Consider the following 56,475-nt stretch of genomic DNA (forward strand, 5'->3'; position numbering starts at 1 on the left):
GGTCTCCGCGAAGGCGCTCGGGCTGCCGCTGGACATCGTGAACGTGCACGGCGGCGGGATCTCGCTGGGGCACCCCGTCGGGGCGTCCGGCGCGCGCATCGCCGTGCACGCCGCGCACGAGCTGGCCCGCCGCGGGGGCGGCCGGGCCGCCGTCGGCCTGTGCGGCGGCGGGGGGCAGGGCGAGGCGCTGCTCCTGGAGGTGTGAGCCGGGCGTGACGCCGGGGGCCGCGGGGCCGCTCAGTGGGTCTCGCGGTCCTTGGCGTCGCCGATGTAGTCCTTGATGTCGTCGGACACACCGTCGAGGTTCATGTCGGCGGCCCGGGCGTGCCGCGCGTCCCAGCGCAGCGAGACGGCGCCGAGGATCGCGGCGAGCACCGACCCGCCGAGGATCGCGATCTTCGCACCGTCGGCGTGCTCGGAGTCGCCGAAGGACAGCTCGCTGATCAGCAGCGACACGGTGAACCCGATGCCGGCCAGCAGCCCGACGGGCAGCAGGTCGCGCACGCCGATGCCCGCGGGCAGACGCAGCGGCGTGAGGCGGGTGACCAGCGCGGTGGTGCCGAGGACGCCCACGAGCTTGCCCAGCACGAGGCCAGCGGCGATCGCCGCGACGACCGGCTGGCCGAGCACCGCGCCCGGCCCCGCGCCGTCGATCAGCGAGACGCCCGCCGCGAAGAACGCGAACACGGGCAGCGCGAAGCCGGACGAGAAGGGCCGGAGCCGGTGCTCGTACCGCGTGGTGCGCGACGTGGCCTCGCCGTGCAGCGCGACGGCCGGGACGGTGAACCCGAGCAGCACGCCCGCGATGGTCGCGTGCACACCGGACGAGTGCATGCAGGCCCAGGCCACGACGGCCAGCGGGAGCAGCACGAACCACCGTGGCCTGCCCGAGCGCACGTGCCACGCGAACAGCGCGACGCACACCAGCGCGCCGAGCAGGGGCCACCAGTGGATCTCCTCGGTGTAGAAGATCGCGATCACGATGATCGCCAGCAGGTCGTCCACCACGGCGAGCGTGAGCAGGAAGGTGCGGATCGCCGTCGGCAGGCCGCGGCCGAAGATCGCCAGGACGCCGACGGCGAACGCGATGTCGGTGGCGGTGGGGATGGCCCAGCCGTGCAGGGCGCCGCCGTCGCCGAGCGCCAGGAGGGTGCCGACGTAGATGAGTGCGGGCATCACCATCCCGCCGACCGCGGCGATCATGGGGACGCCCGCTTCCTTCGGGTTGCGCAGGCTGCCCGCCACGAACTCCTGCTTGAGCTCCACGCCCACCACGAAGAAGAAGATCGCGAGCAGCCCGTCGGCGGCCCAGGCGGTCAGCGGCAGGTCGAGGTGCACCGGGACGGGCCCGATCGCGGCGGGACCCACCACGGTGTCCGACAGCGTCAGGTACGCGTCCCGCCAGGGGGAGTTGGCCCAGACCAGGGCCAGGAACGCCGCGCCGATCAGGAGCGCTCCGCCGGTCGTCTCGCGGGAGATCCAGGTGCGCAGACGCTGGATGCGGGTAGGGGCAGGAGCGTTACCGATCAACGGCTGTCCTCTCGGGTTCGTGGGTCGTCACGGACGGACCGGACCATGCCGAACGCATGGCGATCCACGCCGACCAGACTTCCCGGCACACCCTGGCTTTACCCTACCTGTCGTATCGGCAGGCGGCGTTGCCCGCTCTGTTGCCGCGCCTTGCTGCTCGGTCGCGGCGGGTGGTCGGGCCGGCTCGGTCGTCTCTGCGGCGCTACGTCGAGTTCAGCTCGGCACAGGCCTTGCGGAGCCGGGTGATCGTGTTCCAGCGGCGCGCGGTGGTCGGCGAGCCGACGGCGGTGTCGACGAGCTTTGGCGTGAGCTTCGACCGGCCGATCCCGTCCACGTAGTGCACGTACAGCACGCCGACGGCGGTCGCGAGCATCTCCCGGCCGGGGTTGGCCAGGTCGAGCCGGGCGACGCCCGCCTCGTCGAGGTCGCCGAGCGGGACGTGGACCTGCAGGTGGGACGGGTCGTCCCGCGCGGCGGCGGGGAAGGGGTTGGCCTCCGCGATCGTCTCGAGCTGCGCGTCGCTCAGCCCGACGGCGGGCACGTCCTGGCCCAGCTGGGCGGTGAGCCGTTCCCGCACGAGCCGCGCCACGTCGTCGGCCCTGGTGGCGCCGGACCTGCCCGCCGTGACCACGAGGTTGCCGCTGTTGAGCAGCGTGCGCGCGTCGGCGAAGCCGGCGTCGTCGGCGGCGCCGCGCAGGTCGGCGGACGTGACGCGCAGGCCGGGGCCGACGTTGACGGCGCGGAGGAGGACGGCGAAAGAAGCCATGGCTCCTATCCTGCCGCTTGGGCGTGGCTTCCAGCGAGTTTTGCAATCTCTTGGAGAAAAAGTCAAGCCATTGCCACCGTGTGAACAGTTCGTGACAACTTGCGACCCGCCGGGGCGAGAGTCTGGTCACGGGATGGCAGGGCGCGTAGGTTCCATTTCAGGGACGGCACCCAGTCGCCCCTTCGGGAGGCCAACCTATGGAGTGCTCGCTCCGTGGAGAAGGGCCGGTCCCGGCTCTGCGCCACGCCGCGGCGCGCCGAGTCGGTCACCCGGCCCATCCACCAGCCCCGGTTCGACCGGGTCGGTTCCGCCGACAGGCGGTGCTCGCCAGGTAGCGACGAGGTTGTCACGGCGCTTCGGCGCCGGAGGGAGAACCGCAGTGAGCCATTCCGCACCCACCACCCGTCCGACCGAACAGAGTGCCGACGCCGCTTCCGGCGCGGCAGGTGATGATCGCAGGACCTTCGTCATCGACACGTCCGTGCTGTTGAGTGACCCGAGGGCGATGCTGCGGTTCGCGGAGCACGACGTCGTACTCCCGATCGTGGTCGTCACGGAGCTGGAGGCCAAGCGCCACCATGCCGAGCTCGGGTACTTCGCCCGGAGCGCCTTGCGGATGCTGGACGGGCTGCGCGTGCAGCACGGCCGCCTCGACTCACCGGTCCCCGTGGGGGACGCGGGCGGCACCCTGCGGGTGGAGCTGAACCACGTCGACCCGACCGTCCTGCCCGCCGGCTTCCGGCTGGGCGACAACGACACGCGGATCCTCGCGGTGGCCGCCAACCTCGCTGCCGAGGGCAACGCCGTGACCGTGGTCTCCAAGGACCTGCCGATGCGGGTGAAGGCGTCCGCGGTCGGCCTGCAGGCCGAGGAGTACCGGGCCGAGCTCGCGGTCGACTCCGGCTGGACGGGGATGCGCGAGATCGGCCTGTCGGCCGAGCAGATGAGCACGCTCTGGGACGAGGAGTCCATCGAGATCGCGCAGCTCGATCCCGCGACCGTCGAGGCCGCCGCGCCGCTGCTGGTGCACACCGGCCTGGTGATCCAGGCGCCGGGCGGCTCCGCGCTGGGCCGGGTGACGGCGGACAAGCGGGTGCGGCTGGTCCGCGGCGACCAGGAGGTGTTCGGCGTGCACGGCCGCTCGGCCGAGCAGCGCGTGGCGATCGACCTGCTGCTCGACGAGGAGATCGGGATCGTCTCGCTCGGCGGCCGGGCCGGCACGGGCAAGTCGGCGCTCGCCCTGTGCGCCGGCCTGGAGTCCGTGCTGGAGCGGCGCCAGCACCGCAAGGTGGTCGTGTTCCGGCCGCTGTACGCGGTGGGCGGGCAGGAGCTGGGCTACCTGCCCGGTTCCGAGTCCGAGAAGATGAACCCGTGGTCGCAGGCCGTCTACGACACGCTCGGCGCGCTGGTCTCGCCCGACGTCGTCGACGAGGTCATCGCGCGCGACATGCTCGAGGTGCTGCCGCTCACGCACATCCGCGGGCGCTCGCTGCACGACTCGTTCGTCATCGTCGACGAGGCGCAGTCCCTGGAGCGGAACGTCCTGCTGACGGTGCTCTCGCGGATCGGCCAGAGCTCGCGCGTGGTGCTCACCCACGACGTCGCCCAGCGTGACAACCTGCGGGTGGGGCGGCACGACGGCGTCGCGGCGGTCATCGAGGCGCTCAAGGGCCACCCGCTCTTCGCGCACGTCACGCTGACCCGGTCGGAGCGCTCGCCCGTCGCGGCGCTGGTGACCGACATGCTGGAGCGGCTGGAGGTCTGAGCTCGTTCGCGCGCCTGGCGGGCGTGGCGACGTGTCAGGCGCTCAGGTCACCGGGGTGGCCTGAGCGCCTGACACGTTCATGAACCGCTGGCACGGGAGAGGCGTGCCGGCCGGACGGAACCCCCCAGCCCCGCATGTCCGGCGGCACGCCTCCCCTGCGTGCAGAGCGAGGGTAGCATGTTAGGTAAGCCTAACCAAAGTCCCCGATTCCACGATCTTCCTGCGGTGATGTTCCCGGGCTCGGGCAATCGGGGCGTGTCTGGCTTGTCGGATATAGCATCGGGGCCATGCTGATTGCCGAAGACTTCCTGCTGCTTGCCGTCGACGACGAGACGGGCAAGACCGCCAACGTCGACAACCTGGGCGTTCGCCTCGCCGGTGCGCTCCTGGCCGATCTCGCCGCCGCGAACAAGACCCTGCTCCGGGGTGCGCCCGAGGCCGGCGCGACCAAGGAGGAGCGCGAGAAGGCGGCCGACGCCACGATCCTCGTCACCGACAACACCCCTACCGGCCACGTGGCCCTCGACGCCGCCCTGCAGGCCGTGCTGAGCACCCCCGAGGCGCCCGCCCACAAGGTCGTCGAGGCCATCTCCAAGGACGCCGAGACCCACCTCCTGGCGGGCCTCGTCGAGCGCGGGATCCTGGAGAAGGAGGAGACCAGGCTGTTCCGGCTGCTCCCGGTGGCCCGCTGGCCCGCCGCCGACTCGAGCCACGAGACCGCGCTGCGCGAGACCCTCACGAAGGTGCTCGTCGAGGGTGCGGAGCCCGACGAGCGCACCGGCACCCTGATCTCCCTGCTGCACGGCTCGGGCCTGGTGTCCGGCCTGGTCGGCAAGGAGCAGCGCAAGGCGGCGGAGGACCGCGCCGAGGAGATCGCCGGCAGCGAGTGGGGCGCCGCGAGCGTCGTCGCCCAGGTCGCGGTCGCGGCGACCATCGCAGCGGTGGCCACGGTCGGTGCCGCCGTCGCGACGGCGCTGATCATCGCGGCGGCGAAGGAGGACGCGGAGGGTGCTGCGGCGCCTGTCGAGGGTGTCGCGGCGTCGGCCGAGGGTGCTGCGCCGGCGGCCGAGGGTGCCGGGGCGCCCGTCGCCTGATCGGGGCGCGCCACGGGCCGTTCCGGGCCTCCGGCCCGCGTCGCGGACCAACGTCTCAGGCCAGCGCTCGGGCCCGTGGCTCGGGCCCTCGTAAGAGGGCTCATGGCGTGGCTGGGGCGGCGGTTTGGGCGATTGGCGCAATAGGCGTGGTTCTAGGTATTTTTTCGCTCCTGTCACGGTGGGCGAGGCGCTCACCGGAAACCCTTGGAGACATGAAATGACCGAGACCCACACCTCACCCCAGGCTTCGGCGACGAGCGAGAAGAACACCCTCGTCGCGCTGCTGCTCGCCATCTTCCTGGGCACGATCGGTGTGCACCGCTTCTACGTGGGCAAGATCGGCACCGGCTTCGCGGTGCTCGGCGTGGCCATCGTGACCCTCGGCGTCGGCGGCGCCATCTGGGCGATCGTCGACATCATCGCGATCGCGCGGTCGAAGTTCCAGGACCAGGAGGGCAAGACCCTCGTCTGGAGCTGATCGGCTCGCGTAGGGCATGGAAACGGCTGGCATCCGGGTTTCGGATGCCAGCCGTTTCTCTTGTGCCGGGGCCGGGGCTGGTGCTCAGGCCTGCGGCGGGCGCGTCATGGACAGCACGTCGAGCGCCGTGTCGAGCTGCTCCTCCGTGACCTCGCCGCGCTCCACGAAGCCGAGGTCGAGCACGGCCTGGCGCACCGTGATGCCCTGCTTGACCGAGTGCTTGGCCACCTTGGCGGCGGCCTCGTACCCGATCACGCGGTTCAGCGGCGTCACGATCGACGGCGACGACTCGGCCAGCGCGCGGGCGCGCTCGACGTTCGCGGTGATGCCGACGACGGTCTTGTCCGCCAGCACCCGCGCCGAGTTGGACAGTAGCCGGATCGACTCCAGCACGCCCTGCGCGATCACCGGGATCTGCACGTTGAGCTCGAACGTGCCGGACGCGCCAGCCCACGTGACGGTGGCGTCGTTGCCGATCACGCGCGCGCACACCATGAGCACGGCCTCCGGGATCACCGGGTTGACCTTGCCCGGCATGATCGAGGAGCCCGGCTGCAGGTCGGGGAGCGCGATCTCGCCGAGGCCCGTGTTGGGGCCCGACCCCATCCAGCGCAGGTCGTTGCAGATCTTGGTCACGGAGACCGCGATGGTGCGCAGCGCGCCCGACAGCTCGACCAGACCGTCCCGGGCGGACTGCGCCTCGAAGTGGTCGCGCGCCTCGGTCAGCGGCAGGCCGGTGTCCTGCGCGAGCAGCGCGATGACCCGCTGCGGGAAGCCCGCAGGGGTGTTGATGCCGGTGCCGACGGCGGTGCCGCCCAGCGGGACCTCGGCGGCACGCGGCAGCGCGGCCCGCAGGCGCTCCACGCCGTAGCGGACGGCGGCCGCGTACCCGCCGAACTCCTGGCCGAGCGTGACCGGGGTGGCGTCCATGAGGTGGGTGCGGCCCGACTTCACGACGGTGGCGAACTCGTCGGACTTCGCCTGGAGGGCGTCCGCCAGGTGGGTCAGCGCCGGGATCAGGTCGTTCACCACGCCGGACGTCGCCGCGACGTGCACAGAGGTGGGGAACACGTCGTTCGAGGACTGCGACGCGTTGACGTGGTCGTTCGGGTGCACGTCCTTGCCGAGCGCCGCGGTGGCGAGCGTCGCGAGCACCTCGTTGGTGTTCATGTTCGACGACGTGCCCGAGCCGGTCTGGTAGACGTCGATCGGGAAGTGGGCGTCGTACTTGCCGGAGGCGACCTCGTCCGCGGCGGCCACGATGGCGTCGGCGATGTCCTGGTCGAGCACGCCGAGCTCCGCGTTCGCGGTGGCTGCGGCCTTCTTCACGCGGGCGAGGGCCTCGATGTGGGCGCGCTCGAGCGGGGTGCCGGAGATCGGGAAGTTCTCGACGGCACGCTGCGTCTGCGCTCGGTAGAGAGCGTTCGCGGGGACGCGGACCTCACCCATGGTGTCGTGCTCGATGCGGTAGTCGGTCGTGTCGCCGGACTCGGGAGAGCTCGACGGGACGACGGTGTCAGCAGTCATAGGTCTATCGTGCCGCAGCCGCACCCCGGTGACGCACCCGGGGGCGTGACTCCTGTCACGCCCCCGTGGGACACCGGGGTGCGGCGCGCTGGATCAGTCCGCTGCGGCAGCCGCCGGCGCCGGGGGCAGCTCGCCGACGTCCCCGATCACGTCGACCAGGCGTGCGCTGCCCTCGGCGAGGTCGTACTCGAGGCCGACCACCGCACACCGGCCCTCCGCGACGGCGCGGGACAGCCCTGCCGAGTAGCCGTGCAGCATCTCGACCGTGTGCTTCACGTGCTCGCGGCGCAGCACGTCCTGGTCGGACAGGGCGGCCATCGCCCGGGCCGGGTCACCCGAGGTGATGCTCACGATCGACGGGATCACCCGGTCCACCACGGCGCGGACGAACCCGCTGGGCTGCTCGCCCGTGGCGAGCGTGTGCGCGGCGGCGGCCACCGCCCCGCACGAGTCGTGCCCCAGCACCACCACGAGGGACGCGCCGAGCACGTCGACGCCGTACTCGATGGAGCCGATCACCGTCGTGTCCAGGACGTGCCCGGCCGTGCGGACCACGAACACGTCGCCGAGGCCCTGGTCGAAGATGATCTCCGCGGCGACGCGGGAGTCCGAGCAGCCGAAGATCACGGTGTGCGGGTGCTGGGCCGCCTGCAGCTCGCGGCGCCGGTCCGCGTTCTGCGACGGGTGCAGCGGTTCGTCCGCGACGAACCGGTCGTTGCCGGACCGCAGCAGCCCCCAGGCTTCGCGCGGGCTGAGCCGCTCCACCTCCGCGGGCCCCGGGACGGGCTGCGCGGTCATGACCCGACCTCCGCGCGCCGTGGCGGGTTGGCGCCCGCACGTGACACGGTGATGGCGGCGACCGCGCAGCAGCGGTCCAGGATCCGCTGCACCGTGGCCGGGCCGGCGGCGTTCAGCGCGTCCCGCCGGCCGGCGCCCAGCAGGTCGTGCTCCCACAGGCCGTCGATCAGCGCGCCCATAAACGAGTCGCCGGCTCCGACCGTGTCGACCACCTCGACCTGCGGGGCGACCGCCTCGACCTCGCCGGCGTCGGACACCGCGACGGCGCCCTTGCCGCCGAACGTGACCACCACCAGCGCGGGCGTGCCGCGCTGCCACTCGCGCGCGACCGCTACCGGGTCGGCGTCGGGGTAGAGCCAGCCCAGGTCCTCGTCGCTCACCTTGACCACGTCCGAGAGCTGCACCAGTGCCTCGACGCGGGGGCGTACCTCGTCGGCCGGGCCCATGATCGCCGGCCGCGCGTTCGGGTCGTAGGTGGTCGTCGACGTCGTCCGTGCGGCCTCGAGGACCTGCCGCACCTGCGCTGCGCCCGGCTCGAGCATCGCCGCGATCGAGCCGGTGTGGACGGCGAGCAGGTCGGTGCCTGCCCCCTCGCCGGCCTCCGCACCGCCGGCCTCTGCCTCGCCGGCCTCCGCGCCGCCCGCCGCAGGGCTCGGCAGGGCCTTGGCGGGCACCTGCCAGGTGAGGTCGAAGTCGTAGGTGGCCGAACCGCCGTCGTCCAGCGTGGCCACCGCCGAGCTGGTGCGCTCCGCGCCGTCGCTGCCCTCGACCAGCCCGACGCCCGACTCGGCGAGCCAGGCGCGGACCAGGTCGCCCCTGGCGTCGCTGCCGAGCCAGGTCGCGAGCCGGACCTCCCGGCCGAGGCGGCCCAGCGTGAGCGCGACGTTGGCGACGCTGCCGCCCGGGTGCTCGGCCGAGGAGCCGTCGGGCCGGCGCACCTCGTCGATCAGGGCCTCGCCCACGGCGAGGACGTGCGCGCTCACTCGGCCTCCTCCGGCGAGTCGGCCGTCGCGGTCGACGCGTTCCGCACGGCCGCGAGGCGCTCGCGGGCGCCGTCGAGCCACTCCTGGCAGCGCGCGGCCAGGGCCTCGCCGCGCTCCCACAGCGCGAGGGACGTCTCCAGCGGCTCCCCGCCGGCCTCCAGGCGGCCGACCACCTGCACGAGCTCGTCCCGCGCCTGCTCGTAGCTGAGCGTGGCGACGGCGGGGGCGTCCTTCACCGGGTCGGTTCCGGCATCGGTGACTGCATCTGTACTCACGGGGAACAGTCAACAGCACACCACCGACATCCGGGGTCCGCTGTCCACAGGTTCGACGGCCGGAACTGTGCCGCGGGCTTGCGCGGCGGGAAACAGCACGCCGGAAACCCCGCAGGACATCTCGCCGGAAACAGTTTGGTCCGCGCCCGTCCGGCGTCGGACCATGGTGACCCATGGGCCATCTCGAAGTCGCACACGTCGAATACCACCTGCCGGATGGCCGGACCCTGCTGGGGGACGTCTCGTTCCGCGTGGGCGAGGGCAGCGCGACGGCGATCGTGGGGCCCAACGGTGCGGGCAAGACGACGCTCCTGCGGCTCATCACCGGTGAGCTCGCACCGCACGGCGGTTCCGTCGTGGTGAGCGGCGGCCTCGGCGTCATGCGCCAGTTCGTCGGTTCGGTGCGGGACGAGACCACGGTGCGCGACCTGCTGGTCTCGGTGTCGGATCCCCGCCTGCGCGAGGTGGCGCGCGCCGTCGACGAGGCCGAGCACGCGATGCTGACCGTGGACGACGAGGCCGCTCAGATGGCGTACGCGCAGGCGCTCTCGGACTGGGCGGAGGTGCGCGGCTACGAGGCCGAGACCCTGTGGGACGTGTGCACCATGGCGGCTCTCGGGGTGCCGTACGACCGGGCTCAGTACCGGGAGGTGCGGACGCTGTCGGGCGGCGAGCAGAAGCGGCTCGTGCTGGAGGCCCTGCTGCGCGGCACCGACGAGGTGCTGCTGCTCGACGAGCCGGACAACTACCTGGACGTGCCGGGCAAGCGGTGGCTGGAGGACCAGCTCAGGGCGACCAAGAAGACCGTCCTGTTCGTCTCGCACGACCGGGAGCTGCTGTCGCGCGCGGCGGACCGGATCGTGTCGCTGGAGCCCGGTCCGGCCGGCGCGGACGCCTGGGTGCACGGCGGCGGCTTCGCCACGTTCCACGACGCGCGGCGCGAACGGTTCGCGCGGTTCGAGGAGCTGCGCAGGCGCTGGGACGAGAAGCACGCGCAGCTCAAGAAGCTGGTCCTCACCCTGCGGCAGCAGGCGGCGAACAGCCCGGACATGGCCTCGCGCTACCGGGCGGCGCAGACCCGGCTCAAGAAGTTCGAGGAGGCGGGGCCGCCGCCGGAGCCGCCCCGCGAGCAGGACATCTCCATGCGCCTGCGCGGCGGGCGCACGGGCCTGCGCGCCGTGACCTGCGAGGGGCTGGAGCTCACCGGGCTCATGAAGCCGTTCGACCTGGAGGTGTTCTACGGCGAGCGGGTGGCGGTGCTGGGCTCGAACGGGTCGGGCAAGTCCCACTTCCTGCGGCTGCTCGCGGGCGGCGACGTCGCGCACACGGGCACGTGGAAGCTCGGCGCGCGGGTGGTCGCTGGACACTTCGCCCAGACGCACGCGCATCCGGAGCTGTTCGGCCGCGCGCTGCTCGACATCCTGTGGGAGGACCACGCCCAGGACAAGGGCAAGGCCATGTCCCGGCTGCGGCGCTACGAGCTCACCGAGGCGGCCGACCGGCCCTTCGACCGCCTGTCGGGCGGTCAGCAGGCCCGGTTCCAGATCCTGCTCCTGGAGCTCGCCGGCTCGACGGCGCTGCTGCTCGACGAGCCCACCGACAACCTCGACCTGGAGTCGGCGGAGGCGCTGCAGGAGGGCCTGGAGTCGTTCGACGGGACCGTGCTGGCCGTGACGCACGACCGCTGGTTCGCGCGGTCGTTCGACCGGTACCTCGTCTTCGGGTCCGACGGCGTCGTGCGCGAGACCTCCGAGCCGGTGTGGGACGAGCGGCGGGTCGAGCGGGAGCGGTAGCCGGCGTCCGCCCTGGTGCGGCGTGCGCCGCTGCGGTGCCCCGGGGCCTGTCACAGATCCGTGGTGCTCCCGGTCGACCTCGTGACGGGCCGCTCGGCTCGTCGCGAGAACGTCGCGAGAAACGAAGGAGCACACCATGAAGATCGTGGTCATCGGCGGCACCGGCCTCGTCGGGAGCCAGGTGGTCAGCAACCTGAAGGAGCAGGGGCACGAGGCGGTCGCCGCTTCGCCGCAGACCGGTGTGGACACCCTGACCGGCGCGGGCCTCGCAGAGGCGCTCGACGGCGCCCAGGTGGTGGTCGATCTCAGCAACTCGCCGTCGTTCGCCGAGGAGGACGTCACGCGCTTCTTCCGCACCTCGACGACGAACCTGCTGGAGGCCGAGCAGCACGCCGGGGTGCGGCACCACGTGATCGTCTCGATCGTGGGCGCGGAGGGCATCGACTCGGGCTACATGCGCGCCAAGGTGGTGCAGGAGGATCTGGTCAAGGCCTCCGGCTCGGGCTGGTCGATCGTGCGGTCCACGCAGTTCTTCGAGTTCCTCGCCTCGATCGCCGACACGGCGACGGTCGACGGCGTCGTGCACATGGCGCCGGTGCGCTTCCAGCCGATCGCCTCGGCGGACGTCGCCCGGATCGTCGCGGAGGTCGCCGTCGGCACGCCGCTGGAGGCGACCATCGAGATCGCCGGGCCGGAGCTCTTCGGCTTCGACGAGATCGTGCGCACGTACCTCGCGTCGAAGGACGACCTGCGCGAGGTCCGTACCGACCCGGGCGCCACCTACTTCGGGGCGCCGCTCACCGACGGGGAGCTCGTGCCCCACGGCGAGGCCCGGCTCGGCGAGGTCACCTACGAGCAGTGGCGGAAGGTCCAGGCGTAGGGATCCGTCCGCGTCCTTGACCTACGGCGCGGCCCGTCCGGCGCCGTCTCGCGCCGGACGGACCTACTCCGCGTGGTCCCGCTCGGCGTGGTCCCGCTCCGCGCGGGCCCGCTCCGCGCGGGCCCGCCGCAGCGGCTCCAGCTTGTCGGCGTTGAGCTGCCACAGGATCTCGTGCAGGCCGTCGGCCGACGCCGTGACGGTCAGCGTCCCGACCAGCTCGCCGTCGCGCACCAGGCCAAGCCCGGCGTCACCGTTGAGCTCCAGCGGCTCCGCGGTGACGCCGGCCCAGAAGACGTCGGCGAACGCTGCCAGGAGCCGCGCGACCTTGGAGCGGCCCGACACCGCGACGCGCGCCACGTACTTCGCCTTGCCGTTGCTGTCGGCCCGGCTGACGGCGTCCTCGGCGAACAGATGCTCCAGCCGTCCGACGTCGCCGGCCCGGGCCGCCGCGAGGAACGCGTCGAGCAGCGTGCGCCGCTCCTGGGCCGTCACGGTGTTGCGCCGTTCCGAGGCCAGGTGTTTGCGCGCCCGACTCACGAGCTGCCGCGCGGCGGCCTGGGACAGCCCCACGATGTCGGCGATCTCCGGGTACCCGTAGTCGAACGCCTCGCGCAGCACGTACGCCGCGCGTTCGGTGGGCGTCAGCTTCTCCAGCAGGAGGAGCACCGCGGTGTCCAGGGCCTCGGCCCGTTCCGCGCCCAGTGTCGGATCCTCGCTCGTGTCCACCGGCTCCGGCAGCCACGGCCCGACGTACGTCTCGCGCCGCGACCGCGCGCTCTGCAGCACGTTGATCGCCAGCCGCGTCGTCATCGTCGTCAGGAACGCCTCCGGGTTGACGACGGCGGAGCGGTCCATGGTCTGCCACCGCACCCACGCGTCCTGCACCACGTCCTCGGCCTCGGCGGCGGAGCCCAGCATCCGGTACGCGACGCCGAACAGCCGCCGTCGTGCGGCCGCGAACACCGCCGCCGCGTCGTCCAGCGTGGTGTGGGCGTCACCCGTCATCGTGCTCTCCCTGGCAAGACACGTCCGGCTCTGGCCTGCCCGGTCCGTCGGGACGACCGTACGCGACAAAAAGGCCTTGGGCCCGCTCCGGGGGCGCGTGAGCATGTCACCATGACCACACCCGACCGGAAGTTCGCCGACCCCTGGCTCGTCCGGCTCTACGACGCCTTCGACCACGACCGCCGCGACCTCGACCTGTACACCGGCCTCGCCGAGCGGCTCGGCGCCCGCAGCGTGCTCGACGTCGGCTGCGGAACCGGCGTGCTGGCCCTGCGGCTCGCGAGCCGGGGACTGCGAGTGACGGGTCTCGACCCCGCCGCCGCGTCGCTCGACGTCGCCAAGGGCAAGCCCGGCGCCGAGGCCGTCACCTGGGTCGAGGGCGGGGCGGACGCGGCCGGCGGGCTCGGGCTCGCCGTCGACCTGGCGACCATGACCGGCAACGTGGCGCAGGTGTTCCAGACCGACGAGGAGTGGGCGCGGGCGCTCGCGGCCGTCCACGCCGCGCTGCGGCCCGGCGGATTCCTGGTCTTCGAGACCCGCGTGCCCGCCAAGCAGGCCTGGCTCGGCTGGACCCGCGAACAGGGTTCGGAGCGCCGCGACATCCCCGGCATCGGCGAGGTCGAGACCTGGACCGACCTCGTCGAGGTCGCGCTCCCGCTGGTCACCTTCCGCGGCACCTACCGCTTCCCGCCCGGCACGCTGCCCGACGGCGACGTGGTCACCTCGGACTCGACCCTGCGGTTCCGGGAGCGGGACGAGGTCGAGGCGTCGCTGGCCGCCGCCGGGTTCGAGATCGACGACGTGCTGGATGCGCCCGACCGGCCCGGGCTGGAGTGGGTGTTCGTGGCCCGGCGGGTCTGACGCCCCGCCGCGGACGGCGCGGCCGCCGATTCGCCTAGGAACTGGTCGCGGTCACCTCGGCGTCCAGCGCGCCCTGCGCGAGCCGGACGTGCACGCCCGCACCGACCGCCACGTCGTCGGGCTGCCGCACCACGTGGCCGTCCGCGCGCTGCACGACGGCGTAGCCCCGCTCCAGCGTCGAGGCCGGCGACAGCGCCCTGACCTGGGCGGCGAGCCGCCCGATCTCACCGCTCGCCCGCAGCAGCAGCGCGTCGAGGGCGTGCCGGCCGTGCCGGATCGCCTGGACGACGTCGCGCTCCCGCGACTGGAGCATGGTCTGCGGCGCGGCGAGGACGGGGCGCGAGCGGACGCCGTCGAGCCCGCGCTGCTCGCGGTCGAGCATCGCCGCGACAGCGCCGCGCATCCGGCTGCGCGCCTGGTTGAGGCGGAGCCGCTCCTCGGAGACGTCGGGCACGATCCGCTTGGCGGCGTCGGTGGGGGTGGAGGCGCGGTAGTCGGCGACGAGGTCGAGCAGGGGTGCGTCGGTCTCGTGGCCGATCGCGCTGACCAGGGGAGTGCGGACCTGCGCGACGGCGCGCACGAGCGACTCGTTGCTGAACGGCAGCAGGTCCTCGACCGAGCCGCCGCCGCGGGCCACCACGATGACGTCGACCCGCGGGTCCCGGTCGAGCTCCGCGATGGCGTTCGACACCTCGCGCACCGCGTTGACGCCCTGCACCGCGACCTCGCGGATCTCGAACCGGACCTGGGGCCAGCGGGTGCGGGCGTTCACCACCACGTCGTGCTCCGCCTTGGACTCGCGCCCGCACACCAGCCCGACGACGGCGGGCAGGAACGGCAGGCTGCGCTTCCGGGAGGCGTCGAACAGGCCCTCGGCCGCGAGGACCTTCTTCAGGACCTCGATCCGGGCCAGCAGCTCGCCGACGCCGACCGCCCTGATCTCGTTGGCCTGCATCTGCAGCGTGCCGCGCTTGGTCCAGAACACGGGCTTGGCGTGCACCACCACGTGGTCGCCCTCTGCGGGCGGGTGGGGCAGCAGGTCGAGGATGCGGGAGAAGACCGTCACCGGCAGGGAGGCGTCCGCCTCGGTGTCGCGGAGCGTGAGCCACTGCAGGCCGGAGCCCGGGCGCTGGTTGAACTGCACCACCTGGCCCTCGACCCAGACCGGCGGCATCTTGTCGATGTAGCCCCTGATCTTCTCCGACAGCACCCGGACAGGCCAGGGACTGGTGGCCGTGGTGTCGAGGGCCTTCAGGGGAAGCTCGGCCGGGAGCGGCCGCTGGGTGGGTTCCGTCACGTGTCCAACCCTGCCACCCACCACCGACACAAGCCCTCCGCACGGCGCCCCTAGACTGCGGGTGTGAGCGTCACGAGCCCTGAGCGTCCTGCCGAGACCAAGACCAAGCGCGTCCTGCTGGCGGCCCCCCGTGGTTATTGCGCCGGCGTGGACCGGGCGGTCGTCGCCGTCGAGAAGGCCCTGGAGACGTACGGCACGCCGGTGTACGTGCGCAAGGAGATCGTGCACAACAAGCACGTGGTGGAGACGCTGCGGGAACGCGGCGCCATCTTCGTCAACGAGACCGACGAGGTGCCAGAGGGCGGCCGGCTGGTCTTCTCGGCCCACGGTGTGTCGCCGGCCGTGCGCGCCTCGGCCGAGGCGCGCAGCCTCGAGACCATCGACGCGACCTGCCCCCTGGTCACCAAGGTGCACAAGGAGGCCGTCCGGTTCGCGAAGGACGACTACGACATCCTGCTGATCGGGCACACCGGTCACGAGGAGGTCGAGGGCACGGCGGGTGAGGCGCCCGAGCACGTGCAGGTGGTGAACTCGCCCGACGAGGTGGACCAGGTGGTGGTGCGCGACCCCGACAAGGTCGTGTGGATCTCGCAGACCACGCTGTCGGTGGACGAGACGATGGAGACCGTCCGCAGGCTCCGCGAGAAGTTCCCGTCGCTGCAGGACCCGCCGAGCGACGACATCTGCTACGCCACGCAGAACCGCCAGGTAGCGGTGAAGAAGCTGGCGCCGGAGTGCGACCTGGTCATCGTCGTGGGCTCCGCCAACTCGTCCAACTCGGTGCGGCTCGTCGAGGTGGCGCTCCAGTCCGGCGCGACGGCCTCGTACCGCGTGGACCGCAAGACCGAGATCAAGGACGAGTGGCTGGAGGGCGTCACGACGGTGGGCGTGACCTCCGGCGCGTCGGTGCCGGAGATCCTGGTGCAGGACGTCATCGCCCACCTCGCCGACCACGGCTTCGGCACGGTCGACGAGGTGCGGACCGCGACCGAGGACCTCATGTTCTCGCTGCCCCGCGAGCTGCGGGCCGGGCTGAAGGCCGCAGGCGAGGAGACCAAGCGGCCGCGGCGCGAGGCTCGCAAGGAGCTTCCGCTGGCCTGAGCGTGGCTCTCGCCCGGCTCGCCTGGGCCTGGCCTGCCTGGGCCCGGCCTGGCTGAGCCCGGTTCGCGAGCCCGGCTCAGCCGGCCTGGCCGACGGCGGAGGCGTCCTTCGTGCCGTCCGACGCGGCCTTCTCGACCGCTTCGAGCGCACGCTTGTCGGTCACCGCGAGCTCGGTGACCTCAAGGGCCTGCACCAGGATCCCGTCGGGCTGCTCACGCTCGCCGTCCTGGGCGCGGTCGATCGCGACGATGCCGCCCTCCTCGGCCGCGAGCAGCTCGGGCTTGGTGACCGGGCGCGGCACCTCCTCGATGCCCTTCAGCTCCTCGACGGCGTCCTTCTCGTCGACCACGTCGAGCTCCACCATCCGGCGGGCGGACGTCAGGACGTTGCGCTCCAGCGAGCCGATCATCTGGTTGTAGCTCTTGGTCGCCGACTCCAGCGCGCGGCCCGTCCGCGTGACGTGGCTCGTCATCGTGACCAGGCGCGCGTACAGCTCCTTGCCGACCGTGAGCACCTTCTGCGCGTTCTCCGCCAGGGCCTCCTGCCGCCACGCGTAGGCGACGGTGCGCAGCAGGGCGAGCATCGTGGTGGGTGTCGCGATGATGACGTTCTTCTGCGCCGCGTACTCCAGCAGCTCTGGGCCGCGCTCCAGGGCCGCGGACAGGAACGCCTCCGCCGGCACGAACATGACGACGAACTCCGGCGCGGGCTCGAACTGGTTCCAGTACTTCTTGGCCGCCAGGTCGTCCACGTGCTTGCGCATGTGGCGCACGTGCGCGTCGAGGCGCTGCTCGCGGTACGCGGCGTCGTCGGACTGCTGCGCCTCCAGGAAGCCGATGAAGGCGACCTTCGAGTCCACGACCACGCGCTTGCCGCCAGCGAGGTTGATCACCATGTCGGGGCGGAGCGTGCCGTCCTCGGTGGTGACCTGCTCCTGCTCGGTGAAGTCGACGCGGTTGATCATGCCCGCCGACTCCACGACCTTGCGAAGCTGCAGCTCGCCCCAGGCGCCGCGCGTCTGCGACGAGCGCAGCGCCGTGACCAGGTCGGCCGTGCCGTTGCGCAGGTCGGCCGACACCTCGGCGACGTTGCGCATCTGCTCCACGAGCGCGCCCTGGCCCTCGATGCGCGCCTTCTCCGCCTGGAGCACCTCGCTGCGGACCAGCTCCACCGCCTTGGTCAGCGGGTCGACCAGCGACTTCACGGCCTGCTCGCGCTGGGCGAGCGCCTGCTCGCCGGCTGAGGCCGACCGCTTGAGCCGCTCCTCGGCGAGCTCGAGGAACCGCTTGCTGTTTGCGTCCAGCGCGTCGCCGGCCAGCGCCTGGAACTGGCGCCGCGCGTTCTCCTGCTCCGTGCGCGCGGCGGCGATCTGCTCGGTGGCGCGCTCCCGCGCGGCGGCGATCTGCTCGTCCGCGCGGTCCTGCGCGGCAGCCACCCGCTGCTCGGCCGACTCGACCTGGGCGCGCAGGCGCACGGCCTCCAGGTCCGCGTCGCGCAGGGCGGGCGCTGAGCGCTGTGCATGACCGAGCCACCCCAGCAGCGCACCGACGACGAGGGCGCCGAGGGCCAGCAGAATCGTTGCGGCGATGTCCATGTGCGACAGGCTGCCACGAGCCACTGACACTCCCGCCGGCGACACCCCGTGTGCTCGGAATCGTCCGGTATCGCCTGTGCATCGGCCCGGCGTCTGCGCTGGTGAGGTTGTCCGCCGCCAGGCGGAAGCACTCTCACCCGCACTCATCCTCGCGTCGGATCCACTGTGTGGGACGTCGCGGCTACGTTGGGTGCCATGACCATCCCAGTCGACCCGAGCTCGCCGGGCGGGCCAGGCCCGCAGGGCGCCCCCGAGCCGCCTCCGTACGACCCGACGGCCGCGCTCAGCGTGCGCGGCCTCTGGAAGCGGTTCGGCCAGAAGATCGCCGTCTCCGGCGTCAGCCTCGACGTCCCTGCGGGCTCGTTCTACGGCCTGGTCGGCCCGAACGGCGCCGGGAAGACCACGATGCTCTCGATGGCCACCGGCCTCCTGCGGCCGGACTTCGGCACGGCCTGGGTGCACGGCGTCGACCTCTGGGCGCGTCCCGACGAGGCGAAGGCCACGCTCGGCGTGCTGCCCGACGGCGTGCGGCTGTTCGACCGCCTGACCGGCCGCCAGCTCCTGACCTACGCGGGGATGCTGCGCGGGATGGACAAGGACACGGTCGTCGAGCGCACCAACGACCTGCTGCTGGCCTTCGACCTGGCCAAGGACGCGGACACGTTCGTAGTGGACTACTCGGCGGGCATGACCAAGAAGATCGCGCTGGGCAGCGCCATGATCCACGCGCCGCGCGCCCTGGTCCTCGACGAGCCGTTCGAGGCGGTGGACCCGGTGAGCGCCGCCAACATCCGCGACATCCTCAAGGACTACGTGGCGGGCGGCGGCACCGTCATCGTCTCCAGCCACGTCATGGACCTGGTGCAGCGCATGTGCGACCACGTGGCGGTGATGGCCCTCGGGCAGGTGCTCGCGGCGGGCACGGTGGACGAGGTGCGCGGCGAGCAGAGCCTGGAGGACCGGTTCGTCGACCTCGTCGGCGGCCGCCAGCACTCGGAAGGGCTCTCATGGTTGCGCGGTTCCTGACCCTCAAGCTGACGCTGATGGGCAACACGTTCCGCAAGAGCGTCTGGCAGACGATCGGCATGATCGTCGCGGCCGTGTACGCGCTCGGCATCGTGGGCACGCTGATCGCCCTGGTGGGAGGCCTGGCGTTCGTGGGGGACCCGGCCTGGGCGGGTCTCGCGATCACCCTCGGCGGAGCCGTCACGGTGGTCGGCTGGTGGCTGATCCCGATCTTCGCGTTCGGTGTGGACGCCACCCTCGACCCGCACCGGTTCACGACCTATGCGATCCCGCGGCGCACCCTCGTCGCCGGGCTCGCCGTGGCCGGCCTGGTGTCGGTGCCCGGCATCGCCACGGTGCTGGTCGCCGTCGGTACCTCCTTCGCGTGGGTGCTGGAGCCGGGCGTCCTGCTGGTCGCGCTCGTCGGCGCGGTGCTCGGGGTCGCGACGTGCGTGATCGGGTCCCGCGCGATCACCACCGTGCTGGCCCCCGTGCTGGAGTCCCGGCGGTACCGCGAGCTCGTCACGATCGTCGCGCTGGTGCTGATCGTGCTGGTCGGTCCGCTGGCGAGCTGGCTCGCGAACGGCGTCGAGGTGTCGGTCGAGGCCGACAGCGGCACCGGGCTCCTCCCGCTGTTCGAGCAGGCCGCCGGCGTCGTGGGCTGGACACCGTTCGGCGCCGCCTGGTCCCTCGCCGGCACGGTGCACGACGGCGACTGGGCCGCCCTGGCCGGGCGGCTCGCCGTCGCGCTCGGCACCATCGCGCTGGCCTGGCTGGTCTGGGACCGGGCGCTGGCCCGCGCCCTGGAGCGCCCGCCGGTGGGTGACGGCGGTGGCGGCAGGGCGAAGGGGCTCGGCGCGTTCGGCCAGGTGCCGTTCTCGCCCACCTGGGCGGTCACCGCCCGCACGGCCACCTACTGGCTGCGGGATCCCCGGTACTCGGGCTCGATCGCGATAGTCCCGCTGCTGCCCGTCATCATGTACTTCACCAGCCAGAGCACCGGCAGCTTCTTCATGCTCCTGGCGACGGGGCCGTTCGTGGCCTGGATGCTCGGCTTCAGCATCTCCAACGACATCGCCTACGACAACACGGCGTTCGCGCTGCACGTGGCCGCCGGTGTCGACGGCAGGGCGGACCGGTGGGGCCGTGCGATCCCCATGCTCGTGGTGGGTCCCCTGGTGGGCGCGGCCACGGTCGTGGCGTCGGTCTGGGCGGCCGACTCCTGGCACCTGACGCTGCCCCTGCTCGGACTGGCCTTCGGCGCCCTGCTGGTCAGCACCGGTGTCTCGTCAGCGGTCTCCGCTCGGCTCGTGTACCCGGTGGCCAAGCCGGGGGAGAGCCCGCTCAAGTCCCCGCAGGGTGCCGCGGTCGCCACGATGGTCTCGCAGGGGGTCGGCTTCCTGGTCACGCTGGGGTTGTCGGTCCCGGTCTTCGCGGTGGGGATCGCGGCCCTGGCGCTGGGCGGGGTGCTGTGGGGCGTCGCGACGCTCGCCGTCGGCGTCCTGTACGGGGGGCTGATCCTGGTGCTGGCGGTGCGGTTCGGCGCTCGGGTGTACAACAGGCGGCTGCCGGAACTGCTCCAGCAGGTGCAGTCCTTCCCGTGAGCCTCGGCGCCTGGCAGACGGCGGCTGCGGGCCGGCGCCCGGTGCCGACGATCGTCAGGATGCCGACGACTGTCAGAGGGTCGGCGTAGCGTCCGTCGTATGAGGCGAATCGAGGGAGAAGACCTGCGCGGCGCCGACATCCGGCACGTCGACCTGAGTGGTGCCCAGTTCCGCGAGGTCGGCCTGAACGGCGTGCGGATGCGTGGGGTGGAGCTGGTCGGCGCGGACATCAGCGGCGACATCTACGACCTGCGCATCAACGGGGTCGAGGTCGAACCCCTGGTCGAGGCGGAGCTGAACAAGCGGTACCCGGAGCGGGCGCTGCTCCAGGACCGCACCCTGGCTGGGCTCCGCCAGGCGTCGGAGACCTTCGACCGCATGTGGGAGGCCACGTACGAACGGGTCGCCTCGATGCCCGCCGGTACCGTCGACCTTTCGGTCGACGACGAGTGGTCGTTCGCCCAGACCCTGCGGCACCTCGTGTTCTGCACCGACGGCTGGCTGCGCTGGGGCGCCCAGGGCCGGCGTGCGGACGTGTTCTGGCCGTCCGGCATGCCGCAGTCGGCGTTCGCGGCCGACGCGCCGGGAATCGGGATCGACCCGGCCGCGACGCCGTCGTACGACGAGGTGCTGGAGGTGCGGCGTGGCCGCGTGCGGGAGGTGCGCGACTTCCTTGCCACGGTCACGTCAGAGCAGGCGGGCAGCCCGGCCGAGCCGCCGCCGTGGATGGACCAGTCCGAGCCGTTCACCGTCGCGCAGTGCGTCGGGGTGGTGCTCTCCGAGGAGTGGCACCACCACTGGTATGCCACCCGGGACCTGGACCTGATCGACGCCGGCGACGCCCGTGTCAGTGACCCCTCCTAGTCTGAGGCCATGACCCGATTCACGGCTGATGACGACCTGCAGGGCGCCGAGTTCGCTGCGGCAGACCTGACGCGTGCGCGCTTCCGCTTCGCAGAGCTGGAGGGTGCGGTGTTCGAGCAGTCGTACCTGCCGCACGCCGTGATGCGCGGGGTCGACCTGACCGGCGCCGACATCGACGGCGAGATCCGCGGGCTCAAGATCAACGGGGTCGACGTCGAACCCCTGGTCGAGGCCGAGCTCAACCGGCGGAGTCCCGGCCGGGAGCATGCTCGGTCCCAGGTCCTGGCGCTGCAGCGGGAGTCGTTCGAGGCCGCGATGCGAACCTGGTCGACCACGCTCGACCGGGTCGCCGCCATGCCCGCCGGCACGGTGGACCAGCAGGTCGACGGCGAGTGGTCGACCGCTCAGACGCTGCGACACCTCGTGTTCGCCGTCGACGGCTGGCTCCGGCACGGGATCCAGGGTCGTGACGGCGCGTTCAGCCCGATCGGCCTCCCGTTCTCCGAGTACGACGACCGGGCGGCCGCGCTCGGCGTCGACGTGACGGCCACGCCGTCGTACGAGGAGGTGCAGGCGGCCTGGACGGACCGCGTGGCCCAGGTGCGTGCCCAGTACGACGCCCTCACGCAGGACGAGTTCGAGGCCACGGCCCAGCGGCTACCGCCGTGGGAACCAGAGACGCGCAGCCTTCCCGTGTGGCGCTGTCTCGGCGTGATCGCAGGCGAGGCCTGGGAGCACCACCGGTTCGTGGCGCGCGACCTCGACGAGCTCGAACGACGGCGACTGGCGCCCGGCACGTAGAATTTCGCGACGTGGCTCTCACTATCGGCATCGTCGGCCTGCCCAACGTCGGCAAGTCCACCCTCTTCAACGCTCTGACCCGCAACCAGGTGCTCGCGGCGAACTACCCGTTCGCGACGATCGAGCCCAACGTGGGGGTGGTCTCGCTGCCCGACGAGCGGCTGGCCAAGCTCGCCGAGATCTTCCACAGCGAGCGGATCCTGCCGGCCACCGTGTCGTTCGTGGACATCGCAGGCATCGTCAAGGGCGCGTCCGAGGGCGAGGGCCTGGGCAACAAGTTCCTCGCGAACATCCGCGAGGCCGACGCGATCTGCCAGGTCACGCGTGCGTTCGACGATCCGGACGTCGTGCGGGTGGACGGCTCCCTCGACGCCACCGGCGACATCGAGACGATCTCGACCGAGCTGATCCTTGCCGATCTCCAGACCCTTGAGAAGGCCCTGCCGAGGATGGAGAAGGAGGTCAAGATCAAGCGCGGCGACCCCGTCCTGTACGCGGCCGCGAAGAAGGCCCAGGAGATCCTCGACAAGGGCATCACGCTCTACCAGGGCGCCGCCGACGCCGGCCTGGACCTGGCCGAGATCGCGAGCCTGCAGCTCATGACGGCCAAGCCGTTCATCTACGTCTTCAACACGGACGACGCCGGCCTGGCCGACACCGCCTCCCAGGAGGCGCTGCGCAAGCTCATCGCGCCCGCACGGGCGATCTTCCTGGACGCGAAGTTCGAGTCGGAGCTCGTGGAGCTCGAACCGGAGGAAGCGGCCGAGATGCTCGCCGAGACCGGGCAGCCGGAGTCCGGCCTCGACCAGCTCGCGAGGGTCGGCTTCGAGACCCTGGGCCTGCAGACCTACCTGACGGCGGGTCCCAAGGAGGCGCGCGCCTGGACCATCCACAAGGGCTGGACCGCCCCGCAGGCGGCCGGCGTGATCCACACCGACTTCGAGCGCGGCTTCATCAAGGCGGAGGTCGTCTCGTTCGACGACCTCGTGGAGACCGGCTCGATCGCCGGAGCGAAGGCGGCGGGCAAGGCCCGCATCGAGGGCAAGGACTACGTGATGCAGGACGGCGACGTGGTGGAGTTCCGGTTCAACGTCTGAGCGCTACCCGGTTTCGGCCTGGTCGTCCGACCAGAGCGGAGGCCGGGTCGACCTGCGGTGGACTCAGAACGGGACCGGTGGCGTGCGGACCTGGCCAGGCCCGCACGCCACCGGTACCTCACGATGTCGCCCTACCGGTTCAGACCGGGGGGCGTGCGCGGGGACCTGCCGGGGGTGGCGTCGGTGAGACTCTCGAGCAGCGCGTAGTACGCGGGCTTCTTCTCGAACTCCTCGGTCATGATCGTCGCGTAGCCCTCCGGGAAGACGCCCGGGACCCACGAGCGCCCGTCGTCGAAGCCCCAGACCGTGAAGCTGGAGCAGGCCGGAACGTTGAGGCACGCCTCGAGCATCTTGTCGTACCGCTCCGCCTGGAGTGCGATCTGCTCGGCGGTGGGCTCGCCGTCCTCGCCGAGCGGCATACGGACGTCGGCCTCGGTGACCGCCACCTTCAGCCCGAGGTCCGCGAACCGCTCGAAGTTCTCCTGGATCGACTCGTCGAACCCGTACTGCAGACTCAGGTGGCCCTGGGCGCCGAAGCCCTGCAGCGGCGCGCCGTCGGCGAGCAGCTCCTGGGCCAGCTCGTAGTAGGCGTTTGTCTTGTTGTTGATGCCCTCGGCGTTGTAGTCGTTGAGGAAGAGGACCGCCTCGGGGTCCGCCTCGTGCGCCCACCGGAAGACGTCACCGAGCAGGGCGACCGGGTCCTCGGCACACGCCTTGAGGAAGGGGTTGGCCTCGGTGCGCAGCTTGACGCCGCCCGCGTCCCAGTCATCCTGGAAGATCTCGTTCGCCACGTCCCACTCGTAGATCTCGCCGGCGTAGCGGCCGACGACGGTGCGGACGTGGTCCTCGAGAACCTCGCGCGCCTCCTCGCAGGTCCAGTCGGCGCTGGCGTCGATCACCCACTGCGGGTTCTGGCTGTGCCAGAGCAGCGTGTGCCCGCGGACCTCCTGACCGTTGGCCTTCGCGAAGGCGACGACGGCGTCTGCGCCGGAGAAGTCGTAGACGTCGGGCTCCGGGTGGACCTCGGCCCACTTCATGTCGTTCTCGGGGGTCAGCGAGCTGAACTCGGCCCCGAGGATGCGCTGGAACTCCGTGGGGTTCTTGCGGTCGTAGTCGAGCAGGTCGCGCTGACCCCACACGGCGCTGCCGACCTCGAGGTCACGCGGCGCTTCGGAGCGCAGAGTCGGCTCCCTAGGGCAGGCCTGGACCGCGGGCACCGCCAGTGCGAGAGCAGTCAGGGCTGACGCCGCGATCGCGGCCGCCCGCCTCATGGTCGTGGAATGGGACATCGTTGTTCCTCTCCGATCGGGTTCCGTCGGCCTTGGGCAAGTCGCGGAACTGATCGGGAGGTTAACGATATCGATAACGATTTCGCAAGAGGACGACGCGATCCGGGCGATCGCCAAGCGGCCCGGCAAGTCGCCGGCCCAGGCGATGCTCCGCTGGCACGGTCACCATGAGCGAGCCATCGCCCGGAGACGCGAGACCTGACTGAAGATCACCCTGCCTTGCAGGGCTTACGGCCCCCCTCGTGCCGCCTCCGCTCGGTTAGGGTCCCCGATGACATGTGCGCCGGCTGTGTTCGTGCAGTGCGGCTGCAGTTCCAACGTGGAGGTAGTAGTGGCACGGCATGTGGCGGCGTCGAGGTCCGGGCAGGGTACTCGTGAGGTCGTGGGGAGGGCTCTGGTGCTCGGCGTCGCGCCGGCCATCGCGCTCGGTGCGCTCGCTCCGACCGCGACCGCACTCACCCCGGACCGCTCGGCGGAGCCCGAGCGGTCCTCCGCCGTCCCCGACGCCACGGACTCGGCACTCCCGGAGACCGGGACCGCTGAGGCGAGCGTGGACGTTCTCGAGGTCGCTGCGGCCCCCGAGCCGGAGAGCGAGCCGGTCGCGGACGTCACCGTGACGGAGCCCGAGTCGAGCACCGAGATGAGCACAGCGGCCGACGGCGAGATCGTGCTCGACACCGCCGACGCCGACGGGCGCATCGCCGGCGCCGTCGAGGCCCCGGGTGGTTTCCAGACCGTCGGTGCGTCGTGGCCGGCCGTGGTCGACGGCCTGGTTCCCGAGCTGCAGGTGCGTGCCCGCGCCCTGGACGGTACGTGGGGTCCATGGACACTCCTGGAGAAGTCTCCCCAGGGCGCTGACGAGGGCTCCGCCGTCATCGTGTCCGACCCCGCCTACATCGGTGAGGCCGACGCGGTGCAGCTGGCGACTGTCGACGAGACGAAGGCCGTGCCCGAGGGCGTCGAGCTGAGCCTCGTGTCCTCCGAGGCGACCACGACGGCGGCGGCGAGCTCGTCCGGCGAGGTGGCACCGGCGTCCGCGACGGGCGGGCCAACCATCATCACGCGCGAGGAGTGGGGCGCGGCGCCCCAGTGCGCCGACCCGGGCAGCGGCCCCACCTGGTTCCCGGCCGAGGGCGGGCTCAAGGGCGCGGTGGTGCACCACACCGTGAACCCGAACGACTACAGCACCGTCGCCGAGGCCATGCAGGCCATCCGCAACGACCAGGCGTACCACCAGCACACGAACGGCTGGTGCGACATCGGCTACAACTTCCTGGTCGACAAGTGGGGCAACATCTACGAGGGTGCCGACGGCAGCATCGAGGAGCCGATCATCGGCGCGCACGCCGGCGGTTTCAACACCGGCACCGTGGGCATCGCCATGCTCGGCACGTTCACCACCGAGGCGGGCGTGACGCCGTCCGCCGCACAGCAGGACGGCGTGGCGCACATCGCGGGCTACCGCCTGGCGGAGTACGACATCAACCCGGACGAGTCGGCGGTCTTCACAGCTGTCAGCTCCGGCGGTCGGTTCCCGGTCGGCCAGCAGGTGACGCTGCCCCGCATCTTCGGCCACCGCGACACGCACTACACAGAGTGCCCCGGCACGCTCGCCTACCCGCTCCTGCCCGGCATCCGGGACAAGGCGGCGCTCTACGCCGAGCACTACGCCGCCCCGGTCGCCGAGCGTTATGTCAACGTGGTCCAGGCCGTCTACCTGGACAGCCTCGGGCGTCCGGCCACCGCGAGCGAGATCGACTTCTGGGCGGAGAAGGTCGAGGCCAACGGCACCGGCCCGCTGGCGGACGGGATCGAGGGCTCGACCAAGTACCGCTCGGCGCGCATCGTCTCGGCGTACGAGGGCACGCTGGGCTACACGCCGTCGTCGTCGGCCGTTGCCACCCACCTGGAGGCGATCCGGAAGGGCACGCGGGTCGTCGACGAGGTCGAGCTGTACCTGCTGTCCAACCCGAAGTACTACAGCCACGTCGGTGGCACCGCCGACGCGTACGTGACGGCGCTCTACCGGCACATCCTGCACCGCTCGCCCACCGCGGCCCAGCTCCAGCACTGGACGGACCGGCTGCCGACCCTGGGCCGCGCCGGCGTCGCCAAGGCGCTGTGGAACAACCCGCAGGCGGTGCGGCTGCGGATCGGCGCGGCGTACCAGCACTACCTGGGCGTGGCCCCGACGGCGTCGCAGGTGGACTTCTGGGAGGCCAAGCTCGCCAGCCACGCCGGGCCGAGCGAGGCTCCGCTGCGGCGCGGCCTCATCGTGTCGAGCAAGTACACCGCCCGCGTGGAGGCGCTGTACTGAGCGTCGGGGCCTCGGGCCAGGCGCTCGATGCATCACTTGCTGATTTGTACCCAGGCATCGGGCGGCTCGTACGCTCCCGAGGGATGACCCGCCTCGCCTTCACATTTCAACGTCTGAGCACGCCCCACCTCACCGGCCAAACGCCCAGGACACCATCAACGGAAACTCGGCCCGCCAGAACGGGTCCCCGTGGTCCCCGACCCGCTCCCTCATGACAACCTCGGCCCCGGCTTCGAGCAGCGCATCCGCCCACCGGGCCGCGTTCTCCAGGAACCACGGTTCCAGCGTCCCGGCGACGAGGTACGCGCGCGGCAGCGACGTCGGCATGACGGCGGGCGGACGGAAGCCACCGCCCGGCGACGCGCAGAAGACCGCACCGTAGACGTCCGGATGCCGAAGGCCCATGGCGAGGGCCAGCTCACCACTGGCCGACACGCCGCACACCGCTGTGCGGTCGGCCGGCAGGGCGACGTCGAACCGTGACCGTGCCCAGCCACGCACCTCGTCGACGAAGAACCGCTCGTGCGCCGCGAACCGTTCCTCGTCGAAGGACGGCGAGTACTCGCGGATCCGGGCCATCAGCCATGCGGCTGTCACCTCGAATGGATCGCGTCAGTGGGACCAGGGCGAGTCCACGATGGTCCAGGCGTCGGCGGAGCGCAACGCCCCGCGGACGACGGCCGCGGCCGTGGCCCAGCACCGAGAGACACCGGCGGCGGGCCGGCACGGAACGAGCGGCCCGCCCGGCCGTCGCGCCGGATGCCAGCGCGCGCCGGATGCCAGCGGAAGACCCGCGCGCCATAGTGGCTGGAGGCGCCAGAGCGGCGGAAGGCCAGGTGCGTCGGCACGGGGTGGATGGCACGAGGAGGGAGCGGTGATGAGTGCCGTGGGAGACCTGCTCACCCATAGCTGCGACGCCGACCCGGGCATCCACCGCCGTCGGCGCGGCACGGGGTTCAGCTACCTGGACCACAGCGGCGCCCGGATCACCGACCGGGAGACGCTCGACCGGATCCGGTCCCTCGCCGTGCCGCCCGCGTGGACCGACGTGTGGATCTGCGTCGATCCCACCGGCCACGTGCAGGCCACCGGGCGCGACGCCAAGCACCGCAAGCAGTACCTGTACCACCGCCAGTGGCGCAAGCGCCGCGACGCCGCCAAGTTCCACGAGCTGGTGGCGTTCGGCGACGGGCTGACGGCGCTCCGCGAGCGCGTCGACGCCGACATGCGCGCACCGCGCCTGGGCCTGGACCGGGTGGTCGCCACCGTCGTCTGGCTGCTCGACGCGACCCTGATCCGCGTGGGCAACGACGAGTACGTGCGCTCCGGCGAATCGTTCGGGCTGACGACGCTGCGCAACCGGCACACCACCGTCGACGGCGCCGAGGTCCGGTTCCGCTTCCCGGGCAAGTCCGGCGCGCCGCACGACGTCGTGGTCCACGACCGGCGGGTGGCGAACATCGTGCGCCGCTGCCGGGAGCTGCCTGGCCAGCACCTGCTGCAGTACGTGGACGGCGACGCCGTCCGGAGCGTCGGATCGCGCGACGTCAACGACTACCTCGGCCTGGTGACCGCCGCCGACTACACGTCCAAGACGTTCCGCACGTGGGGAGCCAGCGCCGTCGCCTTCGGGTATCTACGCCGCCTCGAACCGGCGAACGGGCGGGAGCACGACGCGCAGCGCGCCGAGGCCGTCCGGATCGCCGCCGCCCACCTGCACAACACCCCGGCGGTGTGCCGCAAGAGCTACATCCACCCCGCGATCCTCACCGACGACCGCGACGAGCTCGACCGCCTCATCGAGCGGTCTCGCGCCAACGCGTCGCGCGCGTCCCGCTGGATGGACGCCGACGAGCGCGCCCTCCTGAAGTTCCTGACGGCCGCCGAGCGCACCCGCCGCGCCTCCGCGGCGTGAGTCCCAGGAGACGCCGAGACCCGCGGGACGCCCGCGACGCCGACACCCGCGAGACGCCGACACCCGCGAGACCGCGAGACCGGCGAAAGACCTACGCCGCCCGCCGCCGCCCCGCGATGGCGAGAACAACCAGCGCCACCACCGATCCCCCCGCCAGCACCGCCTGGAGATACGGCCCCAGCAGCACCCCGGCGGTCCGGCCTTCCCGCAGCTCGGCCTCGACGACCATGAGCCCCGCCTCGTCGATCGGCAGGGCGTCGAGCGTGCCGCCGTCGGGCGCGAGCGCCTGGCTGGTGCCGGTGGTGGACAGGTTGATCACGCTCCTGCCGGTCTCGATCGCCCGCATGCGGGCGATCGCGAGCTGCTGCAGGTTCTCGTCGGTGCCGCGGAAGTCGGCGTTGTTCGTCTGGAACATCAGCACCTCGGCGCCGTCCAGCACGCCCTCCCTGATGACGTCGTCGAAGGCGACGTCGAAGCAGATCGCCAGGCCGACGCGGGTGCCGGCCACCTCGACGAGCGGCGCGTTGTCGCCCGGCGCGTACTCGCGCTGCAGGAGGTTCACGAGGTCGGGGGCGAGCGCGCCGTACAGCCACCGGTCGGGCACGTACTCGCCGAAGGGGACGGGGTGGCGCTTCGCGTGCGACGCCACGGCGCCGTCCTCGGTCCACAGGAACGACGTGTTGTAGAGCAGGCCGCCGTCCTCGGACGCCGTGTTCAGGAGGATCGGGGAGCCGTAGAGGGCGGCCGCCTCGTCGAGGGCCCGCGCGCTCGTCGGATCGGCCAGCGGGTCGCTGCCGACACCGCCCTCCGGCCACAGCACCAGGTCGGTCGGCTCGTCCGCGAGTGGGGCCGAGGCGTCGAGCTGGGACTGGAGGATCTCGTACGGCGCGCGCTCGTCGACGTACGCGGCCGGCCCGTTGCCCTGCGCGACGCCGACCCGCACGGTGCCGGCGTCCGTGGTCGGGAACTGGGGGAGCGCGAGCAGGACGACGGCGAGTACGGCCACGGGCAGGGCGGTCACCCATCGTGCCCGGTCGGCGGGCGGGACCAGCGGCTCGCCCCTGGTCCGCAGGGTCCACCGGACGGCCTCGGCCGCCGCCGCGCACAGCGCGACCATGAGGAAGCCGAGGCCGGACACACCCACCCACGACGCGACGGTAGCGACCGGGCTCTCCGACTGGCTCATGCCGAGGCGCCCCCAGGGAAACCCGCCGTAGGGCCACCAGCCCAGGACGAGCTCCCGCGTGATCCAGGTGCCGGCCACGAGCGTCGGGAGCACCACGAGCCGCACCGCGCGGGTGTCGCGCCAGCGCGGCAGCCACCGGTAGGCGAGGGCGACCAGCGGCGAGAGGGCCGCGAACAGCAAGGTCTCGACGCCGGCCAGGGCCATCCACGGCACCCAGGCCGTCGAGGCGTCGCCGATGAAGCTCGACGCCCAGGACAGGTGCGGCACGAAGAACGTCGCACCGAAGACGGCGCCGACGAGCACGGCGCCCCACACGCTCCGCCCGATGAGCGAGAGCAGGGACAGCGTCACCGCCACGAAGGCGAGCGGCCACCACCCGATCGAGGGGAACGCCGCATCGAGCGCGAACCCTCCGGCTGCCGCAGCGGCGGTCGCCGCCCACAGCGGCAGGACTGGTCGTTCGAACACTGGCCTCAGCGTAGGCCCCCTGGACCGGCATCGGTAATTCTCGCGCATGCGAACCAGCAGGCCATGGCCCCGGCACGGGCGGTCCGACGGCGGCCCCGGCGTGCGGATGTCACATCCGGTCGGCCCGGCCCGTCGAGACAGTAACGACACAGCCATCGACGTCGAACAACAGGGAGAGTGCCATGACTGTGCACACGAAGACCAATGTGGTCGTGATCGGCGGGGGCTACGCCGGCGTGCTGGCGGCCAACCGCCTGACCCAGCGCGACGACGTGGCCGTGACCTTGATCAACGCGCGCCCGGCCTTCGTCGAGCGGATCCGTCTGCACCAGCTCGTCGGTGGGTCCCACGACGCGGTCGTCGACTACCGCGACATCCTCGCCGAGCGCGTCCGGCTCGTGGTCGACACCGTGACCCGGATCGACGCCGCCGAGCGCAGCCTCGACCTCGCGGCGGGCGAGACCATCGGCTACGACTACCTGATCTACGCGGTCGGCAGCGGCAGCACCGACCCCGGCGTGCCCGGCGCGCTCGAGCACACCTACCCGATCGCCACCCTGGAGGAGGCGGAGCGGCTGCGGACCGTCGCCGACGCGACGCCTCCCACGGCAGCGGTCACGGTGGTCGGGGCCGGGCCGCTCGGCATCGAGACCGCCGCGGAGCTCGCGGAGGAGGGGCGCACCGTGACCCTGGTCTGCGGCGACGTGCTCGGCCCCTACCTGCACCCGGCAGGACGGCGCTCGGTGGCCAGGCGGTTCGCCGCGCTCGGCGTGCGCGTGGTCCAGGGCCCGGGCGCGACGGCGACCGCCGTGACGCGCGACGCCGTCGAGCTCGCGGACGGGCGCAGGCTGCCCAGCGAGGTCACCATCTGGGCCACCGGGTTCGGTGTGCCGGACCTGGCCGCGCGCAGCGGGCTGAGCACCGACGCGCTCGGCCGCCTGCTCACGGACGAGACGCTGACCAGCGTGGACAGCCCGCGCATCGTCGCGGCGGGGGACTCGGCGGCGCCGTCGGACCTGCCGTACCGGATGAGCTGCCAGGCGGCGGGTCCGCTCGGCGGACATGCCGCGGCCACTGTCCTGCACCGCATCGCGGGCGAGCAGCCGACGCCGGCGGCCATCGGGTTCGCCGGTGAGTGCATCAGCCTCGGCCGCCGCGGCGGCATCTTCCAGTTCGCCCGCCCGAACGACACGGCGATCGGGCTCTACCTCGGCAGCGGCCGCGCCGGCGCCTGGATCAAGGAGTTCGTGTGCCGGAGCACCGTCCAGCAGCTCTCGGCCGAGTCGCGCCGCCCCGGGGCGATGAGCTGGCTGTTCGCCCTGTCGCGCGACCGCACGCGCGGGCAGCGGCTGCAGGCCCGGCGGGCCGAGGACCAGGCCGCGGTGCGGCGGGCCGCGTAGCGCGGCCCCCGGGTCGTCGCGAGGCCCTTCCGGGCGGAGACTGGTGGGACGGAAGGGTTCCGGAGCCGGCCCGCCGAGCAACACCGGGTGAAAAATGCATGTGGTGCTAACGTGACTGCGCCTTGTCCTCACCACATCATGAGTAAAGGAGTCCTGGCGCCCCGGTGTGACGGCTCGGCAGACCCGAGCCGGAAGGGGCGCCGTTGTGATGACTACTTCAGAATCCACAAAGACCCTGTTGGGGCGCGTCCAGCGCGCCGCACACCGTGTCGAGCGCGCCGCGCTGGGCTCCCAGGAGCAGCGGGTCGGGCTCGACAAGATCGTCTTCGGCACCGCCGGGCTGATCGCCGTCGGCTTCATCGTCTGGGGCTTCGCCAACCCGGAGCACCTCGGCTCGGTGGCCACCACGGCCCTCGACGGCGTCATGCAGAACTTCGGCTGGCTGTTCGTGATCGCGGCGACGGTGTTCACCGTCTTCGTGCTCGTCGTGGCCCTCGGCCGGTTCGGCCGGATCCCGCTCGGGCAGGACGGCGAGAAGCCGCAGTACTCGACGCCCTCCTGGATAGCGATGATGTTCGCGACCGGCATGGGCATCGGCCTGATGTTCTACGGCGTCGGCGAACCGCTGTACTTCTACATGGCGCCCCCGCCCGGCACCGTCGAGGGATCCACCCCCGCTGCCGCCGCGACCGCGATGGGCACCACCCTGTTCCACTGGACGCTCTACCCGTGGGCCATGTACGCGATAGTGGGCCTCGGCATGGCGTACGGCACCTACCGGCTGGGCCGCGCGCAGCTCTTCAGCGCGATGTTCACCTCGCTGTTCGGCCGCAAGGTGGTCAACGGCGTCGGCGGCCGGATCATCAACATCCTCGCGATCCTCGCCACCCTGTTCGGGTCCGCCTGCTCGCTGGGCCTCGGCGCCCTGCAGATCGGCGGCGGCCTGCAGCACTCCGGCTTCGCCGGGGCCATCGGCACCGTCGGGCTCGTGGTGATCATCGCGGTCCTGACGGTCCTGTTCGTCATCTCGGCCGTCTCCGGCATCGAGCGCGGCATCCAGTGGCTGTCCAACGCCAACATGTGGCTCGCGCTCGCCCTCGCGATCATCGTGTTCGTCGGCGGGCCCACGCTGTACATCCTGAACGTACTGCCCGCTTCCCTCGGGGCGTTCGTGGGCGACCTGCCCGAGATGGCCTCGCGCACCGCCGCCTCGGGTGACCAGACCCTCGCCGACTGGATGGGCTCCTGGACCATCTTCTACTGGGCCTGGTGGGTGTCGTGGACGCCGTTCGTCGGCCCGTTCATCGCCCGCATCTCGCGCGGGCGCACCGTGCGGCAGTTCGTCACGGGCGTGCTGCTGGTGCCCTCGATCGTGTCCACCCTGTGGTTCGCGATCTTCGGCGGCGGCGCCATCGGCCTGCAGGAACGCGCCGAGCGCGCGCAGGACAACGGTGCGGCGCTCGCCGCCATCGGCGAGGGCGGGTCGGACATCAACTTCGACCTCATCCTGTTCCAGACCCTCGGCGCCCTCGAGGTGCCCGGCTGGATCGGGGTCGTGCTGATGGTGCTCGCGGTCGTGCTCGTGGCGATCTTCTTCGTCACCGGCGCCGACTCCGCGTCCATCATCATGGGCGGGCTGGCCGAGAACGGTGCCGAGCACCCCAGCAGGCGGTCGGTCGTGTTCTGGGGCGTGAGCACCGGTGCCGTGGCGGCCGCCATGCTGCTGGCCGGCGGCGCCGATCCAGCGAGCGCCCTGAACGGCCTGAAGAACATCACCATAGTGTCCGCACTGCCGTTCGTCGTGGTCATGCTCGTGCTGTGCGTCGCGCTGTGGCGCGACCTCTCGCGCGACCCGCTGGTCCTCAAGCGTGAGCTGGCGGTCCAGGTGCTGCGCGAGACCGTGGACACCGGTGTGGAGAAGCACGACGGCGAGCCGTTCGAGCTCACCACCGCGGCGTCGCCGGACGAGGGACCGACGACGGAGCGGAGCAACGGGGTGCCGGCAGCATCCCAGGCGCCGACGGCGTCCGGCGACGGGGCGTCGACGGCTGGGACCGGGCCTACCGCCAAGGACTGACCTCCGGGTACGACGGTTCGCCTGCCGAACCGCACGTTGTGCGCCAACGCGGTCGCCGAACCGCAAGATCCGTGTCCATCGAGGCCCGGATCGACGTGTCGGCTGCGGTTCGGCGACCGCCGGGACGTGCAAGTTGCGGTTCGGCGGTCGCCGGGACGCGGAGGTTGCGGTTCGGCGGTCGCCGGGACGCGGAGGTTGCGGTTCGGCGACCGTCGGGACGTGCAAGTTGCGGTTCGGCGGTCGCCGAGGCGTGCAAGTTGCGGTTCGGCGGGTAAAGGGGTTCCGAGCCAGATTGTGTGCGCGGTTAATCCGTTGCCGCCCGCCCCGCGATCGGTGACGGTGGGCCCATGACCGACCCCTCCCGCCTCCTCCAGGCCTACGACGACCAGCTCCGCACCGACGCCGAGACCCCGAGCGCGATCGCCGTGACGCGCCTCGGGCCGCTGCGGCTGGTGACCTTCCTCGGCGGGCGCGGGCTGGTCACCTACCGCGACCTCGGCGGCGCCGACGCCGCGGGGATCCGGGAGCTCGTCCGCGGGGCCGTCGCCCACTTCCGGGCCGACGGCGGCATCACGCACGTCGAGTGGAAGACCCGCGGCCACGACCATGCTCCCGGCCTGCACGAGGCGCTGCTGGAGCACGGGTTCGTCCCGGAGGAGCCGGAGTCGATCATGATCGGCGCGGCGGAGGCCCTCGCCGTCGACGTCCCGCTGCCGGACGGCGTCACGCTGCGCCGGATCACCGACGATCCCGACGTCCGGGCGATGTCCGCGATGGCGAACGAGGTGTTCGGTGACCCGCCGTCCGACCGGAGCGCGGAGATGCTCCTGCGCCGCCTGGCGCAGGACGACGGCATGGAGCTCTGGGTCGCCGAGGCCGACGGGCAGATCGTCACGGCGGGCCGGCTGGAGCCGGTCGCGGGCACGGACTTCGCGGGCATCTGGGGCGGCTGCACCCGGCCCGAGTGGCGGGGCCGCGGCATCTACCGGGCGCTGACGGCGGCTCGCGCGCGGTCCGCCCTCGCGCTGGGCAAGACGCTGATCAACAGCGACTCGACGGAGTACTCGCGCCCGATCCTCGAACGCTACGGCCTGGTCAAGGTGTCCACGACCACGCCCTACGCCTGGCAGCGCTGACGAGCGCCCCTCAGCCCGCCCGTCTCAGCGCGCCCGTCTCAGCGCGCCCGTCTCAGCGCGCCCGTCTCAGCGCGCCCGTCTCAGCGCGCCCGCCTCAGCCCGCCCGCCGTCGGCCCATGATGTTCGCGGGCTCCGCGATGCCCGCGTACCGGAACCCCGGCACCAGGTCCACGAACCCGAGGCGGCGGTAGAGCACCTTGGCGCGGTCGGCGGGGTCCGCGGTGGTGGACAGCAGCACGTGCCGGTGCGTGGTCCGGCCCAGCAGCCCGCGCAGCAGCGCCGTGCCGAGGCCCTGCCCCTGGTGCTCGGGCAGGATCTCCAGCTCGTTGAGCTCGAACGCGTCCTCGGTCCAGTCGGCGTGCCCCGCGGCCTCCAGGGCCGGCCCCACCTGCTGCGGCCACCAGTGGTCCGGGTCGTAGTCGAACCCGTACACGAACCCCACGAGGGTGCCGCCGTCGAACGCGCCGAGCGTCAGCGCGCCGTCGTACAGGGGGAGGTACGCGAGCCGGGTGTCCCGGAACTGGTCGCGGCGCTCGTCGGAGTAGCCGAAGGCGCGCTGGTAGATGTCCGCGATCGTGTCGGCGCGCCGGAGCACCTCTGCGGTCTCCAGCGCGCGGATCGTCACCCTGGCACGCTAACCCTGTGCGGCGTCGTCGTCGCGGGGACGGTCGCCGCGCGGGAGGCCGCGACCGAACCCCGGAACGGGGGGTCGCGCGCGTTCGACGATGCGGAGTTGGACAAGCGTCCTAGACTCGGGGGCGCAGGGATTCGTACGAGGCGGAGTGTGTGTCGTGGTTCAAGGCAAGGTCATCAGGTTCGACGAGGTTCGCGGCTACGGGTTCGTTGCGCCCGACACGGGCGGTGACGACGTGTTCATCCACGTCAACGACCTCGAGTTCGACAAGCGCAGCCTCGCCGTCGGCGCGGTGGTGGACTTCACGGTGGAGGACGGCGACAGGGGCCTGAAGGCCTCGACGGTCACCCTCGTGGCGCCGGCCCCGGTCCCCGCGATGGCGGCCGCCGCCGTCGGCCAGGGGGTGCCTGCGCCCGTCCCGACCTTCCTGCCGCCGCTGCCCGACGCCGGGTCGCGGCCGGACGGCGACGGGCCGTCCGAGCGGGAGCTCGCCGTGGAGATCACCGAGGTTCTCCTCGCGGGCGTACCGACCCTCACCGCCGAGCAGGTGCTGGCGACGCGGGGCGCGTTCGTCGCGGTGGCCCGGTCGCACGGCTGGGTCTGATCTCCTCCGGGTGTTTCCGCTCTGTTTCCGCCTCAGTTGCGCGGGGACGGTGCCGCTACGGGGCGATATCAGGTCGGTAACGATCAGATTCGGCAAACGGCGAACTAGGGCAAACCCTCCCATCGCGTGAGTAGCGTGAGCGGAAACCATGACGGTGACGTAACTCTCACCCCACGTGCAGCGGCTCCACAGGCGGCACGGCGGCGGTGGCCCGGCACCGGCATTCCCTGGAGGAGGAACATTGAAGATCAGGCGACTGAGCGCCGCCGTCGCGGTGGCCGCCAGTGGTGCGCTGCTGTTCTCGGCGTGCACCAGCCCGGCGGGCAGCGACGACCCCGCTGAAGGCGAGTCCACGGCGACCGCTGCCTCGGCGGACGGCCCGTGCAAGGCCGATCTCGGCGACGTCGAGACCGCCGACGGCGAGGTCAAGGTCTCGATCGAGGACGAGTTCCTCGGCTACAACTCGAACACCCCGGAGACGTACTCGGTCTACAACAGCGCCGTGACCGAGCGCATCTTCAGCGGCTTCTGGTACTGGGGCGACGACGGCTCCATCTGCACGGACGAGGAGTACGGCACCTACGAGGCCCTGTCCGAGGACCCGCTGCAGGTCGAGTACACCCTCAACGACGAGGCGACCTGGTCCGACGGCACGCCGATCACCTACGCGGACTACGTGCTCGACTGGGCCGCCCAGGCGATCACCGAGGACGGCGAGGTCACCGACGACGGCACCGAGGTGCCGCTCTTCAACCACATCTCCGGCCTGACGCTGGGCGACTACGTGCCCGACGGCCCGCAGGCGGACTCCCCGGACGCCAAGACGTTCACCTACGACTACGAGCGCGTGTACGCCGACTGGCAGATCCAGATCGGCTCGCCGTTCCCGGCGCACGTCGTCGCCGAGCAGGTCGGCATCTCGACCGAGGAGCTCGTCACCGCCATCCAGGAGCTCGACATGGACGTCCTCAAGGACGCCGCCGAGTTCTGGAACGAGGGCTGGCTGTCGCAGCCGGGCGAGGTTCCGGACCCGGAGATCTCCCCGGTGAGCGGCCCGTACACCTTCAAGGCGGACGGCTGGGAGGCCGGCCAGTACCTCACGCTGGAGGCCAACCCGGAGTACTGGGGCACGCCGCCCGCCACCAAGGAGCTCACGTTCCGCTTCATCGGTGCGGACGCGCAGATCCAGGCCCTGGCCAACGGTGACCTCGACGTCATCAACCCGAGCGGTCCCACGGTCGACACCGTCACGCAGCTCGAGCAGCTCGGCGACGCCGTCACCGTGGACACCAACCAGAACCTGACCTGGGAGCACCTCGACTTCAACTTCGGCTCGGGCATCTTCTCCGACAGCCTGGAGGCCCGTGAGGCGTTCGCGCTGTGCGTGCCGCGCCAGAAGATCGTCGAGGACCTGATCCAGCCCATCGACCCAGAGGCCGTCATCATGAACGCCCGCGAGGTCTTCCCGTTCCAGGACGACTACGAGGACGTCGTGTCCCAGTCGTACGACGGGCGGTACGACGAGGTCGACCTCGACGCCGCCAAGGAGAAGTTCGAGGCGGCGGGTCTCGAGGAGGGCGTCGAGGTTCGTATCGGCTACGCCGCGCCGAACCCGCGTCGTGCCGCCGAGGTCGAGGCCATCAAGTCCTCGTGCGACCAGGTGGGCTTCAACATCGTCGACTCGGCCGCGCCGGACTTCTTCGACAAGGACCTGCCGAACGGTGACTACGAGGTCGCGCTGTTCGCGTGGGCCGGCTCGGGCCAGATCGCCTCTGGCGAGAACATCTACGCAACGGGCTTCCCGCAGAACTACGGCAAGTACAGCGACGAGACCGTCGACGAGGCGTGGCGGACCCTCGCCTCGACCACGGACGAGGCCGTGCACGCCGAGCAGACGGTGATCATCGAGAAGCAGCTCTGGGACACGCTCTTCGGTATCCCGCTGTTCGCTCACCCTGGCGTCATCGCCAGCAGCTCCAGCGTGGAGAACGTGCGCAACACCGCCGCCCAGAGCGGCGTCGTGTGGAACGCCGAGCAGTGGGCGCGCGCCAACTGACGCGAGCCTGACGCAGGACCTGCGGGGAAGGGAGCTCGGAGTTCCCTTCCCCGCAGGGCTATCTGCCGCCGCCCCGGACTTTTTCCCGTCCTGACCTGGGGCGATGATGGCAATTTATACCTGGTGTCCTATAGTGACACGCTGATCGCTTTCCCCAGCAGACGCTGTGCTGCGTCCGCCTCGAAGGGCCAACCCGTGCTCAAGTTCATCCTCCGGCGCATCGGCGCCTCGGCGCTCGTTCTGCTGGGCGCCTCCTTGCTCATGTTCGTCCTGACCATCAACTCAGGGGACCCGCTCAAGGACCTGCGCGAGTCCAACGTGCAGAACAAGGAGCAGCTCATGGCGCAGCGGTCCGCGCTGCTGCACCTCGACGACCCGTGGTACGAGCGGTACTGGGACTGGCTCAGCGGCGTCGGAGGATGCTTCACCGGGAACTGTGACCTCGGGGTCACCATCAACGGCGTCGACGTGCTGGGGCTCACCCAGCAGGCGGCCACCTCGACGCTGCGGCTCATCACCGTCTCCACGCTGCTCGCCATCGTCGTCGGCATCGCGCTCGGTATCCTCACCGCCATCCGCCAGTACTCGGGCTTCGACTACTCGGTGACGTTCGCGGCGTTCCTGTTCTTCTCGCTGCCGGTGTTCTGGGCCGCGACGCTGCTCAAGGAGTACGCGGCCATCCAGTACAACAACTGGATCGCCGTGGGCCAGTACGCGCCGTGGACCATCGTGCTGATAGCCCTGCTGGCGGCGTTCCTGCTCCAGGCGGTGCTCGGCGGGTCCACCCGGCGCCGGCTCGTCACGGGGGCCGTCACCTTCGCGTTCGTCACCGTCATGCTCTTCGTCTTCAACGCGCTCGACTGGTGGCGCAACCCGATGTTCGGCATCGGCGGCGTGCTCGTGGTGTCCGCCGCCGCGGGCGTGCTCGTCACGGCGCTGGTCACCGGCCTCCGCAACCGGCGGGTGCTCTACGGGGCGCTCACCACCGCCGTCGTCGGCGCGGTCGCCTACCTCGCGTTCGCGCCGCTCCTGGTGAACCAGCCGTCCTGGCTGCTGCTCGCCGGGCTGTTCGTGCTCGCCGTTGGTGTGTCCGTGGCCATCGGCGCGGCCTGGGGCGGCTACGCGCGCCGGCAGGCCATGCTCGTCACCGGGATCACCGGCGTCATCACCAGCATCATGGTCGTCGCGGACATCCTGATCGCGCACTGGGCGAGCTTCCTGAGCCTCAAGTCGCGCCCCATCTCGACCATCGGCTCGCAGACGCCGAACTTCACCGGCGAGTTCTGGGAGCAGGTGCTCGACATGGGCACGCAGATCCTGCTGCCGACCATCCTGCTCACCCTCGTCTCGGTGGCGACGCACTCCCGCTACACGCGCTCCTCCATGCTGGAGACGCTGAACCAGGACTACGTGCGCACCGCCCGGTCCAAGGGCCTGTCCGAGCGCGAGGTCATCGTCAAGCACGCGTTCCGCAACGCGCTGATCCCCATCACCACGATCGTCGCGTTCGACTTCGCCGCCCTCATCGGCGGCGCGGTGATCACGGAGCAGGTGTTCGGCTGGAAGGGCATGGGCGCCCTGTTCCAGGACGGTCTGAACGCGGTGGACCCGGCGCCGGTGATGGCGTTCTTCCTCGTCACCGGCCTGGCCGCCGTGCTGATGAACCTGCTGGCAGACATCGCGTACGCGGCCCTCGACCCCCGGATCCGGCGCTGAGCGCGGGCCACGGCAGGAGACACAGACATGAGTGACATCAGGAACACCAACCCCGGCGGCGAGGACTACGAGCCGCAGCTCTCGGCGACCAGCACCGACGCGGTGGGCCTCGCGGCCGGCGGCTCGGCCGACCCGCTGCCCGGCGAGGACAAGTCCTACAGCCAGGGCCAGCTCGTGGCACGCCGGTTCTTCCGGCACCGGGCCGCGATCATCTCGATGATCGTGCTCGGCGTCGTCATCGTCGTTGCCTTCACGTCCATCGGCATCGGCCCCATCCCCGGCTGGTGGCCCAAGGACTACACGCTCCAGTACGACAAGATCGGCGACGGCGCGCCCACCTGGGAGTACCCATTCGGCCAGGACACGGGCGGCAAGGACTACTTCGCGCTGGTCATGCGCGGTACGCAGTTCTCGCTGATCATCGCGTTCGCCGTCGGCATCATCTCCACGGTCGTCGGCACGCTGATCGGGGCCCTCGCCGGCTTCTACCGCGGCTGGGTCGAGTCGGTCCTCATGCGGCTGACCGACGTCTTCATCGTCATCCCGCTCCTGGTCATCGCGGCGGTGCTCGGCAAGACGGCGTCCGGCGCCGGTATCTGGGGCCTGGCCCTGGTGCTCGGCCTGGTCACCTGGACGAGTCTGGCCCGCCTCGTGCGCGGCGAGGTGCTCTCGCTGCGCGAGCGCGACTTCGTGCTCGCGGCGCAGGCCGTCGGCACGAGCCCGTGGCGCATCATCAGCCGGCACGTGCTGCCCAACGCGGTGGGCGTGATCATCGTGTCCGCGACGCTCGCCATCGCCTCGGCCATCCTGCTCGAGACCGCCCTGAGCTTCCTCGGGTTCGGCGTGCAGCCGCCCGACACGTCGCTCGGCACCCTGATCAACGAGTACCAGTCGGCGTTCACCACCCGGCCGTGGCTGTTCTGGTGGCCCGGCGTGATGATCCTGACGATCGCCCTGTGCGTGAACTTCATCGGCGACGGCCTGCGCGACGCGTTCGACCCCCGCCAGAACCGGACCAAGGACTGAGCATGACAACTCTCGACATCAGCGCTGCCGGTCCGGCCACGGCGGCCGGCGACGCCGTCCTCTCCTTCGAGGACCTCAGCGTCACGTTCAAGACCGAGTTCGGCGACGTGCACGCCGTCAAGGGCATCGACCTGGAGGTGCGCCCCGGCGAGGTGGTCGCGCTCGTGGGCGAGTCCGGCTCGGGCAAGTCCGTCACCTCGATGACGGCGCTCGGCCTGCTGCCCCGCAACGCGCGTGTCGGCGGCACCGTGCGGGTGGGCGACAAGACCGTGGGCGCCCTGGACGGCAGGGGGCTGCGCGACATGCGCGGCAACGACGTGGCCATGGTGTTCCAGGAGCCGATGACGGCCCTGAACCCCGTGCTCACGATCGGCGACCAGCTCACCGAGGGCCTGCAGCTCCACGGCATCGCCTACGGCAAGCGGGCCATGGAGCGCGCGGCCGAGCTGCTCACCATGGTCGGCATCCCCGAGCCGGAGCGCCGCCTCAAGCAGTACCCGCACGAGCTGTCGGGCGGCCAGCGCCAGCGTGTGGTCATCGCCATGGCCATCGCGTGCGACCCGAAGGTGATCATCGCCGACGAGCCCACCACCGCGCTGGACGTCACGGTGCAGGCCGACATCCTCGACCTGCTGCGCTCGCTCAAGGACAAGCTGAACACCGGCATCCTGCTGATCACCCACAACATGGGCGTCGTGGCCGACATGGCCGACCGCGTCGCCGTCATGCTCAAGGGTGACCTCGTGGAGACCGGCACGGCCGACCAGGTGCTCAACCACCCGCGCCACGAGTACACCAAGCGCCTGCTGGCCGCCGTGCCGCACCTGGGCTCCGGGCCGGGCCAGTTCGGCGACGTCGCGCCGGTCGAGGCGGCCCCCGAGGACGTCCCGGCGCTGGACCTGCGCAGCCTGGTCATCGAGTACCACCGCCTCGGCAAGCCGACCTTCCGCGCCGTCGACGACGTGACGCTGTCCGTGGCGCAGGGCGAGATCGTCGGCCTGGTGGGCGAGTCGGGCTCCGGCAAGTCCACCATCGCGAAGTGCGCGCTGGGGCTCATCCCGGCGGCGTCGGGGTCGGTGTCGATCCTGGGCGGCGACTTCCGCAGGCTGCGCGGCAAGGAGCTCAAGGCCCTCCGCCGGCGCATCGGCGTCGTGTTCCAGGACCCGGCCTCCTCGCTCAACCCGCGCCTGCCCATCGGCGACGTCATCGCGGAGCCGCTGGTGGTGCACAAGGAGGGTGACGAGCGGTCGCGGCGCCGCCGCGTGCTGGAGCTGCTCGACGCCGTCGAGCTGCCGCGCAGCGCCTACAACCGCTACCCGCACGAGCTGTCGGGCGGCCAGCGTCAGCGTGTCAGCATCGCGCGCGCCCTGACGCTCGACCCCGAGCTGCTGGTCGCGGACGAGCCGACGTCGGCCCTTGACGTGTCCGTGCAGGCCAACGTGCTCAAGATGTTCACGGCGCTGCAGGAGCGGTACAAGTTCGCGTGCCTGTTCGTGAGCCACGACCTCGCGGTGATCGACCTGCTCGCCCACCGCGTGGTGGTGCTGCAGAACGGCAGGATCGTGGAGCAGGGCCCGCGCGAGGAGGTGCTGCACCACCCGCGCGAGGAGTACACGCAGCGGCTCATCGCCGCGGCCCCGGTCCCGGAGCCGCTCGAGCAGCGCCGACGCCGCGAGGCGCGGCATGCCCTGCTCAACAAGCTCGGCGACGACGTCGCGGAGCTGCACGTCGAGGACGACTACGAGCGCCCGGAGCCGCGCCAGAACGAGGGCGGGAACGCGTCCGGCCTGGGCGGCTTCATGGCCGACGGCGGCAACTGACTACTCCGCGGCGTCCACCGTGATCCGGACCTCGCCGGGGCTGAGCGCAGCCCCGGCGTCGGTCCAGACGGCCTCCTCGCGGAGCCAGACCTGTCCGCCCACCTGTACCTCGACCGCCTGTGTCGCCTGGGCCGTCGCCACCGCCCACTGGGCGGTGGCCCAGGCGCCGCGCCGGGGGTCGTCGGGTGTGAGCGGCGAGGCGTCCACCGTCACGGTGGACGACGCCGGGTCCTGCCGGCTCGCGTCCGCCGCGCCGGTGGCGGGCGCGAGCCCGAGGTCGCGGCCCAGGCGGCCCACCACGACGTCGCGGGCGGCGTCCGGGGCGAGCTGGTCACCGTCCGCCACCGGCGCGAGCTCGCAGGACAGGACGCCGGGGGAGTTGCCCGTGAGGGCTGAGGCCCAGGCGCGCGACCGCATCTCGTGCCGCGCGTACGCGTCGGGGTAGGCCGAGCGTTGCACGGTCTGCGCCGCGTCGGTCACCGCCATGTCCTCGTAGCCCTCGACCTGGACCAGCACGTCGTAGAAGGCGTTGGTCGAGTAGACGGGGTCGAGGATCTGCTCGACGGTGCCCCAGCCCTGCGACGGGCGCTGCTGGAACAGGCCCACCGAGTCGCGGTCACCGTGCTCGATGTTGATGAGCTTGGACTCCTGCAGCGCCGTGGCGAGCCCGATCGTCGCCGCCCGCGCCGGCAGGCCGCGGCTGACGGAGATGCCGGCCACCAGCGCGGCGTTGTCCGCCTGCGCGGGGGACAGGTACCAGTCCGAGCCGTCGAGCACCGCCGTGCAGCGCTCGGTGACGGGCCCGGAGCCCGTCAGGCTGTTCAGCCCCACGACGACGCCGACCGTCGCCACCGCGCCCACCGCCCCGATCACCACGACGTACTTCAGGAGGCGCCGCAACGGCCGCCGGGGCGGGAAGCCGTCGGCGGGAGGTGGCGGGACGGTCCTGGCCAGGAGTGCCATGGGGGTCTCCCTGTCGTCCGGGGCGGTAGAGAGGAGGATCGGGAATTCTAATCCGCCGGGTCAGGGGTTGTGCAAATTTAGCCTTTGGTCCGGGATGCCCGGATGGTCGGAGGTTGCCGCCCGCTCCGTCGGCCAGCGTCCGGGTCAGTTCGCGTGCAGCGCCTCGTTGAGCTCGATGCCGACGCCGGTGCGGTCGAGCACCTCGACGGCGCCCGTCGTGGAGTTGCGGCGGAACAGCAGGTTGCTGCGCCCCGCGAGGTCGCGGGCCTTGACGGGGGCGGTGCCGTCACCGTACGGATCGGCCGCCGCGCCGAGCACCGTCACCTTGGTGCCAGCGGTGAGGTACAGGCCGGCCTCGACCACGCAGTCGTCGCCCAGCGGGATGCCGAGGCCCGCGTTGGCGCCCAGCAGGCACCGCTCGCCGAGCGACACCACCTGCTTGCCGCCGCCGGACAGGGTGCCCATGATCGAGGCGCCGCCGCCGACGTCGGACCCGTCGCCCACCGTGACGCCCGCCGAGATGCGGCCCTCGACCATGGACGCGCCGAGCGTGCCCGCGTTGAAGTTGACGAAGCCCTCGTGCATCACCGTGGTCCCGGGGGCGAGGTACGCGCCGAGGCGCACGCGGTCGGCGTCGGCGATGCGGACGCCGGACGGGACCACGTAGTCCACCATGCGCGGGAACTTGTCGACGCCGAACACCGTGAGGGGGCCGCGGGCGCGCAGGCGCACGCGGGTCTCCTCGAAGCCGTCGACGGCGCACGGGCCCGCGCTGGTCCAGACGACGTTCGTCAGCGCGCCGAAGATCCCGTCCATGGTGAGCCCGTGCGGGCGGACCAGGCGGGCCGAGAGCAGGTGAAGCCGCAGGTAGGCGTCCGGGACGTCCTTGGGCGGGTCGGCGAGGTCGATCCGCGTGGTCACGACCTCCAGCCGGACGCCGCGCACCTCGTCCGCGCCGGTGAGCGCCGCGAGGGCTTCGGGCGGGGTGGCGCCGGCGGGCATGTCGCCGAGGGCGGGTGCCGGGTACCAGGTGTCGAGGACGGTGCCGTCGTCGGCGATCGTGGCAAGGCCGAAGCCCCATGCGGTCGTCATAAGGCAAGCCTAACGGCCGTCGCGAGCCCATAGGCTTTGCCCTGTGGACACCGTGATCGACCCAGCCCTGCTCGACCCAGGCACGGGGGCCGACCTCGTCACGCTCACGCAGCTCATCTGCGACATCCCGTCCGTCAGCGGCGACGAGAAGGCGCTCGCCGACGAGATAGAGGCGGTCCTGCGCGGCTGCCCCCACCTGGAGGTGCTGCGCGACGGCGACGCCGTCGTGGCCCGGACGAACCTGGGCCGCGCCCGGCGCGTGGTGATCGCTGGGCACATCGACACGGTGCCGATCGCGGACAACCTGCCCACGCGCCTGGTCCGCCCCGAGCCGGGCGAGGGCGACGGCGTCGAGCTGTGGGGGCGCGGCACCGTCGACATGCTGGGCGGCGTGGCCGTCGCCCTCGCGCTGGCGGTCGAGCTCGGGGCGCCGGGCAGCGTGCCCGCGCACGACCTGACGTGGATCTTCTATGACCACGAGGAGGTGGACTCCGCCCTGAACGGCCTCGGCCGGCTGGCGCGCAACCATCCGGAGCTGCTCCGCGGCGACTTCGCGATCCTCGGCGAGCCCTCGAACGCCGGCATCGAGGGCGGCTGCAACGGCACCATGCGCGTCGACGTGCGCACGAGGGGCGTCGCCGCCCACTCGGCGCGGGCGTGGACCGGCCAGAACGCCATCCACGCGGCGGCGCCCGTGCTGACCCGGCTCGCGGCGTACACGCCGCGCGAGGTCGAGGTCGACGGCCTGGTCTACCGCGAGGGGCTCAACGCCGTGCGGATCGAGGGCGGCATCGCGGGCAACGTCGTCCCGGACGCGTGCACGGTCGAGGTGAACTACCGGTTCGCGCCGTCGCGCACCGTCGAGGAGGCCGAGGCGCACCTGCGCGAGGTCTTCGCGGGGTACGACGTGCTCGTGACCGACGCCGCCGGCGGCGCCCGCCCCGGCCTCGACGACCCGCTGGCCGCCCAGTTCGTGAAGTCGGTGCTGGCCACGACGGGCGGCGTGCCCGCGCCGAAGTACGGCTGGACCGACGTCGCCCGGTTCGCCGAGCTGGGCGTGCCAGCGGTCAACTTCGGCCCCGGCGACCCGCTGCTCGCGCACAAGGACGACGAGCACCTTCCGGTCGCGCAGCTCGGGCAGTGCAGGGACGCGCTGCGTGCCTGGCTGCTGGGCGGATAGTTTGGTCGCATGAGCGACGAGGGCATTCCGGAGTCCGGCAGCGGTTACCGCCGCGGCCCGGTACTCCTGCGCGGGCACCAGATCCCGCGGACGACCACGGACCAGCGACTTCTCGCACCGGACCAGGAGACGGACTGGCTGCACGCCGACCCGTGGCGCGTGATGCGCATCCAGAGCGAGTTCGTCGAGGGGTTCGGCGCGCTGGCCGAGCTGGGCCGGGCCGTCTCGGTCTTCGGCTCGGCCCGGACCAAGCGCGACCACGAGGACTACGCGGCGGGGGAGACCGTCGGCCGGCTCCTGGTCGAGGCCGGGTACGCCGTCATCACCGGCGGCGGGCCCGGCGTCATGGAGGCGGCCAACAAGGGCGCCGCCGAGGCGGGTGGCACCTCGGTGGGCCTCGGGATCGAGCTGCCCTTCGAACAGGGTGTCAACGCGTACGTGAATCTCGGCATCAACTTCCGGTACTTCTTCGCGCGAAAGACGATGTTCCTGAAGTACGCGCAGGGATTCATCGTGATGCCCGGAGGATTCGGCACCTTCGACGAGCTCTTCGAAGCGGTCACCCTGGTACAGACGCACAAGGTGACCCAGTTCCCGCTCGTCCTGGTGGGCAAGGACTACTGGGGCGGCCTGCTGGAGTGGATCCGGTCGACGGCGCTGACCCACGGCACCATCAGCCAGGCCGACCTCGACATCATCTACCTCACCGACGACCCGGCAGAGGCGGTGCGGCACGTCGTCGAGCGGGCGCACCAGATCGCGGCGGAGCAGGCGGCACTGCAGGCCGCGGTGGCCGCGGAGCGCGCCACCGAGGAGGCCGCCGCCGTCGGACCCGGGGCGCCGAGCGCCCTGGGAGGCCGGTAGGTGGACGGTCCGGACCCCCACGGGCCGGCCGTTCCGCCGGCGTCCGCGCCGCTGGTGCTGCGCGGACGCGAGGTGGGCCGCGCCGGGCGCGCCGTGCGCCCCGTCGTGATGGCGGTGCTGAACCGCACCACCGACTCGTTCTACGCCCCCGCCCGGATGCCCGACGACGCCGCGGCGCTCGCGGCCGCCGAGCGCGCGTTCGCCGACGGCGCCGAGATCCTCGACGTCGGCGGCGTGCGGGCGGGCAACGGCGCGGTGGTGGACGAGGCGGAGGAGATCCGCCGCGTCGTCCCGTTCGTCGCGGCCGTCCGCCGGGCCGTGCCGGACCTGCTGGTCTCGGTGGACACCTGGCGCGCCGGGGTGGCCCGCGCGGCGGTCGACGCCGGCGCGGACCTGATCAACGACACGTGGGCCGGGCACGACCCGGACCTGGTCGAGGTGGCGGGCGCGGCCGGCGTCGGCGTCGTGTGCTCGCACACCGGGGGCGCGGTGCCGCGCACCGACCCCTACCGCGTGGAGTACCCCGGCGGGCTGCTGGCCGACGTCGTCGCGACCCTGCGGGCCGCCGCCGAGCGGGCCGTGGCGTGCGGTGTGCCGCGCGCGTCCGTGCTCGTGGACCCGACCCATGACTTCGGCAAGAACACGTGGCACTCGCTCCAGCTCCTGCGCAGCACGGGCGCGCTGACCGGGCTCGGTTTCCCGCTGCTCATGGCGCTGTCCCGGAAGGACTTCGTGGGCGAGGCGCTCGACCTGCCGCCCGAGGAGCGGCTGGAGGGAACCCTGGCCGCCACGGCGGTCGCCGCCTGGCTCGGCGCCCGGGTCTTCCGCGCCCACGACGTGGCGGCGACGCGCCGGGTCCTCGACCTCGTGGCAGCCGTCCGCGACGAGGCTCCGCCCGCCGCCGCGCTCCGTGGACTCGCCTGATTCGTCCAGGTCCGAATAGGTGCGTGGAAAGTAAGGGGCGCTATTTGAACTAGAATGGCTGTGTGCGCTCGGCGTTCGCCGGGATCATGAATGCTGCTACACACCGGACAACGGAATGGGAGAGCCACACATGGCTGCGATGAAGCCGCGAACGGGTGACGGACCGCTCGAGGTCACCAAGGAGGGGCGCGGCATCGTCATGCGTGTGCCGCTCGAGGGCGGCGGTCGGCTTGTCGTCGAGCTCAACGCGACCGAGGCAAGCGAGCTCGGCGACGCTCTCCAGACCGTCGTCGGCTGAACCGAGGCTGAGCTCTGCCGGCCGTCCGGCGCGGGAGCCGGCCTCTTGTCGGGTCAGCGGCGGACGGCCAGCAGCAGCCCGTCCCCGCTCGGCAGCATGGCGGGCAGGACGCGCTCGTCGTTGCGCAGCGTCCGCCCCACCTCGCGGACGACGGTGGTGAGCTCGTCGCGGCGCGCGGGGTCCGCCACCCGGTCCCGCAGCAGGGCACCGTCGACGGCGAGCACGCCGCCCGGGCGCAGCAGCCGCAGGGCCTCGTTCACGTACTCGGGATACGCGAGCGGGTCGCTCGCCACGAGCACCAGGTCGTAGGCGCCGTCCGCCAGCCGGGGCAGCACGTCGCCGGGCCGGCCGGGGATGATCCGGGTGCGCTGCGGGGCGACGCCGTCCTCCGCGAACGCCGTCCGCGCCGCCCGCTGGTGCTCCACCTCCCGGTCGATGGTGGTGAGCTGGCCCTCGAGCGGCATCCCCCGCAGCAGCCAGAGCGCCGCCACGCCGGCGCCCGTGCCGACCTCGACCACCGCGTGCGCGTTGGTGGCGGCGGCCAGCACCCGCAGCACCGCGCCGACGCCGGGCAGGACGGCGGGCGTGCCGAGCTCCGACGCCCGTTCGCGGGCGCGCAGGAGCACCTCGTCCTCCGGGACGAAGGCCTCGCTGTAGACCCAGGCCGCGACCTTGCCGTGGCCGGACGGCTCCGCTGTGCTGATGGGTTCCTCCGCTGAACCGGTGCAGATGTGAGCATCACGTGCGGCGACAGGGTACAGCCCGTGGGAACGCCTGGGCTTCCAGGTGCGTTGAGAGGACGATGACTACTGTGAGCACTCGCGCAGCAGCAGACGCAGGCGCGTCGGTACCCCAGGGGGCCGACGCCGCCGACATGCCCTGGCAGCCGCCGACCTGGGAAGAGATCGTGCGCGAGCACTCGGCGCGCGTCTACCGCCTCGCCTATCGCCTCACCGGCAACAAGCAGGACGCCGAGGACCTCACCCAGGAGACCTTCATCCGGGTGTTCCGCTCGCTGTCGAGCTACACGCCCGGCACGTTCGAGGGCTGGCTGCACCGCATCACCACCAACCTGTTCCTGGACCAGGCCCGCCGCAAGAAGCGCATCCGCATGGAGGCGATGGGCGACGACGACGGCCACGTGGCCGACACCGGCGACTTCGGCCGCCCCGAGCGCGGGTACGAGCACGCCAACCTGGACCAGGACGTGCAGAAGGCGCTCGACGCGCTGCGCCCCGAGTACCGCGCCGCCGTCGTGCTGTGCGACATCGAGGGCCTCAGCTACGAGGAGATCGCGGTGACCCTCGGCGTGAAGCTCGGCACGGTGCGCAGCCGCATCCACCGGGCCCGCGCCCAGCTCCGCGACGCGCTGGAGCACCTCGCACCGTCGCGCGGGGGCGCGTGATGAGCCACCTCGGTGACCTGGTCAGCGCGCTGGCCGACGGGCAGCTCTCGCCCGCAGAGACCGAGCGCGCGCTCGCGCACGTGACGATGTGCCGCCTGTGCGCCCGCGAGCTCGACACCGCCCGTGCGGCCCGGCGCGCGCTCGCCTCCGCGGCCGACGTGACGCCGGACCCCGCCCTCACCGCGCGCCTGATGGCGCTCCAGGCGAGCATCCCGCCCACCTCCGACGACCCGCTGCGCCGGCCGTTCCTCGGCCCGGACCCGCTGGCCGCCCCGGTGTGGCAGGCCGCGGGGTTCGACGGTTTCGACGGCCGGATCGACCGCCCGGCGCGCCGCCGCAGGGCCGCCCGGATCGCCGCGCTCGGCGTCGGCGGCGCGGGCGTGCTGGGGCTGGCCCTCTTCACGCTCGGCGACGTTCCCGTGGTGTCCCCGCAGCTCTCCGCGCAGACCAGCATGACGATGCTCGGCCGCACCGGCTCGGACACGGTGGCGGCGGGCCAGGACGTGCTCGCGGAGCTCGACGTCGCGCCGAGCGAGCGCACGTCGGCGGCCCTCGACTGGGCGGCGGACAACGGCTGGGTGGTGCCGGCAGAGCTGCCCGAGGGGTACACGGTCTCGGCCATGCGCCTGGTGGGCGACCAGGGCCAGACGCTCGAGATCGACCTGGCCGGCCCTTCTGGCCACGCGGTGGTCCGCGAGCGTCCGGGTCAGCTCGCCGAGGGCGGCACCGTCGTCGGCGGCGTCCAGGTGCTCGCCACAGAGCCGGCCCACGTGGCGTGGCAGTCGGACGACATGGTGGTCGACGTCGTGGCGGACGCGCCGGAACAGGTGCTGACCGAGCTCGTGGCATCGTTCGGTGAGCATGGCTACGATGCCGGGGTCCTGCCCCGCATTGCCCGCGGGTGGCATACCGTGACAGGAGCCATCGAGAGCCCATGACCGACGACAACCCGTTCGCGCCCCCGACTCCGCGCGCAGCACAGCCCCGCACGAACGAACCGACTCCGGCCCCGGCTCCCCGGCCCGAGGGCGCGCCCGCCGGAACTCCGCAGGAGCAGGGGTCCCAGGCCCGGGTCACCCAGCAGCTCCCGGCGCAGCCGGCTGACCGGCCCACCGAGCAGCTCCCGTCCGGTCCGCTGATGACCGTGCCGGCCCCGCCGCCCCCGCCCGGCCCGGACCCGCAGGCCACGCATCCCGCGACAGGGTCGCACCCGACGGCACCGCACGGCACGGCACCGCACGGCACGGCGCCGCACGCGACGGCCCACACCCCCCGGCCCCGGCGCGGCAAGCTCGGCGCCGGCGCCGTGGCCGCCGTCGTCGTCACCGGGCTGCTCGCCGGTGCGGCCGGCGGTGTCGGTGCCTACGCGCTGCTGGACGCGCAGGAGACCGCGCGCCCCGCGGACGCCGAGCTGCCCGAGCCCGCCGCCGGCGCCACCCACGTGGAGCGCCCGGAGGGTTCGGTCGCCGCGATCGCCGCGGCGGCGCTGCCGAGCGTGGTCTCGATCGAGGTGCGCGCCCCGCAGGGTGTCGCGACGGGTTCGGGCATGATCCTCAAGGCCGAGGGCTACATCCTCACGAACAACCACGTGGTCGCGGAGGCCGAGGCGGGGGCCGACGTCACCGTCACGTTCTCCGACGGCCACGAGCAGCCCGCCGAGCTGGTGGGCGCGACGCCGGACTACGACCTCGCCGTCATCAAGGTCGACGAGACCGGCCTGGAGCCGCTCGTGCTCGGCAACTCGGACGAGGTGGTGGTCGGTGACTCCGTGCTCGCCGTCGGCTCGCCGCTCGGCCTGGAGGCCACGGTCACGACGGGCATCGTCAGCGCGCTCCACCGCCCCGTGAAGGCGGGGGAGTCGGCCGAGGCGGCCTTCATCGACGCCATCCAGACCGACGCCGCCATCAACCCGGGCAACTCCGGCGGCCCGCTGGTCAACTCGGCGGGTGAGGTGATCGGCATCAACTCGGCCATCGCCCAGGGGCCCGGCACCACGACGGCCACCGGCAACATCGGCCTCGGCTTCGCCATCCCGTCCAACCAGGCGCGGCACACCGCCGAGCAGCTCATCGAGACGGGCACCGCGACGTTCCCGATCATCGGCGTGCTGCTCGACCCCAGCTACCAGGGCGAGGGCGTGCGAGTGTCCCAGGAGGCGCAGCAGGGCACGCCGGCCGTGACCCCGGACGGCCCTGCCGACCAGGCGGGCATCGAGCCGGGTGACGTGATCCTCTCGATCGACGGCCGCCCCGTGTCGGTGGCGGACGAGCTCATCGTGGCGATCCGCGCCAAGGCGCCCGGCGACCCGGTGACGCTCGAGGTGCGCTCGGGCGACGACGAGCGCGAGGTCCGCGTGGTGCTCGAAGAGCGGTCCAGCGGCCAGTGAACAGAGTTCATCCGGCGCGCTCCGGCGGGCCTCGCGACGCGAGTAGGCTCTGACCGTGTTCGGCATCAACGGCTGGGAGTTCGTGATCATTCTGGTGGTCGCGATGCTCGTGATCGGCCCGGAGCGGCTGCCCGCCTACGCGGAGCAGCTCGGCTCCCTGGTGCGGCGTGGCCGCGACCTGCTCCAGAATGCGAAGGCGCGGGTCGACGACGAGCTCGGGCCCGAGTTCAGCGACGTCGACTGGTCCAAGCTCGACCCGCGCCAGTACGACCCGCGCCGGATCGTCCGCGAGGCCCTGCTCGACGACAGCCCGTACCCGCCGTCGGCCGCCGCACGGTCGACGGACGGGCCGGTCGGGGGCAACGGGCTGTCCGCGGCGTCGGCGGGCGGGGCGGCGGCCGGTGCCATGGCGGAACCCGGGAAGGCGCCGTACGACGACGAGGCGACCTGAGGATTCGGTGAGCGCGCGCGTACCTGCCAGAATATTGGCCATGTCGTCCGAAACCTCTACCGCGGCGGGCACTTCTCCTACTGCCCTCCGCCCCACCCGGCAGCGCATCTTCTCCGGGATGCAGCCCACCGACGGCTCGCTCCACCTGGGCAACTACATCGGTGCCCTGTCCCAGTGGGTCGCTCTGCAGGACTCCTACGACGCGCTCTACTGCGTGGTGGACCTGCACGCGCTCACGGTGAACCCGGACCCGGCGCTGCTGCGCGAGCGCACCCGCCGCACGGCCGCCCAGTACCTGGCCGGGGGAGTCGACCCGGAGCGCTCGGTGCTGTTCGTGCAGTCCCACGTGGCGGCGCACGCGGAGCTGGCGTGGCTGCTGAGCTGCCAGACCGGGTTCGGCGAGGCCGGGCGGATGACGCAGTTCAAGGACAAGTCGGCCAAGCAGGGCAGCGAGGGGACGACGGTCGGCCTGTTCACCTACCCCGTGCTCATGGCGGCCGACATCATGCTGTACGACGCCGCCCTGGTCCCCGTGGGCGAGGACCAGCGCCAGCACCTTGAGCTCACCCGCGACCTCGCCGAGCGCCTGAACGCCCGCTTCGGCGAGGGCACCGCCGTCGTGCCGGACGCGCACATCGTCAAGGCCGTGGCGAAGATCCAGGACCTCCAGGACCCGAGCTCGAAGATGAGCAAGTCCAGCGCGGGCGGCAAGGGCGTGGTCTGGCTGCTGGAGGACCCGAAGAAGGCGGTCAAGGCCATCAAGTCGGCCGTGACCGACGCCGACGAGACGTACGGCGTGCGCTTCGACCCGGTGGAGAAGCCGGGCATCTCGAACCTCCTGACGATCTTCTCGGCCGTCACCGGCCGCGACATCGACGAGATCGCCAAGGAGTACGACGGCCGCGGCTACGGCTACCTCAAGGTGGACCTGGCCGACGCCGTCGTCGCGTTCCTCGAGCCGTTCCAGGCCCGGGCCAACACCTACCTCGCGGACCCCGCCGAGCTGGACCGTGTGCTCGCCGACGGCGCCGACCGGGCCCGCGCGATCGCCGGCCCGGTGCTGAACCGGATGTACGAGCGGTTCGGCTTGCTGCCGTCCCGAGGCGAACGGTGAACCTCCCCGAGCGGGGACCCGGCCAGATCCGCATCGGGATCGCCATCGAGATCCCCGAACCCTTCGCCGCGGAGCTGAGCGCGGCGCGGGTCGCGGCGGACGACCCGCTGGCGAACTTCATCCCCCCGCACATCACGCTGCTCGGGCCCACGCTGATCGAGGTCGACCAGCTCGACGAGGCGCGGGCCCACCTCGCGGCGGTGGCCGCGGCGGCGCCGCCCTTCACGGTGCGGCTGCGCGGCACCGCCACGTTCCGGCCGATCTCGCCCGTGGTGTTCGTGGCGCTGGCGCAGGGCATCGCCGAGTGCGAGCAGCTCGAGTCGCGCGTGCGCTCGGGGATCCTGGACGGCGAGCTGCGGTTCAACTACCACCCGCACGTGACGATCGCGCACGAGGTGCCCGACGCCGACCTCGACAAGGCGTTCGACGCGATGGCCGACTACTCCGCCGACTTCGACGTCGACCGGTTCTACCAGTACGAGCACGGCGACGACGGGATCTGGCGGCCGCAGGCGGCGTTCCGGCTGGGCTGAGCCGGCTCTGCTCGGCCCGGGCGGGGCCGGAGGCGAGGCGGCCCGTTCCCGCATAGTCTCGACGCGATGAAGCGGCTGATCGAGCTCGGGAAGGCGGCCTGGGCGCGCTGGCAGTCCAGCCGGGCGGGCCGTGCCCTCGCGCGGTTCACCGCCGCGAACGGCGCGGTGCTGTGCGGTGGCATGGCGTACTCGGCGCTGTTCTCCCTGTTCGCCGCCCTCACCATCGGTTACACCGTGTTCGTGCGCGTGCTCGGCGGTGACACCGTGCTGCGGGGCGCGGTCCTTGGCCAGGTGGACAGGTGGGTGCCCGGCCTCGTGGACACGGGCGACGGCGGCGTGCTGTCGCCGTCGGACCTGGTGCTCTCCACCGGGCTGAACTGGACGTCCCTGGTGGCCGTCGTGGTGCTGCTCTGGTCCGCCACGGGGTTCATGGGCGCGCTGCGCAACTCGGTGCGGGCGATGTTCGGCGAGACGGAGAGCCCCGGCAACCCGGCCACCGACCGGCTGCGGCAGCTCCTGGGCTTCGTGCTGCTCGGCGTGGGAGTGCTGGTCACGGCCGCAGCGAGCATCGCGGTGTCGGCGGCGGTGCCGTGGACGCTGGAGCTCGTGGGCCTGGGCGCGAGCGCCGGCTGGGCCGTGCGCGGCGTCGGCCTGCTCCTGGCGGTGCTGCTCGACACCGCCGTCGTCGCCGCCGTGATCCGGTACGTGGGCGGGGTGCACCCGCCGGGCCGCGACCTCCTGATCGGCTCGCTCGCGGTCGGCGTCGTCTCCGGCGCCCTGCGTTACCTCGGTACCGAGGTGATCACGGGCGCTGCCGCCCGCAACGCCCTGCTGGCGTCCTTCGCGGTGGTCGTGACGGTCCTGATCCTGGTCAACCTCCTGGCGCGGGTCCTCCTCCTGGCCAGCGCGTGGATGTCAGAAGCCGACGACCGCGCCCTTGCCTCAAGGAGCGAAGCCTGAACGAGCCTCTCGATCGGCGCCCAGGACGTGGCTGCGGATCATGGTGGCGGTGTGATCTCCAGTCGTGGGTCAGGTACCAGCCTCACGTGCACCGCGGCAGGCCGGTGGTTGAAGGGTCGGGTAGCCCACCTACGCGCTCAGTGATCAAGCCTGCGCAACCGTGCAAGTACCGCTTGCCCTGCCTCCGCAACGACCTCGTCGGCATCGTCATTGTGTGAGGCGATGCGGATCGCGCGTTGGGCTTGGTGCGGGAGCCGGTACTTCTCTGCACCGGCCAGTGCGGTCAACAGTGCTTCCTCGGCGGCGTCCCGGTCGCCGTTGACGAGATGCACCTCGCCGACGGTCACCCGTTCGATAACGGTCCACTGCGGAGCCACGGCCTGTGTCGTGCTGGGCAGTGATTCCATCAGTTTGGCGGCGAGGGGTGCCCGGCCTGTGGCAACGAGGCCACGTAGCCGTACCTCGTGGAGGGTGAACTGGTTGCCGAGCATTCCGGCATCTCCCAGGGCGTCGAGCTGGCGCTGGTAATCGTCGATCGTTGCGTCAAACAGCGGTGCGTCGCCCGCGTCGCCGGCCGCGCGCGCGAGGAAGGCCAGTGCCGTGGTGCGCATTGCGGGATCGGTGTGCAGTGCGATCGCGCTGCTGAGGCGCTCGATCGCAGCACTGGTCCGCCCGGCTTTCCTGAGCTCGTTGCCGTGCATGGCAAACGCGTAGGCAAGGAACCGCGGCTCGTCGAGTCGTTGAGCGACATTCAGGGCTTGCCCCGTCCACCGTGCAGCGGTGGCAAGTCTTTCCTCCGGGAGTACGGTTCCGAGTGCGATGCCCAAGGATGCCCGCGCTCGCCCGAGCAGCGCCCACGATCCTCGATCGACGTATCCGTCGACGGCACGGGCTTCAAGCCTGGCGACGAGTGGCCACAACTCGTCGACAGCGGCGACGGCGCGGCCGGCTTGGCGAGCGATGTCCGCCAGTTTCAGCACTGAATCGGCGAACTGCGTGAGCGCTGCCGACGTTGCATCGTCCACTGCTGTCACGCCGAGGAGGTGTGGTGGGACAGCAAGGCATTGTGCGATATGTCGAAGGACGCCGACGTCGGTGATGGTCCGACGGCGAGTCTCGATCATCGACACGTAAGTCTTGTCGTAGCCGAGCAGCGCGGCTGCTTGCTCTTGGCTCAGCCCGTTAAGCCGCCGGTAGGTGCGGAGGATCACCGCCAGGCCCCCGGAACGCAGCGCCTGGCTCGCGTCAGGGCTCGACCACAGCCACAACGACGACGGGCGCCTCGGCTGGCCGTCCGGCCTGGGCCCCTCGGTCATCGCCGGTCGTGGGATGTCAGCTCGAGCCAGGTCGCGATGGATCGACGGTAGCCGTCAGGCATGGTCAGCCGGGCAACCTCAGCGGCGGTGAACAACCCGACTTCCTTGTGCTCGTGCGAGAGCACGGGTTCGACGTCGGTCTCCGGATAGCAACCGTAGGTCGCGATGAAGACGTGCTTGTCAGCCACCTGGATGTAGTACATCCAGGTATCGAGGATCGGGCCGGT

General features: G+C 72.0%; 52 protein-coding genes (2 of these 52 running past the window's edge). 34 read left to right on the forward strand and 18 right to left on the reverse strand.

What is annotated here, in order from left to right:
- Positions 1-205 carry the 3' end of an acetyl-CoA C-acyltransferase gene (locus AC0QU1_RS06695; RefSeq protein ID WP_483575344.1) on the forward strand. It extends 1,055 nt beyond the left edge of the window, so the window shows 205 of its 1,260 coding nt (coding positions 1,056-1,260); its start codon lies beyond the left edge, outside the window; its stop codon occupies positions 203-205.
- 32 nt (positions 206-237) lie between these two features.
- On the opposite strand, the gene nhaA is transcribed toward AC0QU1_RS06695, so the two are convergent.
- Together nhaA and AC0QU1_RS06705 are read right to left on the reverse strand one after the other, a co-directional pair.
- Positions 238-1,530 carry a Na+/H+ antiporter NhaA gene (nhaA, locus tag AC0QU1_RS06700; protein WP_483575346.1) on the reverse strand — a complete coding sequence of 431 codons (1,293 nt, stop codon included), beginning with the start codon at positions 1,528-1,530 and terminating at the stop codon, positions 238-240.
- Positions 1,531-1,732: 202 nt separating this feature from the next.
- The gene (locus AC0QU1_RS06705; protein ID WP_483575347.1) at positions 1,733-2,296 is read right to left on the reverse strand and encodes a DUF1697 domain-containing protein; all 564 of its coding nucleotides are present in this window, start codon (positions 2,294-2,296) and stop codon (positions 1,733-1,735) included.
- A gap of 505 nt (positions 2,297-2,801) precedes the next feature.
- Between AC0QU1_RS06705 and phoH2 the strand changes: the two genes are divergently transcribed.
- The 3 genes from phoH2 (at position 2,802) to AC0QU1_RS06720 (ending at position 5,633) form a co-directional block, all read left to right on the forward strand.
- On the forward strand, positions 2,802-4,061 hold the full coding sequence (gene phoH2, locus AC0QU1_RS06710) for an RNA 5'-3' helicase PhoH2 (RefSeq protein WP_483576643.1): 1,260 nt from the start codon (positions 2,802-2,804) through the stop codon (positions 4,059-4,061).
- A gap of 287 nt (positions 4,062-4,348) precedes the next feature.
- Positions 4,349-5,155 carry a GOLPH3/VPS74 family protein gene (locus AC0QU1_RS06715; RefSeq protein WP_483575348.1) on the forward strand — a complete coding sequence of 269 codons (807 nt, stop codon included), beginning with the start codon at positions 4,349-4,351 and terminating at the stop codon, positions 5,153-5,155.
- A 217-nt stretch (positions 5,156-5,372) separates the two neighbouring features.
- Positions 5,373-5,633, forward strand: coding sequence for a TM2 domain-containing protein (locus AC0QU1_RS06720; RefSeq protein WP_483575349.1), 261 nt, complete (start codon positions 5,373-5,375; stop codon positions 5,631-5,633).
- Between the two features lie 84 nt (positions 5,634-5,717).
- On the opposite strand, the gene AC0QU1_RS06725 is transcribed toward AC0QU1_RS06720, so the two are convergent.
- From AC0QU1_RS06725 to AC0QU1_RS06740, 4 genes are all read right to left on the reverse strand, one after another.
- The gene (locus AC0QU1_RS06725) at positions 5,718-7,160 is read right to left on the reverse strand and encodes a class II fumarate hydratase (RefSeq protein ID WP_483575351.1); all 1,443 of its coding nucleotides are present in this window, start codon (positions 7,158-7,160) and stop codon (positions 5,718-5,720) included.
- Between the two features lie 93 nt (positions 7,161-7,253).
- Positions 7,254-7,958 carry a carbonic anhydrase gene (locus tag AC0QU1_RS06730; protein ID WP_483575353.1) on the reverse strand — a complete coding sequence of 235 codons (705 nt, stop codon included), beginning with the start codon at positions 7,956-7,958 and terminating at the stop codon, positions 7,254-7,256.
- A complete protein-coding gene (locus AC0QU1_RS06735; RefSeq protein WP_483575355.1) occupies positions 7,955-8,941 on the reverse strand; it encodes a carbohydrate kinase family protein in 987 nt (328 codons plus the stop codon). Before AC0QU1_RS06735 ends, AC0QU1_RS06730 begins: the two co-directional genes overlap by 4 nt.
- On the reverse strand, positions 8,938-9,216 hold the full coding sequence (locus AC0QU1_RS06740; protein WP_483575357.1) for an exodeoxyribonuclease VII small subunit: 279 nt from the start codon (positions 9,214-9,216) through the stop codon (positions 8,938-8,940). Before AC0QU1_RS06740 ends, AC0QU1_RS06735 begins: the two co-directional genes overlap by 4 nt.
- A gap of 173 nt (positions 9,217-9,389) precedes the next feature.
- Between AC0QU1_RS06740 and AC0QU1_RS06745 the strand changes: the two genes are divergently transcribed.
- Both AC0QU1_RS06745 and AC0QU1_RS06750 read left to right on the forward strand, forming a co-directional pair.
- Positions 9,390-11,009, forward strand: coding sequence for an ABC-F family ATP-binding cassette domain-containing protein (locus AC0QU1_RS06745; protein ID WP_483575358.1), 1,620 nt, complete (start codon positions 9,390-9,392; stop codon positions 11,007-11,009).
- Positions 11,010-11,145: 136 nt separating this feature from the next.
- Positions 11,146-11,889, forward strand: coding sequence for an SDR family oxidoreductase (locus AC0QU1_RS06750; RefSeq protein ID WP_483575359.1), 744 nt, complete (start codon positions 11,146-11,148; stop codon positions 11,887-11,889).
- Between the two features lie 63 nt (positions 11,890-11,952).
- On the opposite strand, the gene sigJ is transcribed toward AC0QU1_RS06750, so the two are convergent.
- Entirely contained in the window at positions 11,953-12,894 is a 942-nt protein-coding gene (gene sigJ, locus AC0QU1_RS06755; protein ID WP_483575360.1) for an RNA polymerase sigma factor SigJ, read from the reverse strand.
- Positions 12,895-13,005: 111 nt separating this feature from the next.
- Here sigJ and AC0QU1_RS06760 point away from each other — a divergent pair, with 111 nt between their 5' ends.
- On the forward strand, positions 13,006-13,755 hold the full coding sequence (locus AC0QU1_RS06760; RefSeq protein WP_483575362.1) for a class I SAM-dependent methyltransferase: 750 nt from the start codon (positions 13,006-13,008) through the stop codon (positions 13,753-13,755).
- Between the two features lie 34 nt (positions 13,756-13,789).
- On the opposite strand, the gene xseA is transcribed toward AC0QU1_RS06760, so the two are convergent.
- On the reverse strand, positions 13,790-15,052 hold the full coding sequence (gene xseA / locus AC0QU1_RS06765) for an exodeoxyribonuclease VII large subunit (protein ID WP_483575364.1): 1,263 nt from the start codon (positions 15,050-15,052) through the stop codon (positions 13,790-13,792).
- A gap of 63 nt (positions 15,053-15,115) precedes the next feature.
- On the opposite strand from xseA, the gene AC0QU1_RS06770 reads away from it, so the two are divergent.
- Positions 15,116-16,153, forward strand: a complete 1,038-nt coding sequence (locus AC0QU1_RS06770) for a 4-hydroxy-3-methylbut-2-enyl diphosphate reductase (RefSeq protein ID WP_483575365.1) — start codon at positions 15,116-15,118, stop codon at positions 16,151-16,153.
- Positions 16,154-16,229: 76 nt separating this feature from the next.
- Here AC0QU1_RS06770 and AC0QU1_RS06775 read toward each other — a convergent pair whose 3' ends face one another.
- Entirely contained in the window at positions 16,230-17,747 is a 1,518-nt protein-coding gene (locus AC0QU1_RS06775) for a DNA recombination protein RmuC (protein WP_483575366.1), read from the reverse strand.
- A gap of 195 nt (positions 17,748-17,942) precedes the next feature.
- Here AC0QU1_RS06775 and AC0QU1_RS06780 point away from each other — a divergent pair, with 195 nt between their 5' ends.
- The 5 genes from AC0QU1_RS06780 (at position 17,943) to ychF (ending at position 23,118) form a co-directional block, all read left to right on the forward strand.
- Entirely contained in the window at positions 17,943-18,773 is an 831-nt protein-coding gene (locus AC0QU1_RS06780) for an ABC transporter ATP-binding protein (protein WP_483575367.1), read from the forward strand.
- On the forward strand, positions 18,755-20,356 hold the full coding sequence (locus AC0QU1_RS06785) for a hypothetical protein (RefSeq protein ID WP_483575368.1): 1,602 nt from the start codon (positions 18,755-18,757) through the stop codon (positions 20,354-20,356). Before AC0QU1_RS06780 ends, AC0QU1_RS06785 begins: the two co-directional genes overlap by 19 nt.
- Positions 20,357-20,455: 99 nt before the next feature.
- Positions 20,456-21,220, forward strand: coding sequence for a DinB family protein (locus AC0QU1_RS06790; RefSeq protein WP_483575370.1), 765 nt, complete (start codon positions 20,456-20,458; stop codon positions 21,218-21,220).
- A gap of 9 nt (positions 21,221-21,229) precedes the next feature.
- Entirely contained in the window at positions 21,230-22,021 is a 792-nt protein-coding gene (locus tag AC0QU1_RS06795) for a DinB family protein (protein WP_483575372.1), read from the forward strand.
- Between the two features lie 11 nt (positions 22,022-22,032).
- On the forward strand, positions 22,033-23,118 hold the full coding sequence (gene ychF, locus AC0QU1_RS06800; protein ID WP_483575374.1) for a redox-regulated ATPase YchF: 1,086 nt from the start codon (positions 22,033-22,035) through the stop codon (positions 23,116-23,118).
- A 131-nt stretch (positions 23,119-23,249) separates the two neighbouring features.
- On the opposite strand, the gene AC0QU1_RS06805 is transcribed toward ychF, so the two are convergent.
- Complete coding sequence (locus AC0QU1_RS06805; RefSeq protein WP_483575376.1) at positions 23,250-24,407, reverse strand: endo-1,4-beta-xylanase; 1,158 nt, start codon at positions 24,405-24,407, stop codon at positions 23,250-23,252.
- Between the two features lie 382 nt (positions 24,408-24,789).
- On the opposite strand from AC0QU1_RS06805, the gene AC0QU1_RS06810 reads away from it, so the two are divergent.
- Entirely contained in the window at positions 24,790-26,724 is a 1,935-nt protein-coding gene (locus AC0QU1_RS06810) for an N-acetylmuramoyl-L-alanine amidase (protein ID WP_483575377.1), read from the forward strand.
- A 129-nt stretch (positions 26,725-26,853) separates the two neighbouring features.
- On the opposite strand, the gene AC0QU1_RS06815 is transcribed toward AC0QU1_RS06810, so the two are convergent.
- Positions 26,854-27,321, reverse strand: a complete 468-nt coding sequence (locus tag AC0QU1_RS06815) for an alpha/beta hydrolase (protein ID WP_483575378.1) — start codon at positions 27,319-27,321, stop codon at positions 26,854-26,856.
- 280 nt (positions 27,322-27,601) lie between these two features.
- Between AC0QU1_RS06815 and AC0QU1_RS06820 the strand changes: the two genes are divergently transcribed.
- A complete protein-coding gene (locus AC0QU1_RS06820; protein ID WP_483575379.1) occupies positions 27,602-28,639 on the forward strand; it encodes a DNA topoisomerase IB in 1,038 nt (345 codons plus the stop codon).
- Between the two features lie 91 nt (positions 28,640-28,730).
- Here the strand turns inward: AC0QU1_RS06820 and lnt are convergent, their stop codons facing one another.
- A complete protein-coding gene (gene lnt, locus AC0QU1_RS06825) occupies positions 28,731-30,293 on the reverse strand; it encodes an apolipoprotein N-acyltransferase (protein WP_483575380.1) in 1,563 nt (520 codons plus the stop codon).
- 182 nt (positions 30,294-30,475) lie between these two features.
- On the opposite strand from lnt, the gene AC0QU1_RS06830 reads away from it, so the two are divergent.
- The 3 genes from AC0QU1_RS06830 (at position 30,476) to AC0QU1_RS06840 (ending at position 34,906) form a co-directional block, all read left to right on the forward strand.
- Positions 30,476-31,693 (forward strand): NAD(P)/FAD-dependent oxidoreductase, encoded by a 1,218-nt coding sequence (locus AC0QU1_RS06830; RefSeq protein WP_483575381.1) that lies wholly within the window; start codon positions 30,476-30,478, stop codon positions 31,691-31,693.
- Between the two features lie 208 nt (positions 31,694-31,901).
- Positions 31,902-33,770: a BCCT family transporter gene (locus AC0QU1_RS06835; RefSeq protein ID WP_483575383.1), complete on the forward strand. Its 1,869-nt coding sequence runs from the start codon at positions 31,902-31,904 to the stop codon at positions 33,768-33,770.
- Between the two features lie 347 nt (positions 33,771-34,117).
- The gene (locus tag AC0QU1_RS06840) at positions 34,118-34,906 is read left to right on the forward strand and encodes a GNAT family N-acetyltransferase (protein ID WP_483575384.1); all 789 of its coding nucleotides are present in this window, start codon (positions 34,118-34,120) and stop codon (positions 34,904-34,906) included.
- A 94-nt stretch (positions 34,907-35,000) separates the two neighbouring features.
- Here the strand turns inward: AC0QU1_RS06840 and AC0QU1_RS06845 are convergent, their stop codons facing one another.
- Complete coding sequence (locus tag AC0QU1_RS06845) at positions 35,001-35,531, reverse strand: GNAT family N-acetyltransferase (RefSeq protein WP_483575385.1); 531 nt, start codon at positions 35,529-35,531, stop codon at positions 35,001-35,003.
- Between the two features lie 166 nt (positions 35,532-35,697).
- Here AC0QU1_RS06845 and AC0QU1_RS06850 point away from each other — a divergent pair, with 166 nt between their 5' ends.
- The 5 genes from AC0QU1_RS06850 (at position 35,698) to AC0QU1_RS06870 (ending at position 42,762) form a co-directional block, all read left to right on the forward strand.
- Positions 35,698-36,144, forward strand: a complete 447-nt coding sequence (locus AC0QU1_RS06850; protein ID WP_483575386.1) for a cold-shock protein — start codon at positions 35,698-35,700, stop codon at positions 36,142-36,144.
- A 241-nt stretch (positions 36,145-36,385) separates the two neighbouring features.
- Complete coding sequence (locus AC0QU1_RS06855) at positions 36,386-38,200, forward strand: ABC transporter family substrate-binding protein (protein WP_483575387.1); 1,815 nt, start codon at positions 36,386-36,388, stop codon at positions 38,198-38,200.
- A 195-nt stretch (positions 38,201-38,395) separates the two neighbouring features.
- Positions 38,396-39,916 carry an ABC transporter permease gene (locus AC0QU1_RS06860; RefSeq protein ID WP_483575389.1) on the forward strand — a complete coding sequence of 507 codons (1,521 nt, stop codon included), beginning with the start codon at positions 38,396-38,398 and terminating at the stop codon, positions 39,914-39,916.
- 27 nt (positions 39,917-39,943) lie between these two features.
- The gene (locus AC0QU1_RS06865) at positions 39,944-40,942 is read left to right on the forward strand and encodes an ABC transporter permease (RefSeq protein ID WP_483575390.1); all 999 of its coding nucleotides are present in this window, start codon (positions 39,944-39,946) and stop codon (positions 40,940-40,942) included.
- A 2-nt stretch (positions 40,943-40,944) separates the two neighbouring features.
- Positions 40,945-42,762 (forward strand): ABC transporter ATP-binding protein, encoded by a 1,818-nt coding sequence (locus AC0QU1_RS06870; RefSeq protein ID WP_483575392.1) that lies wholly within the window; start codon positions 40,945-40,947, stop codon positions 42,760-42,762.
- Here AC0QU1_RS06870 and AC0QU1_RS06875 read toward each other — a convergent pair whose 3' ends face one another.
- Positions 42,763-43,725 carry a hypothetical protein gene (locus AC0QU1_RS06875; protein ID WP_483575394.1) on the reverse strand — a complete coding sequence of 321 codons (963 nt, stop codon included), beginning with the start codon at positions 43,723-43,725 and terminating at the stop codon, positions 42,763-42,765.
- 144 nt (positions 43,726-43,869) lie between these two features.
- Positions 43,870-44,817 carry a 2,3,4,5-tetrahydropyridine-2,6-dicarboxylate N-succinyltransferase gene (gene dapD / locus AC0QU1_RS06880; RefSeq protein WP_483575395.1) on the reverse strand — a complete coding sequence of 316 codons (948 nt, stop codon included), beginning with the start codon at positions 44,815-44,817 and terminating at the stop codon, positions 43,870-43,872.
- A gap of 43 nt (positions 44,818-44,860) precedes the next feature.
- Between dapD and dapE the strand changes: the two genes are divergently transcribed.
- The 4 genes from dapE (at position 44,861) to AC0QU1_RS06900 (ending at position 48,083) form a co-directional block, all read left to right on the forward strand.
- On the forward strand, positions 44,861-45,997 hold the full coding sequence (dapE, locus tag AC0QU1_RS06885; protein WP_483575396.1) for a succinyl-diaminopimelate desuccinylase: 1,137 nt from the start codon (positions 44,861-44,863) through the stop codon (positions 45,995-45,997).
- A 9-nt stretch (positions 45,998-46,006) separates the two neighbouring features.
- Positions 46,007-46,861, forward strand: coding sequence for an LOG family protein (locus AC0QU1_RS06890; protein ID WP_483575397.1), 855 nt, complete (start codon positions 46,007-46,009; stop codon positions 46,859-46,861).
- On the forward strand, positions 46,862-47,785 hold the full coding sequence (gene folP / locus AC0QU1_RS06895) for a dihydropteroate synthase (RefSeq protein WP_483575398.1): 924 nt from the start codon (positions 46,862-46,864) through the stop codon (positions 47,783-47,785). It begins immediately after the preceding gene.
- A gap of 130 nt (positions 47,786-47,915) precedes the next feature.
- Entirely contained in the window at positions 47,916-48,083 is a 168-nt protein-coding gene (locus tag AC0QU1_RS06900) for a DUF3117 domain-containing protein (RefSeq protein WP_084467633.1), read from the forward strand.
- A gap of 53 nt (positions 48,084-48,136) precedes the next feature.
- On the opposite strand, the gene AC0QU1_RS06905 is transcribed toward AC0QU1_RS06900, so the two are convergent.
- Positions 48,137-48,709: an O-methyltransferase gene (locus AC0QU1_RS06905; RefSeq protein ID WP_483575401.1), complete on the reverse strand. Its 573-nt coding sequence runs from the start codon at positions 48,707-48,709 to the stop codon at positions 48,137-48,139.
- Positions 48,710-48,885: 176 nt separating this feature from the next.
- On the opposite strand from AC0QU1_RS06905, the gene sigE reads away from it, so the two are divergent.
- The 7 genes from sigE (at position 48,886) to AC0QU1_RS06940 (ending at position 54,932) form a co-directional block, all read left to right on the forward strand.
- Positions 48,886-49,488, forward strand: a complete 603-nt coding sequence (gene sigE, locus AC0QU1_RS06910) for an RNA polymerase sigma factor SigE (protein WP_483575403.1) — start codon at positions 48,886-48,888, stop codon at positions 49,486-49,488.
- Positions 49,488-50,426: a zf-HC2 domain-containing protein gene (locus AC0QU1_RS06915; protein ID WP_483575405.1), complete on the forward strand. Its 939-nt coding sequence runs from the start codon at positions 49,488-49,490 to the stop codon at positions 50,424-50,426. The genes sigE and AC0QU1_RS06915 overlap by 1 nt, the downstream gene beginning before the upstream one ends.
- On the forward strand, positions 50,423-51,874 hold the full coding sequence (locus AC0QU1_RS06920) for a S1C family serine protease (RefSeq protein ID WP_483575406.1): 1,452 nt from the start codon (positions 50,423-50,425) through the stop codon (positions 51,872-51,874). Before AC0QU1_RS06915 ends, AC0QU1_RS06920 begins: the two co-directional genes overlap by 4 nt.
- Before the next feature lie 55 nt (positions 51,875-51,929).
- Complete coding sequence (locus tag AC0QU1_RS06925) at positions 51,930-52,325, forward strand: twin-arginine translocase TatA/TatE family subunit (protein ID WP_483575408.1); 396 nt, start codon at positions 51,930-51,932, stop codon at positions 52,323-52,325.
- A 40-nt stretch (positions 52,326-52,365) separates the two neighbouring features.
- Positions 52,366-53,439, forward strand: coding sequence for a tryptophan--tRNA ligase (gene trpS / locus AC0QU1_RS06930; protein WP_483575410.1), 1,074 nt, complete (start codon positions 52,366-52,368; stop codon positions 53,437-53,439).
- Positions 53,436-53,972 (forward strand): 2'-5' RNA ligase family protein, encoded by a 537-nt coding sequence (locus AC0QU1_RS06935; RefSeq protein ID WP_483575411.1) that lies wholly within the window; start codon positions 53,436-53,438, stop codon positions 53,970-53,972. The genes trpS and AC0QU1_RS06935 overlap by 4 nt, the downstream gene beginning before the upstream one ends.
- Positions 53,973-54,038: 66 nt before the next feature.
- Positions 54,039-54,932, forward strand: coding sequence for a YihY/virulence factor BrkB family protein (locus AC0QU1_RS06940; protein WP_483575412.1), 894 nt, complete (start codon positions 54,039-54,041; stop codon positions 54,930-54,932).
- Between the two features lie 137 nt (positions 54,933-55,069).
- Here the strand turns inward: AC0QU1_RS06940 and AC0QU1_RS06945 are convergent, their stop codons facing one another.
- Both AC0QU1_RS06945 and AC0QU1_RS06950 read right to left on the reverse strand, forming a co-directional pair.
- The gene (locus AC0QU1_RS06945) at positions 55,070-56,248 is read right to left on the reverse strand and encodes a helix-turn-helix domain-containing protein (protein WP_483616421.1); all 1,179 of its coding nucleotides are present in this window, start codon (positions 56,246-56,248) and stop codon (positions 55,070-55,072) included.
- Positions 56,245-56,475: the 3' portion of an NUDIX hydrolase gene (locus tag AC0QU1_RS06950; protein WP_483616423.1), read on the reverse strand. The gene runs 141 nt beyond the window's last position; only the last 231 of its 372 coding nucleotides appear in the window; its start codon lies beyond the right edge, outside the window; it ends in the stop codon at positions 56,245-56,247. The genes AC0QU1_RS06945 and AC0QU1_RS06950 overlap by 4 nt, the downstream gene beginning before the upstream one ends.

The sequence above is a fragment of the Promicromonospora noduliphila genome, from assembly GCF_056951025.1.

Bases quoted from the DNA above. Each gene is read 5' to 3' on its own strand.
- AC0QU1_RS06725 (WP_483575351.1), bottom strand. From the start codon at position 7,160: ATGACTGCTGACACCGTCGTCCCGTCGAGCTCTCCCGAGTCCGGCGAC.
- AC0QU1_RS06865 (WP_483575390.1), top strand. From the start codon at position 39,944: ATGAGTGACATCAGGAACACCAACCCCGGCGGCGAGGACTACGAGCCG.
- AC0QU1_RS06940 (WP_483575412.1), top strand. From the start codon at position 54,039: ATGAAGCGGCTGATCGAGCTCGGGAAGGCGGCCTGGGCGCGCTGGCAG.
- AC0QU1_RS06785 (WP_483575368.1), top strand. From the start codon at position 18,755: ATGGTTGCGCGGTTCCTGACCCTCAAGCTGACGCTGATGGGCAACACG.
- phoH2 (WP_483576643.1), top strand. From the start codon at position 2,802: ATGCTGCGGTTCGCGGAGCACGACGTCGTACTCCCGATCGTGGTCGTC.
- AC0QU1_RS06775 (WP_483575366.1), bottom strand. From the start codon at position 17,747: ATGGACATCGCCGCAACGATTCTGCTGGCCCTCGGCGCCCTCGTCGTC.
- AC0QU1_RS06805 (WP_483575376.1), bottom strand. From the start codon at position 24,407: ATGTCCCATTCCACGACCATGAGGCGGGCGGCCGCGATCGCGGCGTCA.
- AC0QU1_RS06745 (WP_483575358.1), top strand. From the start codon at position 9,390: ATGGGCCATCTCGAAGTCGCACACGTCGAATACCACCTGCCGGATGGC.
- AC0QU1_RS06720 (WP_483575349.1), top strand. From the start codon at position 5,373: ATGACCGAGACCCACACCTCACCCCAGGCTTCGGCGACGAGCGAGAAG.
- AC0QU1_RS06890 (WP_483575397.1), top strand. From the start codon at position 46,007: ATGAGCGACGAGGGCATTCCGGAGTCCGGCAGCGGTTACCGCCGCGGC.
- AC0QU1_RS06780 (WP_483575367.1), top strand. From the start codon at position 17,943: ATGACCATCCCAGTCGACCCGAGCTCGCCGGGCGGGCCAGGCCCGCAG.
- AC0QU1_RS06750 (WP_483575359.1), top strand. From the start codon at position 11,146: ATGAAGATCGTGGTCATCGGCGGCACCGGCCTCGTCGGGAGCCAGGTG.
- sigJ (WP_483575360.1), bottom strand. From the start codon at position 12,894: ATGACGGGTGACGCCCACACCACGCTGGACGACGCGGCGGCGGTGTTC.
- AC0QU1_RS06945 (WP_483616421.1), bottom strand. From the start codon at position 56,248: ATGACCGAGGGGCCCAGGCCGGACGGCCAGCCGAGGCGCCCGTCGTCG.
- trpS (WP_483575410.1), top strand. From the start codon at position 52,366: ATGTCGTCCGAAACCTCTACCGCGGCGGGCACTTCTCCTACTGCCCTC.
- AC0QU1_RS06915 (WP_483575405.1), top strand. From the start codon at position 49,488: ATGAGCCACCTCGGTGACCTGGTCAGCGCGCTGGCCGACGGGCAGCTC.
- AC0QU1_RS06790 (WP_483575370.1), top strand. From the start codon at position 20,456: ATGAGGCGAATCGAGGGAGAAGACCTGCGCGGCGCCGACATCCGGCAC.
- AC0QU1_RS06875 (WP_483575394.1), bottom strand. From the start codon at position 43,725: ATGGCACTCCTGGCCAGGACCGTCCCGCCACCTCCCGCCGACGGCTTC.
- AC0QU1_RS06920 (WP_483575406.1), top strand. From the start codon at position 50,423: ATGACCGACGACAACCCGTTCGCGCCCCCGACTCCGCGCGCAGCACAG.
- AC0QU1_RS06830 (WP_483575381.1), top strand. From the start codon at position 30,476: ATGACTGTGCACACGAAGACCAATGTGGTCGTGATCGGCGGGGGCTAC.
- AC0QU1_RS06715 (WP_483575348.1), top strand. From the start codon at position 4,349: ATGCTGATTGCCGAAGACTTCCTGCTGCTTGCCGTCGACGACGAGACG.
- AC0QU1_RS06820 (WP_483575379.1), top strand. From the start codon at position 27,602: ATGAGTGCCGTGGGAGACCTGCTCACCCATAGCTGCGACGCCGACCCG.
- AC0QU1_RS06835 (WP_483575383.1), top strand. From the start codon at position 31,902: ATGACTACTTCAGAATCCACAAAGACCCTGTTGGGGCGCGTCCAGCGC.
- AC0QU1_RS06900 (WP_084467633.1), top strand. From the start codon at position 47,916: ATGGCTGCGATGAAGCCGCGAACGGGTGACGGACCGCTCGAGGTCACC.
- sigE (WP_483575403.1), top strand. From the start codon at position 48,886: ATGACTACTGTGAGCACTCGCGCAGCAGCAGACGCAGGCGCGTCGGTA.
- AC0QU1_RS06870 (WP_483575392.1), top strand. From the start codon at position 40,945: ATGACAACTCTCGACATCAGCGCTGCCGGTCCGGCCACGGCGGCCGGC.
- AC0QU1_RS06730 (WP_483575353.1), bottom strand. From the start codon at position 7,958: ATGACCGCGCAGCCCGTCCCGGGGCCCGCGGAGGTGGAGCGGCTCAGC.
- AC0QU1_RS06705 (WP_483575347.1), bottom strand. From the start codon at position 2,296: ATGGCTTCTTTCGCCGTCCTCCTCCGCGCCGTCAACGTCGGCCCCGGC.
- AC0QU1_RS06795 (WP_483575372.1), top strand. From the start codon at position 21,230: ATGACCCGATTCACGGCTGATGACGACCTGCAGGGCGCCGAGTTCGCT.
- dapD (WP_483575395.1), bottom strand. From the start codon at position 44,817: ATGACGACCGCATGGGGCTTCGGCCTTGCCACGATCGCCGACGACGGC.
- AC0QU1_RS06760 (WP_483575362.1), top strand. From the start codon at position 13,006: ATGACCACACCCGACCGGAAGTTCGCCGACCCCTGGCTCGTCCGGCTC.
- AC0QU1_RS06840 (WP_483575384.1), top strand. From the start codon at position 34,118: ATGACCGACCCCTCCCGCCTCCTCCAGGCCTACGACGACCAGCTCCGC.